We start from the raw sequence: 54,941 nt of genomic DNA, 5'->3' as shown, positions 1-54,941 counted from the left end.
CCACCCCCACCCCAACCGACCCGCCTCCCACCCAGCTGCCCAAATCCAGCCCCGCCGCACAAATCCAGCCCCGCCGGCGTTTGAGGCGCGGGGTCCGGGGCGGAGCCCCGATCTGTAAGCCGCACCCTTCAGGTGAGCCGCACCATCCGGCTCCGCCGCGCCGATTCAGCCTCGCCGGCGTTTGAGGCGCGGGGTGCGGGGCGGAGCCCTGACGGGCCTGGCTCCGGCTGCGCCGGACTACGCGGCGTGGCCGCCGTCGACCGCGAACTCCGCCCCGGTGACGTACGCCGCCCCCGGCCCGGCCAGGAAGGCCACCATGTCGGCCACCTCGCCCGCCGTACCGAAGCGTCCCAGGGCGGTCATCGCCGCCTGCGAGCCGGCGTACGGTCCGTCGGCGGGGTTCATGTCGGTGTCCACGGGCCCCGGGTGGATGATGTTCGCGGTGATCCCGCGCCCGCCCAGCTCCCGGGCGAGGGCCTTCGTCAGCCCGATCAGCGCCGACTTGCTCAGCGCGTACAGCGTTCCGCCGGGCCCGGGCACCCGCTGGGTCATGCAGGTGCCGATGGTGATGATCCGCCCGCCCCGCCCCAGTGCGGCGGCCGCGGCCTGGGTGGCGGTGAACACCCCGCGCACGTTGACCGCGAGCACCCGGTCCACGTCGGTCGCGGTCAGCGCCTCCAGCGGCCCGAGCACCCCCACACCCGCGTTGTTGACCAGCACGTCGAGCCGCCCGAACTCCCGCACGACCCGCCCCACCACGTCGGCTCCGGCCCCCGGATCCCCGGCGTCGGCCCGCACCGCGAGCACCCGCCGCCCCAGCGCCCCGACCTTTCCGGCCACCTCGGCCGCGGCCTCCTCGCCGCTGACGTAGGTGAACGCGACATCCGCGCCCTCCTCGGCCAGCCGCAAGACGGTCGCGGCCCCGATCCCCCTGCTGCCACCCGTCACCAGCGCCACTGTTCCGTCCACGATGTTCCTCCTCGATCGCCCACCATGTGGTTGCGAGTTCAATCAAATCTCCGAAGGGTCGAGGCCGCTGGCAGGAAACCGACCTCGCGTTCCCGCGCCGCGGTGTGCGTGGCGTCGCCCTGACGTTTCGGGGGTCCGGGAGTCTGCCTTCCTGTAGGGACGACGAGCTAGGAGCACAGAGCCATGGGCAAGCTGACCCTGACCACCTTCGTGACCCTCGACGGCGTGATGCAGGCGCCCGGGGGGACGGAGGAGGACCGCAGCGGCGGGTTCGAGTACGGCGGGTGGCTGGTGCCGTTCGCCGACGAGGGCATGCTGGATTTCGTCAAGGAGGTCTACGGGCGGACCGGGGCGTTCCTGCTCGGGCGGCGGACGTACGAGATCTTCGCCGGGTACTGGCCGCACCACGACGATCCGGCCGACCCCATCGCGGGCAACCTCAACCGGCTGCCGAAGTACGTGGCCTCCACCACGCTCAAGGAGCCCGCCTGGGGCCCGGTCACCGTGCTCGACGGGGAGCACCTGCAGAGCGAGATCGTCCGGGTCAAGGACGGGCTGGAGGGGGAGCTCCAGGTGCACGGCAGCGGGCGGCTCGCGCAGTGGCTGCTGGCCCGGGACCTCGTGGACGAGCTGAACCTGCTGGTCTTCCCGGTGTTCCTGGGTGCGGGGCGGAAGCTGTTCCCGACCGGCGGCCTGCCGACCGCCTTCGAGGTGACGGACTCCCGTACGACCTCGGTCGGCACCTCCATCCACACCTACCGGCCGAAGGGGCGGGCCGCCTTCGGCACGTTCACCTGAGTCAGCGGGGGTCCAGGGCGAGTTGGACCACGCGGCCCTCGCGCAGAACCAGCAGGTCGGGGGCCTCGTGCTCGTAGTGGCGGATGCGGCCGACCGGGCCCGGCGGTCGGATGTGGGGGGCCACGAGCAGCAGGAAGTCCTCCAGGGCGGGGAGCAGTTCCGCGTGGATCTCCTGGCGGCCCGTCAGCGCCCAGCCGCCGTGTTCGGTCGGGGCGAACTCTCCGACGAGCACGCCCCGGACGCGGCAGGCCGGGCCGCGGGCGCAGAGGAGCCCGGTGTTCGGCGCCAGCTGGCGCCGGACCTCCGCGAGCACGGCCTCGGGCGTGCTGTCGAGCAGGTCGAACGCCAGGTCCAGGGCGTAGAGATCAGCCATGCGCCCGATGCTACGGGTCCGGGGCGCACGGCCCGGAAAGAGGTCGCCCGGCATGATCGGCTCCGGTAGCGTGCCCCCTGCACCCGTGCGAGCCGACGAAGTCTCCACCTCGTCCATGACGTGGGAGACCCCATGACCGTGATCTCGCCGGCCCTCGAAGCCGCCCCCCGCCGGGCCCGGCTCGCCGACCTGCCGGTCCTGGCCGTCGCCGTCGTATGGGGCGGCAGCTACCTCGCCGCCAAGGGCATCACCACCGGGCACACCGTCATCGCCGTGCTCGTGCTGCGGTTCGCCCTGGTCCTGCCCGTCCTCGTCGTCGCCGGCTGGTCGCGGCTGCGCGCCCTGACCCCGGCGCAGTCGCGCGCCGCCGGGCTGCTGGGCCTCGTACTCGGCGGGATCTTCCTCCTGGAGACCTACGGGGTCGTCCACACCTCCGCCACCAACGCCGGGCTGATCATCAGCCTGACCATGATCTTCACCCCGCTCGCCGAGGCCGCGGTGCGGCGGCAGGCGCCGTCCGGCGGCTTCCTCGGGGCCGCGGCCGTCTCCGTGGCCGGGGTCGTGCTGCTCACCCAGGGCGCCGGATTCACCGCGCCCGGCCTTGGTGACCTGCTGATCCTCGGCGCCGCCCTCGCCCGGACCCTGCACGTCCTGCTCATGGCGCGGATCGAGGCCGTCCGGGACGCCGACTCGCTGTCGCTGACCACCGTGCAGCTCGGCGGCGCCGTGCTCGTCTTCGCGTCGCTGGCCGCCGTGCCCGGCACCGGGGCGAGCCCGTGGGCCGCCGCGGCCGGTTTCGGGGCCGCGGAGTGGGCCGGGCTGGCCTTCCTCTCCGTCTTCTGCACCCTCTTCGCCTTCTTCGTGCAGATGTGGGCCGTGCGCCGCAGCTCGCCCTCCCGGGTCAGCCTGCTGCTCGGCACCGAGCCGCTGTGGGCGGCCGTCGCCGGCATCGCCATCGGAGGGGAGGAGCCGGGGCTCCTCGGTTACGGGGGCGCCCTCCTGGTCCTGGCCGGCACCGCCTGGGGTCGGCGCGCCGTGACCACCGCCTGAGGGTGGCCGGAAAGCGTCGCAGCCACAGGTGATCACGCGGCTTAGTGTGGCCCCGTGCCCCGCTTACAGAACCGGCAGGTCCGGGAGTTCCTCCAGCCGGACCCTGCGCCGCTCCCGGCGCGAGAGTTCGCAGGCCTCCGCGATCCGGAACGCCGCCAGCGCCTCGCGGCCGTCGCACGGGTTGGGCGCCTCGCCTCGCACCAGCCGGATGAAGGCCGCAAGCTCCGCCTCGTACGCGGGGGCGAAACGTTCCAGGAAGCCGGTCCACGGCTTGCTCGCCGGCGGCGGGCCGTGCGGTTCGGTGGAGGCGATCGGCGTCCGGTCGTCCAGCCCCACCGAGACCTGGTCCCGTTCCCCGGCCAGCTCCATCCGTACGTCGTACCCGGCGCCGTTGCAGCGCGTGCCGGTGGCCGTGACCAGGGTTCCGTCGTCGAGCGTCAGCACGGCGGCCGCCGTGTCGATGTCGCCGGCCTCCCGGAACAGGGCGGGTCCCGCGTCCGACCCGGCCGCGTACACCTCGACCACCTCGCGCCCGGTCACCCAGCGGACCATGTCGAAGTCGTGCACCAGGCAGTCCCGGTACAGCCCGCCCGAGGTGGCCAGGTACGCGGCGGCCGGCGGCGCCGGATCGGCCGTCGTCGTCCGTACCGTGTGCAGCCGCCCCAGGGCGCCGGAACGGACCAGCTCCCGGGCCGTGCCGTAGCCCGCGTCGAAACGGCGCATGAAACCCACCTGGAGCAGCCCGCCCGCGGCCCGCACCTCACGCAGCGCGGCCAGGGTCCGGTTCAGGTCCGGGGCGAGCGGTTTCTCGCAGAACACCGGCAGCCCGCCGCGCACCGCCCGTACGACGAGATCCGCGTGCGCCTCGGTCGCCGACGTCACCACCACGGCGTCCACGCCCCAGGTGAAGACCTGGTCCACGCTGGGCGCGGCAGTGGCCCCGAGCCGGTCGGCGAGGCGCGCCGCCCGCGCGGGATCGGCGTCCGCGAGCAGGAGCGAGCCCGCATCCCGGTGGCGGGCCAGAGCCGCCGCGTGGAAGGACCCGATCCGGCCCGTTCCGATGAGCCCGATGCGCATGCACTCAACCTGACCCTGTCGGCGGAACCTGTCAATCCGCCCGCGCATGTCAACCTGCGCGTGAGTGCCCCGATGACCCTTCATGGTCGACTGTGGCGGATACTGAGCGGCTGGACCGCAATGGAGACGGAATGACCGGATTGGTGACCGGCTCGACGGCGGACCGCATTGGTGACGAGGGAAGGGCGCGGCGACGTGGCTAGGGTTCGGACAGGGGTGCGCGTCGTGGGCGCCGTGCTCGCGGCGGTACTGGGGGCCTCGCTCGCGGGCTGCAGCAGTACGGGGGGCAAGCGCGCCGAGGAGCGGGCGAAGGCCGCCGAGGCGGGCCGGCCGGCCGTCTCCACCCCGCGCTGGACCTTCGCGATGGTCACGCACGCGGGCGACGGCGACACCTTCTGGGACATCGTCCAGAAGGGTGCCAAGGAGGCCGCCGCGAAGGACAACATCAACTTCGTCTACGCCCACGACGACCAGGCCCAGCAGCAGGCGCAGTTCGTGCAGAACGCCATCGACCAGAAGGTCGACGGGATCGTCGTCAGCCTCGCCAAGCCGGAGGCCCTCAAGGACGTCATCGCCAAGGCCGTGAAGGCCGGCATCCCGGTGATCACGGTCAACTCCGGCTCCGCCCAGTCCGCCGAGTACGGGGCGCTGACCCACATCGGCCAGGACGAGGAGATCGCCGGCGAGGCGGTCGGCACCGAGCTGAACAAGCGCGGCCGCAAGAAGGCCGTCTGCGTCCTGCACGAGCAGGGCAACGTGGGCCACGAGCAGCGCTGCGCCGGGGCGAAGAAGACCTTCTCCGGCACGATGGAGAACCTGTACGTCGAGGGCACCAACATGCCCTCCGTCCAGGCGTCCGTCCAGGCCAAGCTCCAGGCCGACCCGTCCGTCGACGCGATCGTCACCCTCGGCGCCCCCTTCGCCCCGACCGCGATCAAGGCGAAGGACGCGGCGGGCTCCAAGGCCGAGGTCGACACCTTCGACCTCAACGCGTCGGTGGCCCGCGACCTCAAGTCGGGGGCCCTCGGCTTCGCCGTCGACCAGCAGCCCTACCTCCAGGGCTACGAGGCCATCGACCTGCTCTGGCTGTACCGCTACAACGCGAACGTGCTCGGCGGCGGCCGCCCGGTGCTCACCGGACCGCAGATCGTCACCGCCGCGGAGGCGTCCAAGCTGGAGGAGTTCATCAAGCGGGGCAGCCGATGAGCGCGCCCGCCGCCGTCGACGAACGGCTCGCGCCCACCTCCGTCGTACGCAAGCTGCTCGCCCGCCCCGAGCTGGGCTCCGTGGTCGGCGCCGCCGCCGTCTTCGTCTTCTTCTCCTTCGCGGCCCCCAGCTTCCTGCAGGCCTCCAGCCTGAGCACGATCCTCTACTCGGCCTCCACCATCGGGATCATGGCCGCTCCGGTGGCCCTGCTGATGATCGGCGGCGAGTTCGACCTCTCCGCCGGTGTCATGGTCACGACCTCCGCGTTGGTCAGCTCGATGTTCAGCTACCAGATGACGGCCAACGCCTGGGTCGGCGTCGCCGTGTCCCTGCTGGTCACGCTGGCCATCGGCTTCTTCAACGGCTTCATGCTGACCCGCACCAAACTGCCCAGCTTCATCATCACGCTCGGCACCTTCCTGATGCTGACCGGCCTGAACCTCGGCTTCACCAAGCTGATCAGCGGCTCGGTCTCCACCAAGACCATCGCCGACATGGAGGGCTTCTCCTCCGCGCGGGCCCTCTTCGCCTCGCAGTGGAACGTCGGCTCGGTCACCCTCAAGGTCACCATCCTGTGGTGGCTGGCCATCGTCGCCGTGGCCACCTGGATCCTGCTGCGCACCCGCGCCGGCAACTGGATCTTCGCCGTGGGCGGCGGTGCCGACGCGGCCCGCGCGACCGGCGTGCCCGTCGTGAAGACCCGTATCGGCCTCTACATGGGCGTCGCCCTGTGCGCCTGGATCTCCGGGCAGCACATCCTCTTCTCGTTCGACGTGGTCCAGTCGGGCGAGGGCGTCGGCAACGAGTTCCTCTACATCATCGCGGCCGTCATCGGCGGCTGCCTGATGACCGGCGGCTACGGCTCCGCCATCGGCTCGGCGGTCGGCGCCTTCATCTTCGGCATGACCAGCAACGGCATCGTGTACGCGCAGTGGAACCCCGACTGGTTCAAGTTCTTCCTCGGCGCCATGCTGCTGCTGGCCACGCTGCTCAACGCATGGGTCCGCAAGCGGGCGGAGGCACGGGCATGACCGGCGACGCACTCGTGAGGCTGACCGACGTCAGCAAGTACTACGGCAACATCCGCGCCCTCCAGGGGGTCTCCCTGGAGGTCTCGGCGGGCGAGATCACCTGCGTCCTCGGGGACAACGGCGCCGGCAAGTCCACCCTCATCAAGATCATCGCAGGGCTGCACCGGCACGACGCGGGCACCTTCGAGATCGAGGGCGAGGAGACCGCGCTCGCCAATCCGCGCGCGGCCCTGGACCACGGCATCGCCACCGTCTACCAGGACCTCGCCGTCGTCCCGCTGATGCCGGTCTGGCGCAACTTCTTCCTCGGCTCCGAGCCCACCAGGGGCCGCGGCCCCTTCCGCCGCCTCGACGTGCCCCTCATGCGCGAGACGACCCGGGCCGAGCTGCTGCGCATGGGCATCGACCTGCGCGACGTGGACCAGCCCATCGGCACCCTGTCCGGCGGCGAGCGCCAGTGCGTGGCCATCGCCCGCGCCGTGTACTTCGGCGCCAAGGTCCTCGTACTCGACGAGCCCACCGCGGCCCTCGGCGTGAAGCAGTCCGGGGTGGTCCTCAAGTACGTCGCCGCCGCCCGCGACGCGGGTCTCGGCGTGGTACTGATCACCCACAACCCGCACCACGCCCACCTGGTGGGGGACCGTTTCGTCCTCCTCAAGCGCGGCGCCATGGCGGGCAGCCACACCCGCGACTCGATCACCCTCGACGAGCTCACCCGGCAGATGGCGGGCGGCTCCGAGCTCGACGAACTGAGCCACGAACTGGAGCGAGTGGCAGAATCGGGGGCAGACGCCCCACCCGGCGCAGCCGACCCGGCTTCCCGTACCACCCCAGCCAAGAGGGACGACACGACTCGATGAGCACGTACCGGGACTTCACGCTCACCCACCGGGGGTCGGCGCGAGGCACCGTCCTGCGGACCATCGGAACCCGTGAGCGCCGGTCGCACCTGACCGCCCCGCGCGTGCCGACCGTCGGCATCGACATCGGCGGCACCAAGGTGATGGCCGGCGTCGTCGACGCCGACGGCATCATCCTGGAGAAGATCCGCACCGAGACCCCGGACAAGTCCAAGAGCCCCAAGGTCGTCGAGGACACCATCGTCGAGCTCGTGCTCGACCTGTCCGACCGCCACGACGTGCACGCTGTCGGCATCGGGGCCGCCGGCTGGGTCGACGCCGACCGCTCCCGGGTCCTCTTCGCACCGCACCTGGCCTGGCGCGACGAGCCGCTGCGCGACGCACTCCAGTCCCGGCTCGCGGTCCCCGTCATGGTGGACAACGACGCCAACACCGCCGCCTGGGCGGAGTGGCGCTTCGGCGCCGGGCGCGGCGAGGACCACCTCGTCATGATCACGCTCGGCACCGGCATCGGCGGGGCCATCCTGGAGGGCGGCCAGGTCAAGCGCGGCCGCTTCGGGGTGGCCGGCGAGTTCGGCCACATGCAGGTCGTCCCCGGTGGCCACCGCTGCCCCTGCGGCAACCGCGGCTGCTGGGAGCAGTACAGCTCCGGAAACGCCCTGGTCCGCGAGGCCCGCGAGCTGGCCGCCGCCGACTCCCCGGTGGCGTACAACATCATCGCCAGGGTCGGCGGCAACGTCCACGAGATCACCGGGCCGCTCATCACCGAGCTCGCCCGCGAGGGCGACGCCATGTGCGTCGAGCTGCTCCAGGACATCGGCCAGTGGCTCGGCGTCGGCATCGCCAACCTCGCCGCCGCCCTCGACCCCTCCTGCTTCGTCATCGGCGGCGGCGTCAGCGCCGCGGACGACCTGCTGATCGGCCCCGCGCGGGAGGCCTTCCGCCGCCACCTCACCGGCCGCGGCTACCGGCCGGAGGCCCGTATCGCCAAGGCCCAGCTCGGCCCCGAGGCCGGTATGGTCGGCGCCGCCGACCTCGCCCGGCTCGTCGCCCGGCGCTTTCGCCGCGCCACCCGCCGGCGGGTCGAGCGCTACGAACGGTACGAGCGCTACGCGCAGCAGCTGGGCCGGCGCGACCCCGCCGGATCCGAGGACCAGGAAAACCAGTGACACCGCCCTCCCTGCCGCACCAGGCCCCCTCACCCGACGCGGACGCCACGCCGCAGCCCACCGCGGAGGACCGCAGGCACGTCGTCAAGCGCCGCTGGATCACCGCGATCATCATCGTGCTGCTGATCGGCGTACCCGCGGGCTACCTCGCGATCTCCACCCAGCAGAGCCGCGAGAGCGGCCGCGACAAGGCCGCCAAGGTCGGCGCCACCGAGGTGCGCCCCGGCTGGCCCTCCAAGGTGCAGCGCAGCATCTACGAGGTGCCGATCCCGCCGAAGGCCTGGCGGGTCGGGTTCCTGGAGACGAACAACTGGCGCACCAGCCGGCTGTTCACCGCGTTCGCGGTGACCCCCGAGGACCTGGACTCCTTCCTCGCCGCCGTCGGCACCAGCCGGGCCGGGCTGAAGCGGGGCGAGGTCTCCATCTCCGCGCACGACTCCGAGGTCGCCGGCTGGAGCTGGAGCCCCGAGGCCACCTGGTACGGGACCACCCTGGAACAGCCTGACCCGCGCCCCAGCCGGGACATCACCGTGGACCTCACCGACCCCGAGAAGCCCCGGGTCTACGTGGTCTCCACGACCACTCCCTGACCCGGGCCCGTCCGGCGCTAGCCTGGGATCATGAAGCTCACCAAGCGGCTGCACTCCTGCGTCCAGTTGGAGAAGGACGGGCGCACGCTCGTCATCGACCCGGGCGCCTTCAGCGAATCCGACGCGGGCCTGGGGGCGGACGCCCTGCTGGTCACGCACGAACACCCCGACCACTTCGAGGAGGGCCGGCTGCGGGCCGCCCTCGACGCGAACCCGGCGGCCGGGCTGTGGACCCTGCGCAGCGTCGCCGACAAGCTCGCCCCCGCCTATCCGGGCCGGGTGCACACCGTCGGCCACGGCGACACCTTCACCGCCGCCGGGTTCGAGGTCCAGGTGCACGGGGAGCTGCACGCGGTGATCCACCCGGACATGCCGCGGGTCACGAACGTCGGCTACCTCGTGGAGGGTTCCCTCTTCCATCCCGGGGACGCCCTGACCGTGCCCGGCGTCCCGGTGGAGACCCTGATGCTCCCGGTGCACGCCCCCTGGAACAAGGTCGCCGAGGTGATCGACTACCTCCGCGAGGTCAAGCCGCGCCGGGCCCTCGACATCCACGACGCCTACCTCTCCGACATCGCCAGGCCGATCTACGACTTCGCCCTGGACGCCCTGGGCGGCACCGACCACGGCCGACTCACCGCCGGGGACAGCACGGACCTGTGAGTGTCGGTGCCTGGAGGTAGGTTGGAACGCATGCGTATCGCCACCTTCAACGTCAACTCCATCACCGCCCGGCTGCCCCGCCTGCTGGCCTGGCTGGAGAGCTCCGGCACCGATGTCCTGTGCGTCCAGGAGACCAAGTGCTCGGCGGAGCAGTTCCCGCACGCCGAGCTGCGCGAGCTGGGCTACGAATCGGCCGTCAACGCCACCGGCCGGTGGAACGGCGTGGCCCTGCTCTCCAAGGTCGGGCTGGACGACGTGGTCCTCGGACTGCCGGGCGGGCCCGACTACGAAGGGGTCCAGGAGCCCCGCGCGATCTCCGCGACCTGCGGCGGGGTGCGGGTCTGGTCGGTGTACGTGCCCAACGGCCGCGAGGTCGAGCACGACCACTACGGCTACAAGCTGGACTGGTTCCGCTCGCTGACCGCGGCCGTCGCGCAGGACGCGGCCGGCCCGCGCCCCTTCGCGGTGCTCGGCGACTTCAACGTGGCCCCGACCGACGAGGACGTCTACGACCCGGCCGTCTTCGCCGGCCTCACCCACGTCACCCCCGCCGAGCGGGCCGCCCTGGAGGCACTGCGGGCCGCCGGGCTCTCCGACGTGCTGCCGCGCCCCCTCAAGTACGACCGCCCCTACACCTACTGGGACTACCGCCAGCTCGCCTTCCCCAAGAACAGGGGCATGCGCATCGACCTGGTGTACGGGAACGAGCCCTTCACCAAGGCCGTCACCGACGCCTACGTCGACCGCGAGGAGCGCAAGGGCAAGGGCGCGTCCGACCACGCGCCGGTCGTCGTGGACCTCGACCTCGACCGGTAGGTCGTATCTTTCGGATCTTGCCGGGCGGCGCGGGCGAGGCAAGATCCGGAAGAGACGGCCTAGGCGCGGCGGACCGCCCCAGGTCGTCATCCGGGCCCGCCGATCCAGGCGCGCCCTGTGGCCAGCGGCGGATCCTGGTGCGACGCTGGGCGGTATGAACATCCCTTTCCTGGACAACTGGCTGAACCGGCGTGAAACGGAACGGGGTGCGGGACTCGCCGCCGCCCTCGCGGACGATCCCGAGGGCGTCGCCGAGCTGTTCTCCGAGTGCGAGATGCTGCGCGTCCACGCGCGGGCGGCCGGCCTCGAACTCGACGAGAGCCAGGGCTCCTTGGAGGCGCTGGACCAGCTGATGCCCCGCTGGCGGCGGGACCCCGAGGTGGTGCCCTGGCTCGGCAACGACGCGGGCTTCTACCTCGGGACGGTGATCGTCCGGACCATCCCGGGGGCCGGCTGGCGGGTGTGGCCCAACGGCCAGCCGGTGATCCTGCTGGCATCGGGCCGCGAGCTGAACGTGATCGAGTCGGGGGTGTCCTGGGCGATGACCGGATCCCCCGAACTCAGCCAGGCGTACGCCGAGGCCTCCGAGGGCTGACGCCCGTTGCCCGGCGCCCGGTGCCTGACGCCCGGCGTGTCGCGGCGAAGTGCCCTGCCGCGCTGGATAGTTTGCGCTGACCTCGACACACCGGAACCCAGGGGCAGGGCAGCGCATGACCGTCGATCCGTTGATCGAGCTGCGGGACGTCAACAAGCACTTCGGGCAGCTGCACGTCCTGCGGGACATCAACCTCACCGTGGGCCGCGGGGAGGTGGTGGTGGTCATCGGCCCCTCCGGTTCCGGGAAGTCCACGCTGTGCCGGGCGATCAACCGGCTGGAGACCGTCGAGTCGGGCACGATCCTGCTGGACGGGGAGCCGCTGCCCGCCGAGGGCAAGGAGCTGGCCCGGCTGCGCGCCGAGGTCGGCATGGTGTTCCAGTCCTTCAACCTCTTCGCGCACAAGACCGTCCTCGCCAACGTCTCGCTCGCGCAGGTCAAGGTCCGCGGGCGCGGGCGGGGCGAGGCGGACCGGCGCTCCCGGGAGCTCCTGGACCGCGTCGGCCTCGCCGACCAGGCGGAGAAGTTCCCCGCCCAGCTCTCCGGCGGCCAGCAGCAGCGGGTCGCCATCGCCCGGGCCCTCGCCATGGACCCCAAGGCCCTGCTCTTCGACGAGCCCACCTCGGCGCTCGACCCGGAGATGATCAACGAGGTGCTGGAGGTCATGCAGCAGCTCGCGCGCGAGGGCATGACCATGGTCGTGGTCACGCACGAGATGGGCTTCGCCCGCTCCGCCGCGAACCGGGTGGTCTTCATGGCCGACGGGCGGATCGTCGAGGACCGTGCTCCGGAGCAGTTCTTCACCGCTCCGGAGAGCGACCGGGCCAAGGACTTCCTCTCCAAGATCCTCAAGCACTGAGGGGTCCGCGGCAGCCGCGGATCACCCCTCGCGCAGCGGGACCGAGACGTAGGACGGATCGGAGCGCGGCGAGGAGAAGGTCAGCTGCGCCCCGGTGGGGTTGTGCTCGATGTAGAGCGGGTCGACGGTGTCGACGACGAGGGCGAGCCGGTGGCCCGCGGGCACGTCGTACGCGGTGGAGAAGAGGTCCAGGTCCACCCCGAACGCCCGGCCCGGCGTACGGTCGTGGAAGGTGTACGGGGCGTTGCTGACGAGCTTGCCGATGCCGAGCGGGCCGACGTCGTAGAGGTACGCGACGAAGGTGCCGTCGGCCTTGGTCGGGGTGACGGTGGTGTGCAGGGCCGCGGTGCCGCGGACCCGGCGCGGGCTGTCGTAGCGCTCCGACTGCCAGACGGCGGCGAAGGCGCGGGGGAGCAGCGGGATCGAGGCCGTCGGGGGCGCCTTGACGAACTGGTCGAGGATGCTGGAGAGGAAGATGATCCCGCCGTTGGCGCCGGAGTCGACATTGGCGAAGAGGTGCTCGCTGTCGGAGAGCGCGAGTCTCTCGGTGCCGCCCGAGCCGACCGACTTCCAGTCGGCGTAGCCCTCGTATCCGTCGTCGCTCCGGGACTTGATCTGTACCGGGGCCTCGCTGTCGACGCCGTTGCGCTCGCCCTTGAGGTAGCGGTCGAACCAGCGGTGGGCGTTGGTCCAGGTGTCGTTGGGCAGGCCGAGCAGGCCGGTGCCCTCGGCGGTGGCGTGGTCCCCGGGCCGGAACTCCAGGCGCTTGGGGCCGGTCAGCCGCTCGTAGAACTTCGCGTACTGGTTGGGCGGGAAGATGGTGTCGCCCCAGGCGTTGCCGAGCATGACCGCGGCGCCGTTGGCGTTGATCCGGTCCACCTGCTCGGCGGCCGAACGCTTCCTGCCCCACTCGATCATCTGCTGCTCCCGGTCCAGCCGGGAGCCGAGGAAGTCGCCCAGGATCGACTGGAGTTCGGGGCCGGGGCGGCCGGTCAGGTAACCCGCGGCGCCGAGCATCCCGGCGGCCTGGAGGTGCTGGGTGCGGCCGGAGTAGATGGACTCGATGAGGTCGGCCCAGCCGCTCATCGCGACCACGGCCTTGACGCGCGGGTCGTGTGCGGAGGCCAGCAGGCTGATGCCGGCGCCGTACGAGACCCCGCCGAGGCCGATGTGGTCCGCGTCGGCGGGGGAGTTGGCCAGCGCCCAGTCGATGACGGCGCTGACGTCGGCGATGTCCGGCGGGCCGGCCACCTCGATCTGGCCGCCGGAGAGCCAGAAGCCGCGGGAGGTGTAACTGACCACGACGTAGCCGGAGTCGGCGAGCTTCCTCGCCTGGGCGATGTATTCGATCTGGGGCATGCCCCAGCTGGTGGGCAGCACGATCAGCGGGTACTTCCGGCCGCTCACCGCCCCGGCCGGGGTGAAGACGTTGCCCTTGAGGGTGATGCCGCCGGAGCCGGGGATGTCGTGGAAACGCACCTCCGGCGAGGCCGCCCGGGTATTGGCGGCGGCAGCCGCGGCGGGGGCGGGAGCCGCCTGGGCCTGGTGGGGGGCCAGGCCCAGGGTGGCTGCCGCCAGCAGGGCCGCCACGGCTGCGGCGGTGCTGGTGCGTTCCATCGATCGCTCCTCGCGTGCACCGGGGGTCTTGAAAGTGACCCGACGGTAACGGGAGGGGCTTACCGAAGGTAACCCGTCGGTAAGTTACGTGGTGGTAACAATTGAACGAGAGTCAGTTCGGCGAGCTCGCAGGTCAGCCGTTCTGCGGGGTGCCGGACACGGCGCTCTTCGCCTTCCACTGGTCCCAGGACAGGTTCCACTCGCCGTAGCCGTTGCCGATCTCGGCCTGGCCCTTGGACCCTTCGCCGACCACCTCGAACAGGTCGCCGACCTGGGACTGTCCGAAGAACTCCTTGGCGTCGGCGTCGCTCATGCCCACACAGCCGGAACTGCTGTTGGCGCGGCCGAAGTTGCCGGAGTTCCACGGGGCGGCGTGCGCGTACATGCCCGACCAGGTCAGACGCATCGAGTAATCGACCATCTTGTCGTAGGCGTTGTCCAGGCCCACCGTCTGGGAGTCCATCCGGATGGTGCCCTCCTTCGTCATGATCACCATCTTCCCGGACCAGGAGGCCTTCTTGCCGCCGGGAGTGCCGGCCGATATCGGCACCGTCTTGAGCGCCTGACCGTCCTGGGTCACCGACATCTTCTTGGTGTCGAGGCTGACCTGGACCCGGCGATCCTTGCCGATCTTGAACTCGGTGTTGTAGTCCCGGGCGAACAGACCGCCGCCCTTGCCGGAGTCCACACCGTTCAGGCGCATCTCGACCTTCACGTCCGTGCCGGACTTCCAGTAGTCCTTCGGCCGCCAGTCGACGCGGTCCTTGCCGTCGTAGTCCTTCAGCCAGCCCCAGGAGCCCTCGGTGTTGTCCGAGGCGGTGACCTTGAGCTGCTTCTCGACCTCGGCCTTGTTCGCCACCGGGTTGTCGAAGACGAGGGACACGGGCATGGCGATGCCCACCGTGCTGCCCTTGGATATGTTGATCGAGACCTTGTTCACCTTGTCGGCGGCGCTGGTCTTGAACGACGTGGCGGCGGTCTGGCTGTCGGTGTTCTGCGCCTCCACCTTGTACTCCGCGGCGGGCGGGGCGTTGCGCTCCGACGTCCAGTTCTTCCCGTCGTCGGATATCTTCCCCGGCAGTTCCGCGCCCTTGGCGTCGGTCACCTTCACCTGCGCCAGCTTGCCCTCGGCGACGGTCACCGTCACCGGCTCGCCCGCCTTGACCTGATCGCCCGTGAGGTTCACCGAGACCGCCATGGGTGCCTTCGGCTTCAGCTCTGCGTTGCCGGTCCCACCGCTCCCGCCCTCGCTTCCGCCCGAGCAGGCGGTGAGCGCGGCGGCCAGAAGTGCGGTACCCGCCATGGCGGTGCGGCGTGTGCGGCTCAACGTAAACCCCTCCCAAGAATCAACCGTTCGCACACCTAGATGCGAACGGAACGACTCTAGGTTGCGCAATCCGCCGAAAATGTCGTCCTTTCGCTTGTGACATGGACCGCAGCAAAACGGTCACCGTCCCGTCACAATCGCCGCGCCGTCCGGTCATGGCCGGCTGTGAGAGTCCTGTGCATCCCGATCCCCGCCGCCCGCCCCGGACGTACAGGAAGGCAGAACAGCCATGTGTGCACTGCTCGTGACCCCAGCCCAGCAGTACCGCGACCAGGACCGGGAGTTGACCGTGCGCACCCTGTCCGACGTCGAATACCAGGCGTTCCTTTCCCGGCACGGACGGGCCAGCTTCCTCCAGTACCCGTCGTGGGCCGCGGTAAAGGACCTCTGGCGGTCGGAAAAGGTCGGATGGCACTACCCCGGCGGCGAAATAGAGGGCGCCGGTCTCGTTCTCTACCGGCAATTCCCCGGCACCCGGAAATACTTCGCCTACCTTCCCGAGGGTCCCGTCGCGGACTGGTCCGACCCGCGCATCGACCGCTGGCTGAACCCCCTCATGCGCCACATGCGTTCCGCCGGCGCCTTCGCCGTCCGCATCGGCCCCACCCCCGCCTACCGCCACTGGGACGCGGCCACCGTCAAGGCCGGGGCCGGGACCGGCCGGCAGCTGTCCGACGTGCTCGCCACCGAGGTCGACCCGGTGGGCGCCGCCCTCGCCGACAGGCTGCGCACCCGCGGCTGGAAGCGGTGCGGCGGTGAGGACGACGGCGACGCCCAGCCCCGCCACGTCTTCCGCGTGCCGCTGGCCGGCCGCTCCCTGGACGACCTGTGGTCGGGCCTGAACCAGGAGTGGCGGCGCAACGTGCGCAAGGCCGCGAAGGCCGGGGTCGAGACGGTCCTCGGCACCTCCGCCGACCTGCCCGAGTTCTACCGGCTGTTGCGCGTCACCGAGGAGCGCGACGGCTTCCGGCTCGGCCGCTCCCTCGCCTACTACGAGCAGCAGTACCGGGTCCTGAACGCCGAGCAGCCCGGCCGCATGCGCCTCTACCTGGGCATCCACCAGGGCGAGATCCTCGCCGCCCACACGCTGATCGTCGCCGGCAAGCGCGTCTGGTACCAGACCGGCGCCTCCGCCGACCACCGGCGCGAGGTGCGTCCCAGCAACGCCCTGCAGTGGCGCATGATGTGCGACGCGCACGCCCTCGGCGCGGAGAAGTACGACATGCGCGGGGTACCCTCCACCCTTGACCCCGACGAACGTTCTTTCGGGCTGCTGCGCTGGAAGCTCGGCACCGGCGGGCAGGTCGTCGAAACGCTCGGCGAATGGGAGACCCCGATGGACGGAGTCGCCAACACGGCGCTCCACAAGGCGTTCCAGGCCTACCTGGCGCGCCGGTGACGACCACCGACACCCGGCACACCGCCGCCGCCGCCGCGGCCGGCGGCGGCCCGGCACCGGGCAAGACCTCGGTGCTGCGCAGCGGCGCGCTCATGGCGGCCGGTTCGGTCGTCTCCCGCGCCACCGGCTTCGTCCGCTCCGCCGTCGTCGTCGCCGCGCTGGGCGTCGGCATGCTCGGCGACGGCTACGCCGTGGCCAACACGGTCCCGAACATCATCTACATGCTGCTCGTCGGCGGCGCGCTCAACGCCGTCTTCGTACCCGAGCTGGTCCGGGCCGCCAAGGAACACGAGGACGGCGGCGAGGCCTACACCGACCGCCTGCTGACCGCCTGCACGGCGGCGCTCGTGGCGCTCACCGCCGTGGCCGTCCTCGCCGCCCCGCTGATCATCTCGACGTACACCGACTACAGCGGGGCCCAGGAGAGCACCACCGTCGCGCTCGCCCGCTACTGCCTGCCGCAGATCCTCTTCTACGGGCTCTTCACCCTGCTCGGCCAGGTGCTGAACGCCCGCGGCCGGTTCGGCGCGATGATGTGGACCCCGGTCCTCAACAACGTCGTGATCATCGCCGTCTTCGGGCTCTTCCTCTACGTCTCCCACGACGCGGCGGACGGCCTCACCGCCGCCGAGACGCGCCTGCTGGGCCTCGGCACCACCGCCGGCATCGTCGTCCAGGCCCTCGCCCTCGTCCCCTCGCTGCGCGCCGCCCGCTTCCGCTGGCGCCCCCGCTTCGACTGGCGCGGCAGCGGCCTCGGCCGCCCCCTGCGCAACGCGGGCTGGCTGGTCATGCTCGTCCTCACCAACCAGATCGCCTACTGGGTCGTCACCCGGCTCTCCACCACCGCCGGCGTCCAGGCCGACCTGGCGGGCCTCCCGGGCGCCGGGTACGCCGCCTACAGCAACGCCTACCAGCTGTGGATCGTCCCGCAGGGCATCATCACCGTCTCCCTCGTGACCGCCCTGATGCCCCGGATGAGCGCGGCCGCCAACGACGGCGAACTCGCCACCCTGCGCGGTGACATCTCCTACGCCCTGCGCTCCAGCGCCGCCCTCGTCGTCCCCGCCGCAGCGCTCTTCGCCGCCCTCGCCCCCTGGGTCATGGGCAGCGTCTTCGAGTACGGCCGCACCGACGCCGCCGGCATCGAGGTCATGGCCGGCATGCTCGTCGCCTTCGCCCCCGGCCTGGTCGCCTTCTCCGCGCAGTACGTGCTCTCGCGCGGCTTCTACGCCCTCTCCGACACTCGGACCCCCTTCTTCCTGAACCTGGTCATCGCCGCGCTGAACGCCGGGCTGTCCGCCGCCGCCTACTTCCTGCTGTCCCCCCGCTGGGCGGTCACCGGCATGGCCGCGGCCTCCTCCCTCGCCTTCCTCGCGGGCGCCACCGTCACCGCGTACACCCTTTCCCGCCGGCTCGGCCCGCGCACGGGCACCCGTACCGAGCGGCGCGCCACGGCCGTACGGACCCACCTGCGGCTCCTGGTCGCCTGCGTCCCGGGGGCCGCCGCGGCGTACGCCGCCGCCCGGGCCGCCGAAGGCCTCGGCGATTTCGCGGCGGTCGGTGCGGGAACCGCGGCCCTCGCTCTCGTCGTCGTCCTCCTCGCCGGGCCGTTGCGCCTGACGGAGATCACCGACCTGCTGGACTCCCTGCGGCGAAAGGTCGGCCGATAGCGGGAGGAAGCGCAACACACCGGCTTGGCATACTGACCGGATGCCACGTGTACTGCTGATCGAGGACGACCCGTCCATCCGGGAGGGCGTGGGCCTGGGCCTGCGCCGTCGCGGTCACGAAGTGAGCTCCGCCGAGACCGGTGAGGAGGGGCTCGCCCTGATGGCCGGCTTCCGCCCGGAACTCGTCCTCCTCGACCTGATGCTGCCCGGCATGAACGGGGTGCAGGTCTGCCACCGCATCCGCGAGAACAGCGAGGTGCCGATCATCATGCTCACCGCGCGCGGCGACGACTTCGACATAGTCATCGGCCTGGAGGCCGGCGCCGACGACTACATAGTGAAACCCGCCCGCACCGAGGTCATCGAAGCCCGCATCAAGGCCGTACTGCGCCGGCTCAGCGACCCCGTGGGCACCCGCAACGAGATCGCCGTCCACGGCGAACTCGCCATCGACCGCGCCGGGCTGACCGTCGCCAAGAACGGCGAGCGCGTCGCCCTCGCCCCCAGCGAGATCAAGCTGCTGCTGCACCTGTCGGCCTCGCCCGAGCAGGTCTTCTCCCGCCAGCAGCTCCTCGAATACGTCTGGGACCACAGCTACCACGCCGACTCCCGGCTCGTGGACGCCTGCGTCCGCCGACTGCGCCACAAGATCGAGGACCCCGCCGGCAGCCCCCGCTACATACAGACCGTGCGCGGCTTCGGCTACCGCTTCGGTCCGCTGTAGGCCGCGGTGCGACGCATAGCGCCGCTCGGGCTGCGCACCCGGCTGATCGCGGCCTTCCTGCTGGTCGCCGCGATCAGCGCGGTGACCACCGCCGCCCTGACCTACCAGCAGGCGCGCAACGCCATCCTCAAGCAGACCCAGGACACCGCGGTCAACACCCTGCGCGACCAGGTCGAGCAGCAGGAGATCCGCCTGCCCCTCACCCAGCCGGAGCTCCAGCGCATCGTCACCGAGCTCGGCAAGCGCGGCAAACCCCACCCGTGGATCGTCTTCGGGGAGTACGGCGGCCTGCGCGTCTCCACCAACCCGGGCACCCCCACCTCCACCGTCATCACCGACAGCCTGCGCGAGAGGGTCCGCAACAACCAGTACGCGGCCTTCCAGCGCGCCGAGGACCAGCGCGGCAACCCGTGGCTCACCATCGGCGTCCCCGCCCTCTTCGAGCACAACGGCTACACCGAGTCCACCGGGGCCGTCTTCTACGCCAGCGTCCCGCTCTCCACCGAGAAGCAGACCGTCGAAGCCATGGTCCAGGCCGCCCAGCAGGGCGCCGTCCCCGGGCTGGCCATCGCCATCATCCCCGCGCTGCTGGCCGCCCGCAGCGTGCTGCGCCCGGTCCGCGACATGCGCCGGGCCGCCCAGCACCTCGGCCGCGGCCGCCTCGACACCCGCATCGAGGTCCGCGGAGCCGACGAACTCGCCGGACTCGCCCGCACCTTCAACGAGACCGCCCGCGCCCTGGAGCAGTCCGTGCGCGAACTGCAGGACGCGGAGACCCGCGCCCGCCGCTTCGCCTCCGACGTCTCCCACGAACTGCGCACCCCGCTCGCCGGGATGCTCGCCGTGACCGAGGTCCTCGACGAGGACGCCTCGCGCCTCGACCCAGACACCGCCAAGGCCCTGCGCCTGGTCAGCGCCGAGACCGGGAAACTCGCCGTCCTCGTCGAGGACCTGATGGAGATCTCCCGCTTCGACGCCCGCGCCGCCGAGCTCAACCTCGACGACGTGGACATCGCCGAAGCCGTCCGCAAGACCCTCGAACGACGCCACTGGGACGACGAGCGCGTCGTCACCCGGCTGCCGGAACGGGTGCGCGCCCGCCTCGACCCCCGCCGCTTCGACGTGGTCCTCGCCAACCTCGTGGGCAACGCCCTGCGGCACGGCGAAGCCCCCGTACGGATCACCGTACGGACCGCACCGGGCGCGGACGGCGAACGGCTGCTCATCGACGTCGCCGACAGCGGACTCGGCATCGCCCCCGAGGTGCTGCCCCACATCTTCGACCGCTTCTTCAAGGCCGACGCGGCCCGCACCCGCTCCGCGGGCAGCGGCCTCGGACTCGCCATCTCCCTGGAGAACGTCCGCCTGCACGGCGGCACCCTGCGGGCGGGCAACGGGCCCACCGGGGGAGCGCTCTTCACCCTCGACATGCCGCTGGAGGCCCGCACATGAGAGGGCGCAAGACGAGAGCCCGGACCACGGCGGCCACGGCCGCGCTGGCGGCCTGCGCCCTGCTGCTCACCGGATGCGGCATCAAACGCACCGGGGTGATCGAGAGCGGCCACGCCGCCACCGTCAAGGTCCCCAACGGCAAGAACGCCGCCGTCCTCTACTACGTCTCCCAGGGGGGCGACCGGCTCGTACCGGTCCCGTTCCTGATCAACCCCGAATACACCCTCGCGCCCGTGCCGCTCGTGCGGCTGCTGCTGAACGGCCTCACCCCGCCCGCCCAGGAGGCCGGCCTCACCACGGCGCTGCCCCGGATGCCCGACGGGCAGGAGCAGGCGGTGACGGTGACCGCGTACGTGCCGGGCAAGGGGCTGACGGTCCACGTGCCGTTCGCCGTGGGCAGCCTTTCGGAGCTGGCCCGCAACCAGTTGGTGTGCACCCTCGGCACCTCCGCCGTGCCGGACGTCGTCACCCAGGTCACCCTGCACGGCACCGACACCGTCCTCCCCGCCGCCGACTGCCCCCTGCGCTGACGGGCGCGGCCGGCCGCACCTCTTGCGGGCAGGGCCGCGCACCCGTCACGGTGGCCCCATGGATCACGCCGCGGACGTCCCGGACGTCTTCGACCCCCGGATCTACGCCGAGGGCATCCCGCACGACAGCTACCGGCTGCTGCGCGAGCACCATCCGGTGGCCTGGCAGCCGGAGCCGGAGGTCCAGGGCTGGCCGGCGGGCCCCGGGTTCTGGGCCGTCACCCGGCACGCCGACGTCGTCCGCGTGCTGCGCGACCACCGGACGTACTCCTCCCGCCTCGGGGCCACCCAGATCCGCGACCCCGACCCGGCCGACCTGCCGTTCCTGCGGCGCACCATGCTCAACCAGGACCCGCCGGAGCACGGCGGGCTGCGCCGGCTCGTCTCCCGCGCCTTCACCCCGGCCCGCGTCGACGCCTTCGCCGGCCGGGTACGGGAACGCGCCCGCGCCCTGCTGGCCGGCGCGCGGGACGCCGCCGAGGACGGCGCCGCCGACGTCGTGCGCACCGTCACCGACGAATACGCGCTGCTGAACCTCACCGACCTGCTGGGCGTCCCGGCGGCCGACCGCGCCCTGCTGCTGGAGTGGACCGTACGGATCATCGGCTACCAGGACCCCGAGGACGCCCCGGCGCCCGTGCCCGGCCCGGACGGCAGACCCCTCAACCCGCGCTCCCCGGCGCTGCTCGGCGAGATGTTCGCGTACGCCCGCGAACTGGCCGCCCACAAGCGCGCGCACCCCGGCGACGACCTGATGACCGCCCTCGCCGGGGCCGGACTCGAAACGGCCGAACTGGAGATGTTCTTCTTCCTGCTGACCGTCGCCGGCAACGACACCGTGCGCAGCGCCGCCCCCGGCGGCCTGCTCGCACTGGCCCACGCCCCGGACGCCTACCGGCGGCTCGCCGCCGGACGGGTCCCCGTGGACCGGGCCGTCGACGAACTCCTGCGCGTCCACCCGCCGGTGCTCAGCTTCCGCCGCACCGCCGCCGTCGACACCGAACTGGCCGGTCGGCCGGTCCGGGCCGGGGACAAGGTGGTGGTCTTCCACGCCTCCGCCAACCACGACGAGCGGGTCTTCACCGACCCCGGCCGCCTCGACCTCGGCCGGACGCCCAATCCGCACGTCTCCTTCGGGGACGGCCCGCACGTCTGCCTCGGCGCCCACTTCGCCCGGCTCCAGCTGCGCGTCCTCTACGAGGAGTGGTGCGCGGCCATGCCGGTGCCGGAACTCGCGGGCCCGCCCAGGCGGTTGGTGTCGAACTTCATCAACGGCATCACGCGGCTGCCGGTTCGGGTGTCCGGGCCGGCCCGGTGACGTCCGCCACCAGCTCCGTGACGTCGGGCCCGTACGCATCGGAGTTGATCACCTTCAGCACGAGGCAGAACGACCCCTTGCCGTACTTGCGGGCCAGCCGCTCGTGGTGCCTGGCCAGGTAACGGGCCGCGGCCTGGTTGCTGATGGCGGTCTGCCCCGACAGCAGGAACACCGGCCGGCTGCCCTGCTCCGTGGTCAGCCGCGCCAGCAGGACGTGCTCGACCTCGCCCTTCACCCAGCGGTACGCCTCCCCGCCGATCCGGATGGCCCCGCGGTCCGGATGCCCCGACGCGAGCCCGACGTCGGTCCGCACCCCCGGCAGCATGGAGGCCAGGTGCGCGGTCGTCCGTGCGTTGGAGGCCGGCCCGCCCACACAGAACTCGGCGCGCTCTCCGAAGCCCTGGCGGGCCCCGTCCTGGGTGACGATCTGCACCGTCGCCCCACAGTCCTTGATCAGGGAGGAGATCTCCAGCAGGGCGAAGGCGTCGTTGCGGTGCAGGGACGAATCGGTGCCGCCCATCTGCCGGTTGACCACGAACAGGCAGTCGGAGCCGGTCGGCAGGCCGAAGAAGGCCTGCTTGCGGCGGAGCGCGCGCCGCCAGAGGTAGGTGCGGGCGAACCAGCCGAGCCCGCCGCTGAGAGCGGTGGCTATCACCCCGAGCAGGATGTTGCGCACGTCGTCGTTCATGCGCGGGATGCTAGCGCCGTGACCGCCGCACCGGGACACCCGGCCGCCGCAAGGCGCCCTGACGGGCCGGGGGACTCGGCGCTAGGCTCGGCGCCACGCTGCCACTGGAGGTCCGGATGCACCGTCCCGTCGCCCGCACGTTACCGCTGCTGGCCGTCGTCGCCGCACTCGTCTCGACCGGCGCCGCACCGCCGTCCGCCGCCGGGTCCCCGGCCCCGCCGGCGAAGGTCCCGGTCGCCGCGGGCTACGGCGGGGCCGTCGCGAGTGTCGACGCCGACGCCTCGGCGGTGGGGATCGACGTCCTGCGCTCCGGCGGCAACGCCGTGGACGCCGCCGTCGCCACCGCCGCCGCGCTCGGGGTCACCGAGCCCTACTCGGCGGGCATCGGCGGAGGCGGCTACCTCGTCTACTACGACGCCAAGTCCCGCCGCGTGCACACCATCGACGGCCGTGAGACCGCGCCCGCCTCGGCCGGCGAGACCCTCTTCCAGGAGAACGGCGTCCCCATCCCCTTCGCCGAGGGCCAGACCAGCGGCCTCGGCGTCGGCGTCCCCGGCACCCCCGCCACCTGGGCGAGCGCCCTCGACGCGTGGGGCACCCGCCCGCTGCGCCAACTCCTCAGGCCCGCCGAGAAACTGGCCCGCGACGGCTTCACCGTGGACAGCACGTTCCGCGCCCAGACCGAGCTCAACGAGGCCCGCTTCCGGGACTTCCCGGACACCTCGAAGCTCTTCCTGCCCGGCGGCGCCCTGCCGGTGGTCGGCTCCACCTTCAAGAACCCGGACCTGGCCGCCACCTACGCCGAACTGGCCCGCAAGGGCACGGGCGCGCTCTACCGCGGCCCCCTCGCCGACGAGATCGTCCGAGCCGTCCGCAAGCCCCCTGTGGACCCGGCGGCGACGCGGATCGTCCGCTCCGGCGACCTGACCACCGGTGACCTGCGCGCGTACGCCACCAAGCGGCAGGACCCGACCCGGGTGGGATACCGCGGCCTGGACGTCTACGGCATGGCGCCCTCCTCCTCCGGCGGCACCACCGTCGGCGAGGCCCTCAACATCCTGGAGCGCACCGACCTCGCGAAGCTCTCCGAGACGCAGTACCTGCACCGGTTCATCGAGGCCTCGCGGATCTCCTTCGCCGACCGCGGCCGCTGGGTCGGCGACCCAGCCGCCACGAGCGTGCCGACGCGCGAACTCCTCTCGCAGCGCTTCGCCGACTCGCGCGCCTGCCTGATCACGCCGGACCGTACGCTGACCAGCCCGCTCGCCCCCGGTGACCCGCGCAGCCCGGTGCCGTGCGCCAGCACCGGGCAGGCCGCCCCGACCACGTACGAAGGGGAGAACACCACGCACCTGACGGTCGCCGACCGCTGGGGGAACGTGGTGTCCTACACCCTGACCATCGAGTCCACCGGCGGCAGCGCGATCACCGTGCCGGGCCGCGGATTCCTGCTGAACAACGAGCTCACCGACTTCTCCTTCGCCCCGGCGGCGCCCGGGGTCCCGGACCCGAACCTGCCCGGCCCGGGCAAGCGGCCGCGCTCCTCCATGTCCCCGACGATCGTGCTGGAGGACGGCCGGCCGGTGCTCGCCGTGGGTTCGCCGGGCGGCGCCACCATCATCACCACCGTCCTGCAGACCCTCATCGGACACCTGGACCGGGGCCTGCCGCTGGTCGACGCGATCGCCGCGCCGCGCGCCAGCCAGCGCAACCAGACCACCACCGAGCTGGAGCCGGGCCTGTGGAACAGCCCGCTGCGCGCCTCGCTGGAGGCGCTCGGCCAGGGCTTCAGGCAGAACCCGGAGATCGGCGCCGCCACCGGTGTCCAGCGCCTGCCCGACGGCCGCTGGCTGGCGGCGGCCGAGACCAGCCGCCGCGGCGGCGGCTCGGCCATGGTGGTCCACCCGCACGGCAAGCCGTAGCGCTCAGAGGGCGGTGAGGACCCTCGGGCCCCCGGCGGTGATCGCGACCGTGTGCTCCGCGTGCGCGGCGCGGCTGCCGTCGACGGTGCGCAGGGTCCAGCCGTCAGCGTCGCAGCGGTAGTCGTCCGTACCGCCCGCGATCAGCATCGGCTCGATGGCGAGGACCATGCCGGGACGCAGCTTCATGCCGCGTCCCGGCGGGCCCTCGTTGGGCACGCCGGGGTCCTCGTGCATGGCGCGGCCGATGCCGTGGCCGCCGAAGCCGTCCGGGACGCCGTACCCGGCGGCGCGGCAGACCGTGCCGACGGCGTGGGCGATGTCCCCGATCCTGTTGCCGGGCACGGCGGCGGCGATCCCGGCCGCGAGGGCCGCCTCGGAGGTCTCGATCAGTCGCAGGTCGGCCGGGCGGGCCCGGCCGACGGTGAAGCTCACCGCCGCGTCCCCCACCCAGCCGCGGAGCTTCGCCCCGCAGTCGATGCTGACCAGGTCGCCGTCGCGCAGCCGGTACCCGTCGGGGATGCCGTGCACGATCGCGTCGTTGACCGAGGCGCACACCACGCCGGGGAAGGGCACCGGTGCGAACCGCGGCCGGTAGCCCAGGAAGGGCGAGGTCGCGCCCTCCTCCTCCAGCACCCCGCGGGCCACCCGGTCCAGGTCCAGCAGGGTCATCCCGACGCGCGCCGCCTCCCGTACGGCGGCCAGGGCGCGGCCGACCACCCGGCCCGCGGCGCGCATCTCGTCGATCTCCCGGTCCGTCTTCAGTTCCACCATGCCAATAACTATACCGGTATAACAATGACGGGATAGTTATTGGCTGCCGGGGTAGGATGACCGCATGGTCCGTACCCCTCTCACCCCCGAAGAGCGCGAGCGCGGCGAGCGGCTCGGCGCCCTGTTGCGCGAGGCGCGCGGCGGCCGCAGCATGGTCGAGGTCGCCGCCGGCGCGGGGCTCTCCGCCGAGACCCTCCGCAAGATCGAGACCGGCCGGGCGCCCACCCCCGCCTTCTTCACGGTCGCCGCGCTGGCCGGCGCGCTCGGCCTCTCGCTGGACGACCTGCTGACGCGCTGCGCCGCCGTGCCCGCCTGACGTCGGACCGGTCCGTCCGGGCGGGCGCACGGGCCGAACGGCCCAATCGGCGGTGGGGGGACGGGGGTGCGGGGCAAGCGTGAAGGCGTGTCAGCCACGAACGCATCCCAGCGACTCGGTCTCGGAATCCTCGGCGCCCTCCTCGCGGGCGGCCTGCTGCTCGCCGCGTGCACCGCCCCCGACGGCCCGGCACCCGCCGACGAGGAGGGCCGCGCCCCCTCGAAGACGGCCCGCGGTCCTGCCGCGGCGAACGGAAGGACGCCCCCGCCCCCACCGGACGGCCCCCGGGGCTAGGGTCGCGTCATGGATCTCGAGGAACTCGGCAGAGCGCGCTACATCAGTCTCACCACCTACCGCAAGGACGGCACGCCCGTCGCGACGCCGGTCTGGGCGGTGGCCGACGGCGGCGAGCTGTACGTGTGGACGCGGACCGAAACGTGGAAGGTCAAGCGCATCCGCAACAACGGGCGGGTCACCGTCACCGCGTGCGACGTGCGCGGGCGCGTCCGCGAGGGGGCGCCGGTGCGCGAGGGCGAGGCCCGGCTGCTCGACGAGGCGGGGCTGCGGCGGGTGCGGAAGCTGATGTCGCGCAAGTACACGTGGCAGTACTGGCTGGTGGACGTGCCCGCCACCCTGGCGCGGCGCGGGAAGCGTCCGCACACCGCGATCGCCGTCAAGCTTTGAGACTCCCGTAGCCCGCCCGTAACACGGGTGGGATCCAATGCGGTCATGGAGACCGCGACTTCACTGGCGATCAGTCAACTCTCGGGATACTTGCGGGGGTTGACCCAGAGGTTGGATCCCGGGGCAGGCTGGTACGGGGAGTTCCTGCGCCGGGATCCGGAGGGCATGCGGGCTTGCCTGGAGGGGGCCGCGATGCCGCCGTGGGACGTGGTGGAGTCCCTGCTGAGGGACCTGGCGGGGGCGCGGGGCGCGGAGTCCGCGGCGCGGGAGACCGTATACGCGGCGCGGCTGCGGGCGGCGGCCGTCACCGTGTGGGACCGGCTGCCGGGCGGCGAGGAAGAGCTGCGGACCCTGCTCGCGGCGTCCGCGGCCCTGCGGGCCGACTCGGAGACGGCCCTGCGGAACCTGACGGCGCGGCTCTCCGTCTGCGCCGACCCGGCGGAGAGGGACGCCCTGACCCGCGAACTCTCCTGGACCCAGGACGACGTGGCCCGCGCCGCGGCCCGCCACGAGGACCTGGTCGCGCGCCTGACGGCCCTGCGGCCCGACCGCCCGGAACCCGCCGCCCCGCTGCCCGGCGTCCCCCGCCAACGGCCCGTGCCCGCCGAGCGGCCGCACCACCCGGCCGCCTGGTCCGAGGCGCCGGGCGTCCGGTCCGGAGCGCCGGGCGAACGGTTCGATCCGCCGGGCGGGCAGGCGGCCCCGGCGCCCGGCGGAGCCGACGCGACGGGCGGGCACGGGACCGTGGGACGGGCCGAGGGGCGGTGGCTGCGCGGAGGACGGCGTGCCGGGGGTGCCCGCTACGCCGGGTCCGCGGCCCCCGAGGTGCCGGCCTTCACCCCGCCTCCCGGACAGCCGGCCGACACGGGGGCGCCGGAGCCCGCCGGCCCGGGGGAGGAGCCCGGCCTGCCCGCCCCGCGCGGAGCACGCTTCGGGCCGCAGCAGGGGCCGTTGCCCCGTGGCGCCCGGTTCGGCCGGCCCCGGCCGGAGCCCGTGACGCCACCCCACCGGGCGGCTCCGGCGGCGGGCGGCGGGGCCGTGGGCGGCGAGGCCGCGCCCCACTCGACGTCCGCCGTGGCCGGGACCGTGGGGGCCGTCGCCGAGGAACTGCTCGCGCTGCGCGCTCAGGGCCGCAGCGGGGAGGCGCACGTGCTGCTCTGCGAGGCCGCCGCCGGGCCCGCCGAGCGGCTGCCGGGGCTGGCCGCCGAGCTGGGCCGCGTCGGGCTCGCGGCCGACTGGGCCACTTTGCTGTGGGAGGCGGGCTCGCTCCCGCCCGCGCGGCTCGCGGCGGCCGCCGCGGCTCTCGGCGAGGCCGGCCGGGAGGCCGACTGCGACGCCCTGCTGCGCCAGGGCGTCGCCCGACCCGCCGCCGAGGTCGCGGACGCCGCGCTCGCCCTCGGCGAAGCCGGCCGCACCCGTGAGGCCGACGCCCTCCTCGGCGCCTTCGTCCGGGTCCGCACCGCCGAGGAGGCGGCCGGGCTGGCCCGCCGCGACCCCCAGTGGTTCGCCCCACGCCTGCTCCAGGCGGCCCGCGCCCTCCCCGGCTCCCACCACCGCGACCTCGCCCACGCCCTGCGGGTGGCCGGGCTGGGGACGGGGTGAGGCGGTCACCCGCCGGTCGGCTGCGCCGCTTGGGCGGGGTCGGGGTGCGCGGGCCCTTTGGCTGCGCCGCTCGGGCGGGGTCGGCGGGGTGGGGCCGGTTGGGGTGGGGGCGGGCGCGCGCCGGGGTGTCTCCTCGGGCGCCGAACGTGTCGGGAGGTCGGACAGCTCGGCGGCAGTGCGTTCGGCACCCTGCGGGGATCACCCCGACACACACCCACCCCCACCCCACCCGACCCGGCTGATCCGCCTCCACTCTCCAGTGCTGACGCACCATCCAGCCTGGCCGCACCACTCCGGCTCCGCCGCACCAATCCAGCCCCTCCGGCGTTTGAGGAGCGGGGTGCGGGGCGGAGCCCCGGTTTTTGAGCCGCACCGTGCGGCTGCGCGGCTCGGCTCGGACGGGGTGCGGTCCGACAAGCTTCCCCTAACCCGCCCGTCTGCTGACCGCAATCGACCGCGGGGGGACGTAACCTGATCGACTACTCCAACAGCGCACGGCGGTCTTGCCCCACGCTGTGACGGGGCCTACGTTCTACTCCCTACGGACATCATCTACGTGCGTAGAACTCGGCGTTCCCGTCGCGAGGAGCAGCTCATGGCCCAAGTCGTCCGCGCCGCGCTGGTCCAGGCCACCTGGACCGGAGACACCGAATCGATGATCGCCAAACACGAGGAGCACGCCCGCCGGGCCGCCGCCCAGGGGGCGAAGATCATCGGCTTCCAGGAGGTGTTCAACGCCCCCTACTTCTGCCAGGTCCAGGAGCCCGAGCACTACCGCTGGGCCGAGGCCGTCCCCGACGGCCCCACCGTCCGCCGCATGCAGGAGCTCGCCCGCGAGACCGGCATGGTCATCGTCGTCCCGGTCTTCGAGCTGGAGAGCGAGGGCTTCTACTACAACACCGCCGCCGTCATCGACGCCGACGGCAGCTACCTGGGCAAGTACCGCAAGCACCACATCCCCCAGGTCAAGGGCTTCTGGGAGAAGTACTACTTCCGCCCGGGCAACCTCGGCTGGCCGGTCTTCGACACCGCCGTCGGGAAGGTCGGCGTCTACATCTGCTACGACCGCCACTTCCCCGAGGGCTGGCGCGCCCTGGGGCTGGCCGGGGCCCAGCTGGTCTACAACCCCTCCGCCACCCACCGGGGCCTGTCCTCCTACCTGTGGCAGCTGGAACAGCCCGCGTCCGCCGTCGCCAACGAGTACTTCGTCGCCGCGATCAACCGCGTCGGCCAGGAGGAGTACGGCGACAACGACTTCTACGGCACCAGCTACTTCGTCGACCCGCGCGGCCGGTTCGTCGGCGAGGTCGCCAGCGACAAGGAGGAGGAACTCCTCGTCCGTGACCTGGACTTCGACCTGATCAAGGAGGTCCGCGACCAGTGGGCCTTCTACCGGGACCGCCGCCCCGACGCCTACGGAGGGCTCGTACAGCCGTGACCGACCCCACCCCGCTCCACAGCCGCCACCGCACCGTCCTGCCCGACTGGCTCGCGCTCTACTACAAGCACCCCATCGAGCTCACGCACGGCGAGGGCCGGCACGTCTGGGACGCCGACGGCAACCGCTACCTCGACTTCTTCGGCGGCATCCTCACCACGATGACCGCCCACGCCCTGCCCGAGGTCACCAAGGCCGTCTCCGAACAGGCAGGGAGGCTCATCCACTCCTCCACCCTGTACCTGAACCGGCCGATGATCGAGCTGGCCGAGCGGGTCGCCGCCCTGTCCGGCATCCCCGACGCCCGGGTCTTCTTCACCACCTCCGGCACCGAGGCCAACGACACCGCCCTGCTGCTCGCGACGACGTACCGCCGCTCCAACCAGATCCTGGCGATGCGCAACAGCTACCACGGACGGTCCTTCTCCACGGTCTCCATCACCGGCAACCGCGGCTGGTCCCCGACCAGCCTTTCGCCGCTCCAGACGTACTACGTCCAGGGCGCGGTCCGCACCCGCGGCCCCCTCGCCCACCTGGACGACGCCGCCTTCACCGCGGCCGCCGTCGCGGACCTGGAGGACGTGCTCGGCCAGGCCCGCGGGGGAGTGGCGGCCCTCATCGCCGAGCCGATCCAGGGCGTCGGCGGTTTCACCTCCCCGCCCGACGGCCTGTACGGGGCCTTCCGCGAGGTGCTGGACCGCCACGGCATCCTGTGGATCAGCGACGAGGTGCAGACCGGCTGGGGCCGTACCGGCGAGCACTTCTGGGGCTGGCAGGCGCACGCCCAGAACGGGCCGCCCGACATCCTCACCTTCGCCAAGGGCATCGGCAACGGCATGTCCATCGGAGGCGTCGTCGCCCGCGCCGAGGTGATGAACTGCATCGACTCCAACTCCATCTCCACCTTCGGAGGTTCCCCGGTCACCATGGCGGCCGGCGTCGCGAACCTCGCGTACCTGCTGGAGCACGACCTCCAGGGCAACGCCCGCCGCGTCGGCGGCCTGCTCCTGGACCGGCTCCGCGCCGTCGCCGCGCACGCACCCGCCGTACGGGAGGTCCGCGGCCGGGGCCTGATGGCCGGGCTGGAGCTGACGAAGCCGGGGACCGACGAGGCCGACCCGGACGCCGCCGCCGCCGTCCTGGAGGCGGCCCGCGAACGCGGCCTGCTGCTCGGCAAGGGCGGCGGGTACAACACCAGCGTGCTGCGCATCGCGCCGCCCCTGTCCCTCACCGTCTCCGAGGCGGAAGAGGGCGCCGAGATCCTCGAACAGGCCTTGCGCAGCATCGAGTAGGGGGACTCCCATGAGCATCCGCACCCTGATCCGCGGCGGCCTCGTCATCACCGCCGCCGACAAACTGCACGCGGACGTCCTGATCGAGGACGGCCGCGTGGCGGCCCTCGCCGCACACGGCTCGGCGGCCGCCGAGCCGTGGACGGCCGACCGCACGATCGACGCGAGCGGGAAGTACGTGATCCCGGGCGGGGTCGACGCCCACACCCACATGGAACTCCCCTTCGGCGGCACCTCCGCCTCGGACACCTTCGAGACCGGGACCCGGGCCGCCGCCTGGGGCGGCACCACCACCATCGTCGACTTCGCCGTGCAGAGCGTGGGCCACTCCCTGCGCGAGGGACTCGACACCTGGTACGCCAAGGCCGACGGCAACTGCGCCGTCGACTACGCCTTCCACATGATCCTCTCGGACGTCAACGAGGGCACCCTGAAGGAGATGGACCTCCTCGTCGGGGAGGGCGTCACCTCCTTCAAGCTGTTCATGGCCTACCCCGGCGTCTTCTACAGCGACGACGGGCAGATCCTGCGCGCCATGCAGCGGGGCGCCTCCAACGGCGGGCTGATCATGATGCACGCCGAGAACGGCATCGCGATCGACGTCCTCGTCGAACAGGCCCTGGCGCGCGGGGAGACCGACCCCCGCCACCACGGCGAGGTCCGCAAGGTGCTCCTGGAAGCCGAGGCGACCCACCGGGCGATCCAGCTCGCCCGGGTCGCCGGCGCGCCGCTGTACGTGGTCCACGTCTCGGCGGAGGAAGCGGTGGCCGAGCTGGCCGCCGCCCGCGACAAGGGACTGCCCGTCTTCGGGGAGACCTGCCCGCAGTACCTGTTCCTGTCCACCGACAACCTCGCCGAGCCGGACTTCCAGGGCGCCAAGTACGTCTGCTCCACGCCGCTGCGGCCGCGGGAGCACCAGGCGGCGCTGTGGCGGGGGCTGCGGACCAACGACCTCCAGGTGGTCTCCACCGACCACTGCCCCTTCTGCTTCCGCGGCCAGAAGGAGCTCGGCCGCGGCGACTTCTCCAAGATCCCCAACGGGCTGCCCGGCGTGGAGAACCGGATGGACCTCCTCCACCAGGCCGTCCTGGACGGGCACATCAGCCGCCGCCGCTGGATCGAGATCGCCTGCGCGACCCCGGCCCGGATGTTCGGCCTCTACCCCCAGAAGGGCACCATCGCGCCGGGCTCCGACGCCGACATCGTCCTCTACGATCCGCACGCCGAGCAGGTCATCTCCGCCGAGACGCACCACATGAACGTGGACTACTCGGCGTACGAGGGCAAGCGGATCACCGGACGCGTCGACACCGTGCTGTCGCGCGGCGAACTCGTCATCGACCAGCGCGAATTCACCGGCCGGGCCGGCCACGGGGCCTTCATCCCCCGCTCCACCTGCCAGTACCTGTAAGCGTCAAGGAGCCGCCCCATGGACTTCGGCCTCGTCCTGCAAACCGACCCGCCCGCCTCGCAGGTCATCAGCCTCATGCGCCGCGCCGAGCGCAACGGCTTCCGCTACGGCTGGACCTTCGACTCCGCGGTGCTGTGGCAGGAGCCGTTCGTCATCTACAGCCAGATCCTGGAACACACCCGCAAGCTGCACGTGGGCCCGATGGTCACCAACCCGGGCACCCGCACCTGGGAGGTCACCGCCTCCACCTTCGCCACCCTCAACGACATGTTCGGCAACCGCACCGTCTGCGGGATCGGCCGCGGCGACTCGGCGATGCGGGTCGCCGGACGCAAACCCAACACCCTGGCCCGCCTCGGCGAGGCCATCGACGTCATCCGGGACCTCGCCGAGGGCCGCGAGGCGCTGGTCGACGGCAACCCGGTCCGGCTGCCGTGGGTCCGCGAGGGCAGGCTGCCGGTGTGGATGGCGGCGTACGGGCCGAAGGCCCTGGCCCTCGCCGGGCAGAAGGCGGACGGGTTCATCCTCCAGCTCGCCGACCCGTACCTCACCGAGTGGATGGTGAAGTCGGTCCGTGAGGCCGCCGCCGAGGCCGGCCGCGATCCGGCGGACATCACCATCTGCGTGGCGGCCCCCGCGTACGTGAGCGAGGACCTCGCGCACGCCCGCGACCAGTGCCGCTGGTTCGGTGGAATGGTCGGCAACCACGTCGCCGACCTCGTCACCCGCTACGGCGAGCACTCCTCGATGGTGCCCGACGAGCTCACCGAGTACATCAAGGCCCGCCAGGGCTACGACTACAGCCACCACGGCCGCGCCGGGAACCCGTCCGCGGACTTCGTCCCCGACGAGATCGTCGACCGCTTCTGCCTCCTGGGCCCGGCCGAGGCCCACATCGAGAAGCTCCGCGTCCTGCGCGACCTCGGCGTCGACCAGTTCGCCGTCTACGACATGCACGACGCGCGCGAGGCCACGATCGACGCGTACGGCCAGTACGTCATCCCGGTGCTGCGGGACTGACACCCCGCCGCGTCCCCGAACCGTCCCCGGGCGGTCCCCGGTCCGGCCCCGGTGACGGGCCGGACCGGGGACCGCCCGGGGCGGCCGGCGCTCAGGCCTTGCGGCGGCCGAGGCCGAGGCCCACCAGGAGGGCCGCCGCGATCACGATCGCCGCGTCGACCGCGAGGACCGTGCGCACCCCGTCGAAGAGCGAGGCCTGCGTGGTGGCCAGCACACCGAGCAGCGGGATGCCGATGGTGATGCCGACCTGCTGGGTGGTGGTGACCAGGCCGGTCGCCAGGCCCTGCTCCTCGTCGGGCACGCCGCTCGTCACCACCACTCCGTAGGAGACGATCGCGCCGAGGTGGCACATGCTGGCCAGCGAGACGGCCGCGGTCGCCAGCAGGGCGCCCGACCCCGTGCCCACGCCGAGCAGGGCGACGCCCAGCAGGCCCTGGCCGAGCAGCGAGCCGACCAGGGTGCGGCGGGCACCGAAGCGGCCGATGACCTTCGAGGCGTACGAACCGGCGAGGACGGACGCGAGGCCCTGGACGCCGAAGACCAGACCCGTACGGAAGGACGACAGCTCCAGGGTCTCCTGGAGGTAGAGGGTCAGCACGAAGACGACCGTCGACATCATCGAGAACGTCACCAGGCCACCGATGTTGCCCCACGCGATCGTGCGACGCTTCAGCATCGGCAGCGACACCAGCGGGGCCGGCGACCTCGACTCCACCGCCACGAACGCGGTGAGCAGGACGAGTCCGGCCACCAGCGTGCCCCGGACGTCCGCGTCGCCGAAACCGCGCTCGGCCGCCGTCGTCAGGGCGTAGATCAGCGCGAGCAGTCCGCCGGTGACGGTGACGGCGCCGGGCACGTCCAGGCGCGGCCGCTCGGCGGTACGCGATTCCGGCAGCAGGCCCGGGGCGAGGGCCAGGACGACCACCGACGCGACCGCGAGCAGGCCCATCGTGGAGCGCCAGCCCAGGGTGTCGGTCATCACGCCGCCGAGGACCATGCCGACGGTGAAGCCGAGGGACAGCAGGGTGCCGGAGATGCCCAGCGCCTTGTCGCGCAGCGGACCCTCGGGGAACGTCGTGGTCAGCAGGGACATGCCGGTGGGCACGATGACCGCCGCGCCCAGCCCCTGCAGGGCCCGCCCGGTCAGGAAGGACGCCGGGTCCCAGGCGAGGGTCGCGAGGACGGAGGCCGCGCCGAACAGCGCGAGGCCGATGAGGAACAGCTTCTTGCGGCCGTACAGGTCGGCGATCCGGCCGAACAGGAGGAGGAAGCCGCCGGAGGGCAGCGCGAACGCGGTGACCGCCCACTGGAGGGCGGACCGGCCGAGGCCCAGGTCCTCGCCGAGCACCGGCAGGGCCACGTTCAGGACGGAGAAGTCGAGCGCCACCATGAACTGGGCGGCGCAGAGGACGAAGAGGACCAGCCGGGCCCGGCCGGAGAGCCGGGTGTCTTCGGGGGTCGCCGGGCGCGGCCCGGTGGTCGTGGGATGTGTGTCGATCGCCATGGCCACCACCTTCGTGGCCGGGGAATGTCCGTGCAGAGTGGGAACTTATCCTGTTGGCGGCACCACCAGGCAGCCGAACAGGGGGATTTCGTGGCCACAGCGACCGATGAGCACCGCCGGACGGAACTGCGCGAGTTCCTGATGACCAGGCGCGCGCGGATCACCCCGGCCGAGGCCGGCCTGCCGGACGGCGGGGCCCGCCGACGCACCCCGGGCCTGCGCCGCGAAGAGGTGGCCGTGCTCGCCGGGGTCGGCGTCTCCTGGTACCAGTGGCTCGAACAGGGCCGCGACATCACGGTGTCCTCGCAGGTCCTGGACGCGGTGGGCCGGGTGCTGAAGCTGAGCAGCGCCGAGCGCCGGCACCTGTACGTGCTCGCCGGACTCAACCCGCCGGCCCTGGAAGTCGCCCCCGACGACCAGGGCATGTGCGACGGCCTGAAGCGGCTCATCGAGGCCTGGATGCCGTTCCCCGCGCACATCATGGACGTGTACTGGAACACCGTGGCGTACAACGACGCGGCCGCGCTGGTGTTCGGGATGCGCCCGGAGATCGTGCAGAACTGCCTGGTCGCCTTCTTCACCGACCCCATCTACCGGTCCCGCGCGGCGCAGTGGGAGCAGATCGCCTGCATGGTGGTGGCCCAGTACCGGGCGGCCTGCTCCGAGAACCCCCACGACGAGGGCTTCCGGGCCGTGATCGAGGAGGCGCGGGAGCTCAGCCCGGAGTTCGCCGAGCTGTGGGACCGCGGTGACGTGCGGCCCGGCGGCCAGGTGGAGAAGCAGATCGACCATCCGGTCGCCGGCGCGCTCCACGTGGAGTCGACGCAGCTGCGCGTGCCGGCCCGCCCCGACCTGGCGATCGTGCTCCACACCCCGTTGCCCGGCACGGGCACGGCCGAGAGGCTGGAGTGGCTGGCCTCGCCCGAGGGCCGGCGGGCCTGCATGTTCCCGCTCGCCGGCTGAATCCCGGAGGGGCCGGCCCGCGCAGGGGCCCGGGGGCGGTTCACCCGCCGGCCACCCGGCGGCCGGGCGGACGTCGGGGAAGGGCGGTGGGGTTTGTCGGCCGTCCGTGCTTTGCTGGGGGCATGATCGATGAGTTCCTGGCCCATGGCCTGTCCGATGTGGAAGAGGCCGTCCGCAAGGCGGCGGCGATCGAGATCATGCCGAGATTCAGGCAGCTCGCCGAGCACGAGGTCGACGAGAAGAGCGGCCCCCACGACCTGGTGACCGTCGCCGACCGCCGGGCCGAGGAGCACCTCACGGCCTCCCTGACCCGGCTGCTGCCCGGTTCCGCCGTGGTCGGCGAGGAGGCCGTGCACGCCGATCCCACGGTGTACGAGGCGCTGCGCGCGGACGCCCCGGTGTGGATCGTCGACCCCGTGGACGGCACCCGCCAGTTCGTCAACGGCGACCCGGCCTTCTGCACCCTGGTGGCGCTGGCCGTGCGCGGGCAGATCCTCGCCTCGTGGACGTTCGCCCCGGCGCTGGAGGAGCTGGCGACCGCCGTGCGCGGGCAGGGCGCGTACGTCAACGGCGAGCGGATCCACAGCGGTTCGCCGGAGGCCGGCGCCGCGCTGCGCGTCGCCATCGCGCACCCGCTGTACACCTCCGACGAGAACAAGCGGACGCTCGCCCGGCTGGACGTGCCGGGGGTGGCGGCCAGGCCGTGCGGTTCGGCGGGCCTGGAGTACCTGAAGGTGGCCCGCGGCGAGATGGACGGCCTCGCCTTCACCTGGCCGTCGGCGTGGGACCACGCGGCCGGACTGCTGCTGGTCGCCGAGGCCGGCGGGGCGCAGAGCACCGTCGACGGGGTCCCCTTCCGGGTGGACCGCGACAACGCGCTGCCGTTCGCCGTCGGCCGCGACGAGCCCACCGCCGTACGCATCCGGGAACTGCTCCGGGGCGCCTAGGTGCCGTAGAGGCGCCGTGCGGGCGCCGCATAGGGGTCGGGGCCGTCCCAGGGGTGTCCGGCCGGCGGCGCGGGGCGCAATATCCTGGAGGAGCAGGGCCGCCGGAGACGAAGGAGTCGCAAGTGCCGTCGATTCTCGATGTGGTCGTGGTGGGGGCGGGGCCCAACGGGCTGACCGCCGCCGTCGAACTGGCCCGGCGCGGCTTCTCGGTGGCCGTTTTCGAAGCCGCCGAAACGGTGGGCGGCGGCGCCCGGACCGAGGAGCTCACCCTCCCCGGCTTCCGGCACGACCCCTGCTCGGCGGTGCATCCGCTCGGCGCCGGCTCCCCGGTCTTCGCCACGATGCCGCTGAAGCGGTACGGGCTGGAGTGGCTGCACGCCCCGCTGCCGATGGCGCACCCCTTCGACGACGGGACGGCCGCCGTCCTCTCCCGCTCGGTCGCTGAGACGGCGGCGTCGTTCGGGCCTCGCGACGCGGGTGCCTACCGCCGTCTGGTCGGCCCGTTCCTCGGCAAGTGGGACACCCTGGCCCGGGACTTCATGTCCCTGCCCAACACCGCGCTGCCGCGCGACCCGCTCACCCTCGCCCGTTTCGGGCTGGCCGGGCTGCCGCCGTCCACCTGGCTCCTGCGCCGCTTCCGCGACGACCGGGCCAGGGCCCTGTTCGCGGGGCTCGTGGCCCACGTCATCGCTCCGCTCGGCGGGATCGGCACCGGAGCCGTCGGCCTGGTCTTCGCGCTGGCCGCGCACGCGAACGGCTGGCCGATGGCGCGCGGAGGCTCGCAGTCCGTCTCCGACGCGCTCGCGGCGTACCTGCGCGACCTCGGCGGGACGATCCACACCGGTTTCGAGGTCAAGCGGCTCGACGACCTCCCGCCGGCCCGGGCGTACGTCTTCGACACCTCGCCGACCGCGCTGGCCCGGATCGCCCGGCTGGGGCGGGCCTACGACGGCTACCGGTACGGCGCCTCCGTATTCAAGATCGACTACGCGCTGGACGGCCCGGTCCCGTGGACCGCCGAGGAGCCGCGCCGCGCCGGCACCGTCCAGATCGGCCCGCGCACCCGCGACATCGACGCCGCCCTGCAGCTGGCCTCGGGCGGCCGGGCCCCCCGCAACCCCTTCCTCATCACGGCGCAGCCCAGCCTGCTCGACCCCGGCAGAGCGCCCGAGGGCAAGCACGTCTTCTGGGCGTACGGCCACGTCCCCGCCGGCTGGGACGGCGATCTCACCGGGGCCGTCGAGAGGCAGCTGGAGCGCTTCGCCCCCGGCTTCCGCGACCTGGTCCTGGCCCGCGCGACGGCCGGACCGCCCCAGCTCGCCGCCCGCAACCCCAACTACGTCGGAGGGGACATCGCCTGCGGAGCCGCCTCGGGCCTCCAACTGCTGCTGCGCCCGAAGATCTCCCTCTCCCCGTACACGACGGCCCACCCGGCGGTCTTCCTCTGCTCCTCGGCGACCCCGCCGGGCCCCGGGGTGCACGGCATGTCCGGCCACAACGCCGCCAAGGCCGTCTGGCGCCACCTGCGCACCGACGCCTGACGGCGGCTCGGCGGCTCGGGCCGGTCACCGTACCCCTCGCGAAAGGACGTCCCCATGGTCCGCATCACCCTGGTGCTCGGCGACATCACCGCCGAGAAGGCCGACGCGATCGTCAACGCGGCCAACTCCTCGCTCCTCGGGGGCGGCGGGGTGGACGGCGCCATCCACCGCCGCGGCGGCCCGGAGATCCTCGCGGCCTGCGAGGACCTGCGGCGCTCGCACTACGGCAAGGGACTGCCGACGGGCCGGGCCGTGGCCACCACGGCCGGCCGGCTGCCCGCCGGGCACGTCATCCACACGGTGGGCCCGGTCTGGTCGCGCGAGGAGGACCGCTCGGAGCTGCTGGCCTCCTGCTACCGCGAATCGCTGCGGATCGCCGACGAGCTGGGGGCCCGTACGGTCGCCTTCCCGGCCATCTCCACCGGTGTGTACGGCTGGCCCATGGACGACGGGGCGCGGATCGCGGTGGAGACGGTGCGGGCCGCCGCCCCGACCGCGGTGCGGGAGGTGCGGTTCGTCCTCTTCGACGCGGCCGCCTTCGCCGCCTTCGAGGCGGCGGTCGAAGGCTCCGCATAGGGCGGGGCACCGCGACCGGTCACGCGCGCCGCGACGCGCCGGGGGAGGGCCGCGGATAGGTCCGGGACTGTTTGACACTGCCGTACGCGAAGCTCGACTCGATCGAGGCGATCCCGGGGATGGCGTGGACGCGGTGGCGCACCAGGGCCTCGTAGGCCTCCAGGTCCTCGATGACGACCCGGAGCAGGTAGTCGCTGCTGCCCGCCATCAGATAGCAGTCCTGGATGTGCTCGATGACGGCCACGTGCTCCTCGAAGAGCAGTACGGCCTCCGCCGTATGGCGTTCCAGGCGGATCCGCACGAAGACGGTGACCGGGAGCCCGAACGCCACCTGGTCGACCATGGCCGTGTAGCCGCGGATCAGGCCCGCCTCCTCCAGCCGCCGGACCCGGCGCAGGCAGGGCGACGGCGAGAGCCGCACGCGGTCGGCCAGGTCCTGGTTGGACAGGCGTCCGTCGGCCTGCAATTCCCGGATGATCTGCAGATCGACTGCGTCCACGGCCACTCCTTGGCAGATTCTGCCCCAAACGTATGTCCGAGAGGCAGAACTGGCAATCGGCTGCCCCGCCCGAAGCCCTAGCGTTGCCCGGGACGGACCGGACCGGTCCGCGTCCCAGAGGCTGGAGCAATTTCCTTGGTCGCGACGCACACCACCCGGGCGGCCCGGCCTCACGCCGCGGCGGGCCCGCGTGCCGGACACCCCGGCCTGCGCGGGCTCTCCCCACGGCGCCTCCTGCGGCTCTCCCCGCAGGCCGAGGGGCTGGTGGCCCTGCTGGTGACCGTGGCGATCTGGGCGGCCTTCGCGCTCAGCGCCCGCGCCCTGAGCGCCTCCTCCCTGCTGCCCGCCGACGCGGCCCTGCTGCGCTTCGGCGTTCCCCTCGTCGTGCTCCTCCCCGCCCTGTGGCGGCGCCGTCGCCGCATCGCCGCGGTACGGCCCGCCGCCGCAGTCAAGATCATCTGCGGTGCGGGGGTGCCCTTCTTCCTCGCCGCGATGCACGGCGGCGCCCTGACCTCCGCCGCCTTCGTCGGCTCGATCGTCCCGGGGATGGTCCCCCTCTTCGTCTCCGCGATCATGATCCGGCGGGGGCACGGCGTCCCCCGCGGGACGCAGGCCGCGGGACTCGCGCTGATCGCGGCCGGTGTGGCCGCCCTCGTCTGGCGCTACGTCGTTCCCGTGGACACCGACGTGCTCGCCGGCTCCGGCATCCTCCTCGTCGCCAGCGGCCTGTGGGCCCTCTACACGGTGGGCCTGCGCGAGGTGGACCTCGATCCCGTCGGATCGATCGGACTGCTGTGCCTGCCCTCCTTCGCCGCGATCGGGGTCCTGGTCCTGACCGGGGTGCTCCCGACGGGCCTCGCGCACGCGGCGGGCGGCGACATCGCCCTCTTCCTCGTGGTCCAGGGGCTCGGCGTCGGGCTGTGCGCCGGCCTGCTGTACGCCTTCGCCATCCGCCGGCTCGGCGCCGAGCGCAGCTCCGTCGTCGGCAGCCTCAGCCCCGTCGCCGTCGTCCTGCTCGCCGTCCCCCTGCTCGGCGAGACACCCACCCTCGCCGTACTCGTCGGCGTCCCCCTGATCACCACCGGCGTGGTCCTCGCCAACCGCCGCCCCAGACCCGAGGTTCCCGCAGATGCTTGAGCTCCTCCCCCCGCCGCCCACCGACCCGCTGTGGGACCTGACCTACGAGTTCGGCAGCGACGAGCGGCCCGAACGGCTGAACCTCGTCCTCGGGGTCTACCGGGACCAGACGGGCACCACCCCCGTCATGGCCGCCGTGCGCGAGGCCGAGATGCGTCTGGCCGAGCGCTCCGAGTCCAAGGAGTACCGCGGGCTCTCCGGGAACGCCGCCTTCAACCGGTCCCTGCTGGGCCTCGTGCTGGGCCCGCAGGGGCCGGCCGACCGGGCCGCGGCCGTCCAGACCGTCGCCGGATCCGGCGCGCTGCGGCTGCTGGCCGACCTGATCTGCCGGACCCGCCCGGGCACCACGGTGTGGATCAGCGATCCCGCGTACGTCAACCACCGGCCCATCCTGGAGGCCGCCGGGCTGCACGTGCGCACGTACGGCTGGCGCGACGCCGAGGGCGGCTTCGACACGGCCGGCGTCCTGCGGGAGCTGCGGGAAGCCCGGCGGGACGACGTGGTGCTCCTCCAGGGCTGCTGCCACAACCCGACGGGCGTGGACCCGCTGCTCGACGACTGGGAGGCGCTGGCCGAGTCCGCCGCCCGGGGCGGCTGGGTGCCCTTCGTGGACCTCGCCTACCACGGTCTCGGCGACGGCCTGGAAGCCGACCTGCTGGCCACGCGGATGCTGGCGGCGCGCGTCCCGGAGATGCTGATCGCGGTCAGCTGCTCGAAGAACTTCGGCCTCTACAGCGACCGCGTCGGCTGCGCCATCGTGCTCGGGTCCTCGGCCCGCGCCGTGCGGCACGCCGAGACGGCCCTGCAGAACGCCGCCCGCACGCTGTACTCGATGCCGCCCGAGCACGGCGCGGCCGTCGTCACCACGATCCTGGAGGACCAGGGGCTGCGGGCCGCCTGGCGCGCGGAACTGGACGTCATGCGCAGCCGGATCATGGCCAACCGGGCCGATCTGACCGCCCACCTGAGCGCCCTGGACTGCGCCGAGCAGGCCCGCTCCCTCGCCCGGCAGAAGGGCATGTTCTCGATGCTGCCGCTCACCGCCCCGCAGATGCTCCTGCTGCGCAGGCAGTACGCGGTCTACGGCACGACCTCGGGCCGGATCAACATCGCGGGCATCCCGGCGCACCGCATCCCCTGCCTCGCCCGGGGCATCGCGGGAGTCCTGGGCGCGGCCGACACGGCCCGGGCCGTACGGACGGCGTAGCGCGGGAGAGGCGGTGCCCGGCCCCGCGAGGGCCGGACACCGCTCAGGGTCACCCGAGGTCACCCGGGGATCACCCGCGGGCCGCCCGGGTCAGGAGACGGTGAGGAACCTGGCGATGCTCGGGACCCCCTGGGCGTCGAGGGCGAAGAGCATGTAGGTGCCCGGCAGGACCACACCGGTGTCGGCGGGAACGGACACCGTGTAGGAGCCGGCGCCGTCGGCCGTCGACACCAGCGGGACCCGCCGCTGGTCGTTGTCGGTGGAGTGGGTCGCGGCCGCCGCCCGCATCAGGACGAAGGAGGCCACCGGACCCTCGGTACGCACCGTGAGCGAGGTGCCGGGCGCCGTCCTGGCGGGCACGCCCCCGGAGATGACCGGACGCGGCTTCGGCGATCCGTCCGCGTTCAGCAGGTACGGCGGCGTGAACACCGCCCCGTCGGCGTGGTTGGTGGCGCAGTCACCGCACAGCCCCCCGCCCCCGGAGAAGATCCGTCCGTCCGGCAGCAGGTTGGCCACGCTGTGGTAGTTGCGCGGCACGGCCATCGAGGCGAGCGGGGTGAAGGCTCCGGTCGCCGGGTCCCACAGCTCGGGCGTCAGCACCGAGGTCGCGTCGCTGAACGGCACCGGCCGGGCCTGCCCGCCGAAGACGGCCACCTTGCCGTCGGGCAGGACGACGCTGTTGCTGAAGGCCCGGGCGTGTTCCATGTCCCCGGTACGGGCCGCCTGGGCCTGGTCGCCCGTGACGTTCACCGTGTAGGCGCGCCGGGTGGCCGGGCTGTCCTGGTAGGCGGGGGAGCCGCCCAGGGTGAGCAGCTTGCCGATGTCGTAGGAGACGGCGTTGCCGGTCATGGCGTCCTGGCTGTCCGCCCGGGTGCCGGCGGGGGTGATGGCGCCCTGGCCCGTGGTCGATATCCAGTTCATCTGCCTGCTCGGACCGAGCTGGAGCACCTTGCCGCCCGAAGTGGCGTACAGCCACATGTGGTTGTCGGCCCGGTAGGGGCCGGCCGGGTCCGCCGTCAGCGCCGGGACGGCGGAGACGCCGGGGAGCTTGCGCCAGGTACGGGTGTCCGGCGACCAGGCCTCGCCGGCCTTGTCGCCCGCCGCCCCGCTCCAGGAACCGCCCAGGACGAAGGCCTCGCCGGTGGAGAGCAGGGTCATGGCCTGGTAGCCGCGGGCGATGTTCATGCTGGTGGTGGCGGACCAGGTGTCGGCGGCCGGGTCGTAGATGCTCGCCTTCTCCGCGTTGCTGCCCCCGGTGACCAGCACCCGGCCGTCGGCCAGCATGGCGATGCCCGGACAGAACATGTCGTGGCCGGTGTTGTCGATGCGGCGCTGGGTGACCTTGCCGGTCTTCAGGTCCAGGATCGCGGTCTGGGTGTAGCCGTTGCTGCCGCCGAAGCGGTCGACCGCGTACGCCGACCAGGCCAGCAGTTTGTCGCCGGGCAGGACGGCGGTGGCCACCGGCACCAGCGGGAAGCCGGTGATCCGGCCCCAGGAGCCGTGGACGGCCGGGCTGGCCGGCCCGCTCAGCCGGATCTCGCCGGCGGAGGTCCACGGGCCGCGGCCGCCGGCCTCGCTCGTCACGGTCAGCCGTACGTACCGGGCGTGCTCGGCCCGGGTGAAGGTGGCGGTCTTGACGGTGTCGTCGTCCCGCCAGGTGCCCGAGGCCACCGGCGCGCCGAAGGTGATGCCGTCGGTGCTGGTCTGGACGCTGTACGCGCCGGCCCGCCCGTTGGGCCCGTCCGCGCGCGGGTGGTAGACGAGCGCGGAGACGACCGACGTGCGGTGCATGTCGATGGTGAGGGTGTGCGGCAGCGGGGTGGGCGTGCCGCTCCACCTGCTGTGCCAGAGGGTGGCGGTGTTGCCGTCGAGGACGTTGGCCGCGCGGCCGTTCTCGCCGGCGCTCTCCTCGTCGCTCGCGGTGGCCGTCCATCCGGTCCGGGACAGGTCGACGGTGGCCGCGGGGGTGCCGGGGTCGCCCAGCATGTCGATCTCGGCGGCGGAGCTCCAGGGCCCGCGGCCGCCGGCCTCGGTGAGGGCCGTCAGGCGCACGTACCGGGCGCCCTGCGGGGCGAAGCCCAGCGTCTTCGCGGAGGCGTCGTCGGCGAGGGTGCCGGTGGCGACCGGGGTTCCCCAGCTCTGTCCGTCGGCGCTGAGGCTGATCGCGTACTCACCGACGCGCCCGTTGGGCCCGTTCGTACGGGGTCGGTAGACGAGTGCGGAGACGACCGAAGTCCGGCGCATGTCGATGGTGAGGGTGTGCGGCAGCGGGGTGGGCGTGCCGCTCCACTTGCTGTGCCAGAGGGTGGTGGTGTTGCCGTCGAGGACGTTGGCCGCGCGGCCGTTCTCGCCGGCGGTCTCCTCGTCGCTCGCGGTGGCCGTCCATCCGGTCCGGTCGAGGACGGGAGCCGTGGGTTCCATGGCGTTCGCCGGCGCGACGCCGTGGTGCGGTGACTGCTTCGCCGTCTGCTGGTCCTGCGGCACGGGCGTGGGCCGGGGAGCCGGGGCCCGGCCGGCCGCCGTGCTGGAGACCCCGAGCCACGGGGTCAGGCCGATCAGCAGCGAGCCGAGGCCGAAGGCTATGAGCAGGTGGGAACGGCGTAACAGGCGTGGAACGGCGAAGGGGCGCCTGGACTGCAATCTGACCTCCTGGAACGACGGGATGTGCCCCAGAGAACATAGGTGAGATCGAATGCAACTCTTCTGGAAAGAAGGAGAGTTGGCGTGAAGCGGCATGGCTGACGAAAGGTGCGCGGAGGCGCCGGCCCCGGAAGCCGCCCGAGGGTCGTCCGGAGTCTGGAGGCCCCGCGCCGACGCCTCGGATAGGGTGAATCGGTAGGAATCAGCCCCCCGGGGTGAGGTCGGTGCATTGGACACTTACCAGTCGACGAGCGAGGTGCCGGAACAGCCGGTGGCGGCTGTCGGGTACGCGGGCGTGCTCCGCGAGCTGCTGCCGATCGCCCTGTGGCGCGAGGACGCCGACGGTCGCGTCGTCGAATGGTCGCTGGCCGCCCAGGACCTCCTCGGGCACCGTCCCGAGGACGTCATCGGCCGCCTCGGCACCGCCGTCCTCGTCCCCGACGCCAACCGCGAGCTCGCCGACCAGCTGACCCGGCGCGTCCAGGCCGGCGAGACCGTCGTCGGCGCCCTTCCCGTGCGCCACCGCGACGGCCACCGCGTCCCCATGGAGATGTGGATCGTGCCCGCCGTCGACCCACAGGGGCGTACGGGCGCCCTGCTCATCGCCGTGGAGACCTCCGAGGTCCTCCACATGCGGGACTCGCTCGCCGCCCTCCAGAGCCTCTTCACGCAGTCGCCCATCGGCCTCGCCACCCTCGGCCCCGACCTGCGCTTCCTCCGGGTCAACGACGCGCTGGCCCGGATGAACGGCGTCTCCGCGGCCGAGCACATCGGCCGACGGCTCACCGAGGTGGTGCCCGGGGTCAACGCCGCCGCCCTGGAGGCGACGATGCGCCAGGTCCTCGACCAGGGCACCGGGGTCGTCGACGTCCGCCGCACCGGGCGGACCCCCGCCGACCCCGAGCACGACCGGACCTGGTCCTGCTCGTACGCCCCGCTGCTCGACGGCTCCGGCCGGGCCCTCGGGGTCATCGCCTCCCTCATCGACATCACCGAGGCCGAGCGGGCGCAGGCCGAGGCCGGACGGGCCCAGCGCCGGTTCGAGCTGCTCGCGGAGGCCGGCACCCGCATCGGAACCACCCTGGACCTGCGCCGCACGGCCGAGGAGATCGTGGAGGTGCTGGTGCCCCAGCTCGCGGACTCGGCCGACGTACAGCTCCTGGAGGCGGTCCTGGGCCCCGACGAGGGCGCCGTGCCCGCCGCCTCCACCCGAGGCGTCCTGCGCCGCCTGGCGGCCCGCTTCCCCGACCCGAGCGCCCCCACCGCCAAGCTCACCCCCGGCCAGACCTTCCAGATCCCCGTGGGCACCCACTACGAGCGGCTCATCACGGAAGGCCGGCCCACGAACCTCTACGTGTCCGACATCCCGGCACTGATCACCTCCCCGCGCGCCGACGCCCTGCGCGGCTACCTCGCGACCCTGGGCTCGGCCCGGCTGGTCCCGCTGGTCGCGCGCGGCACCGTACTCGGCGCGGTCACCGTGACGCGCACGCGCGAGCGGGAGCCCTTCGACGAGCAGGACTGCGTCCTCGTCGACGAGCTGGTCGCCCGTGCGGCCCTCAACATCGACAACGCCCGGATGTACACCCACCAGCGGGACACGGCCCTCACCCTCCAGCGCAGCCTCACCAACAGCGCGCTGCCCGAGGTCCCCGGCCTGGTGCTCACCGGACGCTACCTGCCCGCCAGCGACCACGACGTCGGCGGCGACTGGTTCGACGTCATCCCCCTGCCCGGCGGCCGGACCGGACTGGTCATCGGCGACGTCATGGGCCACGGCGTCCACGCGGCGGCCGTCATGGGACAGCTGCGCACGGCGGTACGGACCCTCGCGCGCCACGACGTGTCCCCGGAGCGCATGCTCGGCTCGCTCGACGCCGTGGTGGCCGACCTGGGCGAGGACGAGATGGCGACCTGCGTGTACGCCGTCTACGACCCGGAGTCCGGCGGCTGCGTCATCGCCCGCGCCGGGCATCCGCCGCCCGCCGTGGCCGCCACCGACGGGACCGTCTCCTTCCTCCACGGGCCGCCCGGAACCCCGCTGGGCACCGGCGGGCAGGATTTCCGCACCGAGGAGGTGCGGCTGCCGGCGGGGAGCCTGCTCGTGCTCTACACCGACGGCCTCATCGAAGCCCGGGACCGGGACCTCGACCAGGGCATGGACCGGCTGGCGCAGGCCCTGTGCCGGCCGGAGCAGCCGCTGGACGAGCTGTGCGACGGGATCCTGCGCTCCCTGCTGCCGTGCGCCCAGCAGGACGACGTGGCGGTGCTGCTGGCCCGTACCCGGCCGGTGTGACGGCGGCCGGTACGCTCACCACGCCATGTCCTCCAGGGCGTCCAGGTCCGGCGGATCCGGCTCCTGCGGCTCCCCGCCCCCGGTCAGTGGCAGCTCGGCCCAGATGGCCTTGCCGCGGTCGGTGTAGCGGGTGCCCCACCGCTCGGCGTACTGCGCGACGAGGAACAGTCCCCGCCCGCCCTCGTCGGTGGTGGCCGCGTACCGCAGGTGCGGGGAGGTGCTGCTGCCGTCGGAGACCTCGCAGATGAGGGTGCGGTCGCGCAGCAGCCGGACCCGGACGGGCGCGCTCCCGTAGCGGATGGCGTTGGTGATCAGCTCGCTGAGGATCAGCTCGGTCGTGAAGGAGATCTCCTCCAGCCCCCAGGCGGCGAGCTGCGCGGAGCCCGCGTTGCGCACCCGCGAGACGGCCGAGGGCTCGCCGGGCACCTCCCACTCGGCGATCCGGTCCGCCTCCAGCCGCCGGGTGTCGGCGATCAGCAGGGCGATGTCGTCGCTCGGCACCGGGAAGAGCATCGCCGCGAGCACGTCCGCGCAGGCCTGCTCCGGGCTGCGGCCCGGCCGCGACAGCGTCTCGCCGAGCAGCCGCAGGCCGGCGTCGAAGTCCCGGTCGCGGTCCTCGACGAGGCCGTCGGTGAACAGCACCAGCCGGCTCCCCTCGGGCAGCGTGAAGCCGGTGGCCTCGAAGGGCATGCCCCCCACGCCGAGCGGGAGCCCGGCGGGCAGCTCGAGGAACTCCACCCGGCCGTCGGGCCGGATCAGCGCGGGCCCGGGATGTCCGGCGCTGGCCATCTCGCACCGCCCGGAGACCGGGTCGTAGACCGCGTAGAGACACGTGGCGCCGGTGATCGCGGCCGGCTCGGGCACCCCCTGCGGGTCCTCCCCGTCCCCGTCCCCGTCGCTCCCGGCCTCGTCCTGGTCGATCCGGTTGATCAACTCGTCCAGGTGCCCCAGCAGCTCGTCGGGCGGCAGGTCCAGGGTGGAGAAGTTGTGCACGGCGGTCCTCAGCCGGCCCATGGTGGCCGCCGCGTGCACCCCGTGCCCGACGACGTCCCCGACGACCAGGGCCACCCGGGCGCCCGGCAGCGGGATCACGTCGAACCAGTCCCCGCCCACCCCCGCCATCGCGGGCAGATAGCGGAAGGCCACCTCCACGGCGTTCTGCTCGGGCAGCACCCGCGGCAGCAGGCTGCGCTGGAGCGTGACGGCCATCGCGTGCTCGCGGGTGAAGCGGCGGGCGTTGTCGATGGAGACGGCCGCGCGCGCACCCAGCTCCTCCGCGAAGGACAGGTCCTCCTCGTCGAAGGCCTCCGGGGTGTCGGCCCGCCAGAAGTTGGCCATGCCCAGGACCACGCCCCGCGCCTGGAGCGGTACGGAGATCAGCGAGTGCAGGCCGTAGCCGAGGGCCTCGCGGGTCCCGGTCTCGTCCTGCGCCCGCCAGCCCATGGCCGCGTTCAGATCGGGCGCGAGCACCGCGTGCCCGGCGTCCAGGGCCGCCGCCATCGGGGCCGTGGGCACCACGAAGCGGATGACGTCGCCGACCGGCTGGAGCGGCGAGTCGGCGCGCACCCCCGTGATGGCCGCCCGGCGCATCTCGGTGTACACGCCGGAGGGCTCGTCACCGCGCAGCACCGGCTCCAGCAGCTCCACCGTGACGAAGTCCGCGAAGCGCGGGACGGCGACCTCCGACAACTCCTCCGCCGTCCGTACCACGTCCAGGGTCGTCCCGATCCGCACCCCGGCGTCGTACAGCAGCTGGAGCCGGCCGCGGGCCACCTCGGCCCGGCCGGAGAGCGCCGCGAGCTCGGTGGAGTCGCGCAGGGTCACGACGCTGCCGGTGGGGCGGCCCTTGTACGGCTTGGTGGGCCGTACGTTGACCGCGAGCAGCCGGTCGCCCGCCAGGTGCACGTGGTCCGTCACGACCCGGCCGGAGACGAGCAGCTCGGTGGTGCGCGGGTCGAGACCGAGGTCGGCGACGTCGCGCCCCTCGGAGTCCGGGGTGAGGTCCAGGAGGCGACGGGCCTCGTCGTTGGCGAGGACGAGCCGATGGTCCGCGCTGATGATGAGCACGCCCTCGCGCACGGCGTGCAGCACCGCCTCGTGGTGCTCGTTCATCCGGGTCATCTCGGCGGGGCCGAGGCCGCGGGTCTGGCGCCGCAGCCGGCGGCTGACCAGGGCGGCGCCCGCGGTGCCGAGCAGCAGGCCGCCCGCGGCGGCGCCGAGGAGGAGCGGCAGCTGGCCCTCGACCACCATGGAGACGTTCTCCACCTCGATGCCGGTGCCGACCAGGCCGACGACGTCGCCCTCGGCGTTCCGCACGGGGACCACGGCCCGGACGGCGTTGCTCGGCTCGCCCTTGAAGGTCTCCGTGAAGGACCGGCCGGAGACGGCGCGGCTGAGGTCGCCGGTGGCGCGCCGGCCGATCAGTTCGGGCCGCGAGTCGGTGTAGCGGACCCCGTCGGTGGACATCACGGCGACGAAGTCGACCCCCGAGGCCCGGCGGGCGGCCTCGGCCAGCGGCTGGAGCGTGGCCGTCGGATTCCGCGAGGCCAGCGCCGCCGCGAGACCGGGGGAGTGGGCGAAGCCCTCGGCGACCGCGAGCGAGCGGTGGCGTGCGTCGCGCTCGCTGTCGTACCGGGCCTGGACCACCAGGGCCGCCGCGGCAGCGGCGATCAGCAGCAGCACGATCACCGCCTGGAGGGCGAAGACCTGACCGGCGACACTGTGCGCCCCCAGGGACAGGCGCCCGAGCAGGCGCGAGCCCCGCCCGGTCGCCTGGCGACCATTACGTCCGGTCATGAGCCATTTCTAACACTGTCCGGGCGTTTGGGGGCGGCGGCCGGGACTCCCCGAGAGGGGCGTCCGGCCGCTCCCGGGGTTCTCCCGGCGCTCTGCGGGCCGCCGCACCCGCCTCCCGCACGGCCGAGGCCCGGACCCCGGGGCGGGGGTCCGGGCCTCGGGGGCCGTGCCGGGCGCGTCAGAGGACGTCGGCGGCGATGCCGGCCGCGACCTGCTCCAGCAGGGGACCCGCGTTCGGAATGGACTTCGCCGGGTCGGGCTCCAGGTCCGTGAGCGGGTACGCCTTGCGGATGCCGGCGGCCTCCAGGGCCTCCTGGCCCAGCAGCAGCCGGCCGCAGACCGCCACCACCGGCTTGCCCGCGGCGCGGGCCGCGGCCGCGACGCCCGCCGGGGCCTTGCCGTGCAGGGTCTGCTCGTCCAGCGAGCCCTCGCCCGTGATGACCAGCGTGGCCCGCTCCAGGGCCGGCGCGAAGCCCAGCACCTCCAGCATCAGCTCGATGCCGGGACGGAACGTGGCGCCGAGCAGCAGGGCGCCGTAGCCGATGCCGCCCGCGCCGCCCGCGCCCGGGAGCACCGCGCACTCGGCGGCCTTCGCACCGATCGACTTCTCCAGCACCACCGCGAAGTGCGCGAGCGCCGCGTCGAGCGTCGCCACGTCCTCGGGCGAGGCGCCCTTCTGCGGGCCGTAGACCGCCGGGGCGCCCTTCGGGCCGGTCAGCGGGTTGTCCACGTCGCTCGCGAGGACGAATTCCACGTCCGCGAAGCGCGGGTCCACGCCCGACAGGTCGGCCGAGGCCAGGTCGGCCAGCGCGCCGCCGCCCGGACCGACCGGTTCGCCGTTCGCATCCAGGAACTTCGCGCCCAGCGCGGCCAGCATGCCGGCGCCGCCGTCGGTGGTGGCGCTGCCGCCCACACCGAAGACGATCGAGCGTGCGCCCGCGTCCAGCGCCGCCTTCAGCAGCTCGCCCGAGCCGTACGTGGTCGCCGTCAGGGGGGCGAAGGTGCCCGCGGGAAGCAGCTGCAGCCCGGAGGCCTCCGCCATCTCGACCACCGCGGTGCCCTCGCGCAGCGCGAAAGCGGCCGTGACCTGGTCGCCGAGGGGTCCGGTGACCCGTACCTCCCGGCGCTCGAAACCGGCCGCCACGGCGGCCGCGACCGTACCGTCGCCGCCGTCCGCGACGGGGAGGGTCTCGATCTCCACGTCCGGTACCGCCGAGCGGAGCCCGGCCGTCACCCGCTCCGCGACCTGAACGGCCGTGAGCGAGCCCTTGAATTTGTCCGCGGCGATGAGCACGCGCGCGGCCTCAGTTACTGCTCCGTCCGTCACCTTGCTATTCCCTTGCTATCGAACAGTGCAGTCGCGCCGCCATGAGCTTATCCGGAGGATCCTCCTATGCCCATGAGTGGCCTGGGCCACACCCGGCGCGCCATGGTCCTAAATGGGGATATACGCCTGCATAGTGTGGCCGCATGAGCGCGGAATCACGGGAACAGGCACGTCCGGAGACCCCGGGAGGGGGATCCGCCGGGCCCGCGGACGGCGCGCCCGACCACACCGTCGTCACCGTGGGCGTGATCGCCGTGCTGGCCGTCGTCGCCTGGGCGGCCCTCGGCAAGGACTCGTTCGACACCGCGTCGAGCACCGCGCTGGCCTGGGTCCTGAACAACTTCGCCTGGCTGTTCGTGATCGCCGCCGACAGCTTCCTCGTCCTGTGCGTCGTGCTCGCGATCAGCCGCTTCGGCCGGATCCGCCTCGGCGCCGACGACTCCGAGCCCGAGTTCACCAACCTCGCCTGGATCGCGATGATGTTCAGCGCCGGCATGGGCATCGGCCTGATGTTCTACGGGGTGGGGGAGCCGCTCACCCACTACCTGGCCCCGCCGCCCGCCTCGGGGGCCGCTCCCGGAACAGGCGCCGCCGCCCTCGCGGCCATGGAGTACTCCTTCTTCCACTGGACCCTCACCCCCTGGGCCATCTACGGGATCGCCGGCCTGGCCCTGGCCTACGCGACCTTCCGCAAGGGCCGCGGCAACCGCCTCAGCTCCGCGTTCGTGCCGCTGATGGGCCAGGAGCGGGCCGACGGCCCCGCCGGCAAGGCCATCGACCTGCTCGCCGTCTTCGCCACCGTCTTCGGCACCGCCACCAGCCTCGGACTCGGCGCGCTCCAGGTCTCGAAAGGGCTCAGCCTCACGACCGGCATCGAGGACTCCACCACCGTCGAGCTGATCATCATCGGCTCGCTGTCGGCGGCCTTCGTCCTCTCCGCCTTCTCCGGCCTGCACAGGGGCGTGAAGTGGCTCAGCACCATCAACCTCGTGCTGGCCGCCGTCCTGATGCTCTTCGTGTTCGTGCTCGGCCCCACCGTCTACATCCTCGACGTGATCCCGGCCGGCGTCGGCGGCTACCTCAGCGAACTGGTGCCCATGGCCACCCGCACCGGCGCCTTCACCGACTCCGCCTGGCTCGGCGCGTGGACGATCTTCTACTGGGCGTGGTGGCTCTCCTGGGCCCCGTTCGTCGGCACCTTCATCGCCCGCATCTCGCGCGGCCGCACCATCCGCGAGTTCCTGGTCGGCGTGCTGCTCGTGCCCAGCGGAGCCACCGTCGTCTGGTTCTGCGTGATGGGCGGCACCGCCATCCGCCTCGACTCCACCGGCGCCGTCGACTTCGCCGCCAAGATCAAGGACGGTACGGAGGCCTCGCTCTTCGCGATGCTCGACGCGCTGCCGCTGTCCACGGTCACCTCCTGGGTGGCGATGCTCCTGGTCATGACCTACTTCGTCACCAGCGCCGACTCCGCCTCCCTGGTCATGGGCTCGCTCACCAGCCGCGGCTCCCTCCACCCGCCCACCTGGCTCGTCGTCACCTGGGGCGTCCTGATGGCCGCCGTCGCCGCCGTACTGCTCGTCGCGGGCGGCCTGAAGTCCCTGCAGACCGCCACCATCCTGGTCGCGCTGCCCTTCGTCATCGTCATGCTGCTGCTCTGCTGGGCCCTGGTGAAGGAACTCCGCGAGGACCCCGGCGCCGGACCCGCCCGCCACCACGCCCTGCACGGCATGCGGGACGCCGTCCGGGCCATGGTCGGCGACGCCCTCACCGAGCAGGGGCCCGACCGCCACGCACGCCTGCGGCGCGTCGCCGGGTCCAAGGGCCGGGACCGCGAGGACGGGCCCGGCGGCCCCGGTGCGTGATCTCGGTAGGGTGGCGGCGTGACCACCACGGATGACTACGCCACCTACATCGCGAGCCTGCCCCGGGTGCTGGCCGGCGCGGCCGCCCTCTACCGGGACGCCGAAGGCAGGGTCCTGCTCGTCGAGCCCAACTACCGCGAGGGATGGACCCTGCCGGGCGGCACCATCGAGTCCGACCAGGGCGAGTCGCCCCGTACCGCCGCCCGCCGCGAGAGCGCCGAGGAGATCGGCCTCGACCTCCCGCTCGGCCGGCTGCTCGCCGTCGACTGGTCCCTCGGCGAGGGCCGCCCGCCGCTGGTCGCGTACGTCTACGACGGCGGCGTGCTCGACGCCGGACAGCTCGCCTCGATCAAGCTCCAGGAGGAGGAGCTGATCTCCTGGCGGCTGGTCGACCCCGCCGAACTCACCGCCTACCTCCCCGGATCCCTCGGCCGGCGCACCGAAGAGGCCTGCCGGGTCCTGCGGTCGGGCGAGGGCACCGTGGAACTGGAGAACGGCCGCCGCCCGGGCGCCTCGTGACACGAGGCCTACTTCGAGCAGGACAGAATCAGTCGATGATCACGATGTACGCCTGGCCCAGCACCGCCGACGGGCCCGACGCCCTTCCCATGGTCCACTTCACGACCGACCAGCAGTCCGCCGGCGAGGTGACCCCTGAAGGGACGCCGGTCTGGATGTTCGACACCGCCATCCGGGAGGGCGGCTGGTCCCGGTTCACCGACTTCGACGGTTGGTCCGTGCCCGCCGCCGAATGGCGGGCCCTGTACCGCCGCGAGGACGACCTGCTCGCCGTCAGCGGTCCCGGCTCCTGCGAAGGCTGGTACGAGGGCAACCTGGGGGCCGACGCCGACTGGGTGGCGGCGGCCGCCGCCCGGCAGAGCGTGGTCCTGCTCGCCGCCCCCGTCCAGCACCCCTCGCTCTACGGCTACGCCGTGGAAGCGGGCGCGGCCTTCGCCCTGCTCGTCCCGCTCCTCGTCGTCTGACCCCGCAGGGGGCGGCTCAGGCCAGGAGCTTGGCCTTCGCGCGCTCGAACTCCTCCTGGCTGATGTCACCCTTGTCCTTCAGGGCGGACAGCTTGTGCAGCTCGTCCGCCGAACCGCCGCCGGGGCCCGCCGCCTGCTGGACGTACTGCCGGAAGGCCGCCTCGTTCTCCTGGGCCTGCTTCGCATCCCGCTCGCCCATGCTCCTCCCGCGCGCGATGAGGTAGACGAACACGCCGAGGTACGGCAGCACCAGCACGAAGATGAGCCATCCCGCCTTCGCCCAGCCGTTCAGGCTGTGGTCACGGAACAGGTCCGTGATGACCTTGAAGAGCAGGAAGAACCACATGATCCACAGGAACAGCCACAACATCGTCCAGAAGATGTTGAGCAGCGGGTAGTCGTCCATGCCGACTCCGATCTTGTAGCGGTCCCTCCCTTCATACGCCCGCCGCGACGCGTACGCATGCGGAGCGGGGCCGTCAGGACCAGGGCCGGGGGCACGGGGGCGGCCCTCAGATCGGCTTGCGCCACACGGAGACGTGCTTCACGGAGTCCTGCGCGAACGGCGCCCCGTCCCAGTCCGCGACGCGGCGTTCCAGTTCCAGCCCGGCGATCCGTGCCATCAGGTCGAGCTCGGCCGGCCAGGCGTACCGGTGCCGGGAGTTTTCGCGGCGGTAGTGGCCGCCGTCGCCGTCGCGGGTGAAGTGGTGCGAGACGAGAACCTGTTCGACCAGGTCGAAGGTGTCGAAGCCGAGATGCCGCTCGGAGACGTCGAACGGCACCGCGACCTGGCCGGGCGGCAGGAACCGCAGCGGCGGCACGCCCAGCTCGACGACGAAGCGGCCGCCGGGCTCCAGATGCCGTGCGGCGTTGCGGAAGCACTCGACCTGCTCGTCCTGCGTGAGCAGGTTCGTGATGGTGTTGTAGACGAGATAGACCAGGGTGAACCCGCCCGGGACGACGGTGGTGGCCATGTCCCCGATGGTGACCGGGAGGGTGTCCGCGTCGATCTTGCGCCGCAGCACCGCTGCCATGTGCGCGGACAGTTCGATGCCCACCACCGGCACGCCCCGTTCCCGGAGCGGGACGCCCACCCGCCCGGTTCCGATGGCGAACTCCAGCGCCCGCCCGTCTCCGGCGAGCTCGGCGAGGAAGGCGAGGGTCGGTTCGAGAACGGCAGCCGAGGAGGCCTCGGTCTCCTCGGCGTCGTAACGGTCGGCGGTCGCGCGGGTCCACAGTTCACTGCTCGTCACGGACGGCCACTTTGCCGGGTGCCGAGGACCGCTGTCGACGCATATACGTGCCCTCGGCGCAGCGTGTCCCGCCCGCGACCTAGTGACCTGAGTCAGAGGTTTGTCGTTGGTTGGGGTATGAGTCGTCCTGGCCCGAAGATTCCGCCGTTGTCGGTGACCGATGTCCAGCG

50 protein-coding genes are annotated in these 54,941 nt (G+C 72.9%); 36 read left to right on the top strand and 14 right to left on the bottom strand.

From position 1 onward, the window contains the following. Window positions 1-237: 237 nt before the first annotated feature. On the bottom strand, window positions 238-969 hold the full coding sequence (locus ACFYP3_RS30485) for an SDR family oxidoreductase (protein ID WP_388839455.1): 732 nt from the start codon (window positions 967-969) through the stop codon (window positions 238-240). 183 nt (window positions 970-1,152) lie between these two features. Between ACFYP3_RS30485 and ACFYP3_RS30480 the strand changes: the two genes are divergently transcribed. Then, a complete protein-coding gene (locus tag ACFYP3_RS30480; RefSeq protein WP_388839452.1) occupies window positions 1,153-1,767 on the top strand; it encodes a dihydrofolate reductase family protein in 615 nt (204 codons plus the stop codon). Between the two features lies 1 nt (window position 1,768). Here ACFYP3_RS30480 and ACFYP3_RS30475 read toward each other — a convergent pair whose 3' ends face one another. Beyond that, a complete protein-coding gene (locus ACFYP3_RS30475; RefSeq protein ID WP_388839449.1) occupies window positions 1,769-2,140 on the bottom strand; it encodes a hypothetical protein in 372 nt (123 codons plus the stop codon). Between the two features lie 132 nt (window positions 2,141-2,272). Here ACFYP3_RS30475 and ACFYP3_RS30470 point away from each other — a divergent pair, with 132 nt between their 5' ends. Then, the gene (locus ACFYP3_RS30470) at window positions 2,273-3,190 is read left to right on the top strand and encodes a DMT family transporter (protein WP_388839446.1); all 918 of its coding nucleotides are present in this window, start codon (window positions 2,273-2,275) and stop codon (window positions 3,188-3,190) included. A 63-nt stretch (window positions 3,191-3,253) separates the two neighbouring features. On the opposite strand, the gene ACFYP3_RS30465 is transcribed toward ACFYP3_RS30470, so the two are convergent. Then, on the bottom strand, window positions 3,254-4,267 hold the full coding sequence (locus ACFYP3_RS30465) for a Gfo/Idh/MocA family oxidoreductase (RefSeq protein ID WP_388839443.1): 1,014 nt from the start codon (window positions 4,265-4,267) through the stop codon (window positions 3,254-3,256). 225 nt (window positions 4,268-4,492) lie between these two features. On the opposite strand from ACFYP3_RS30465, the gene ACFYP3_RS30460 reads away from it, so the two are divergent. From ACFYP3_RS30460 to ACFYP3_RS30420, 9 genes are all read left to right on the top strand, one after another. Then, entirely contained in the window at window positions 4,493-5,473 is a 981-nt protein-coding gene (locus ACFYP3_RS30460) for a sugar ABC transporter substrate-binding protein (RefSeq protein WP_388839440.1), read from the top strand. Then, complete coding sequence (locus ACFYP3_RS30455; protein ID WP_388839436.1) at window positions 5,470-6,504, top strand: ABC transporter permease; 1,035 nt, start codon at window positions 5,470-5,472, stop codon at window positions 6,502-6,504. Before ACFYP3_RS30460 ends, ACFYP3_RS30455 begins: the two co-directional genes overlap by 4 nt. Further along, window positions 6,471-7,364: an ATP-binding cassette domain-containing protein gene (locus ACFYP3_RS30450; RefSeq protein ID WP_388839433.1), complete on the top strand. Its 894-nt coding sequence runs from the start codon at window positions 6,471-6,473 to the stop codon at window positions 7,362-7,364. Before ACFYP3_RS30455 ends, ACFYP3_RS30450 begins: the two co-directional genes overlap by 34 nt. After that, entirely contained in the window at window positions 7,361-8,533 is a 1,173-nt protein-coding gene (locus ACFYP3_RS30445) for an ROK family glucokinase (protein WP_388839431.1), read from the top strand. Before ACFYP3_RS30450 ends, ACFYP3_RS30445 begins: the two co-directional genes overlap by 4 nt. After that, window positions 8,530-9,123: a hypothetical protein gene (locus tag ACFYP3_RS30440; RefSeq protein ID WP_388839428.1), complete on the top strand. Its 594-nt coding sequence runs from the start codon at window positions 8,530-8,532 to the stop codon at window positions 9,121-9,123. Before ACFYP3_RS30445 ends, ACFYP3_RS30440 begins: the two co-directional genes overlap by 4 nt. Before the next feature lie 30 nt (window positions 9,124-9,153). Continuing rightward, complete coding sequence (locus tag ACFYP3_RS30435; protein ID WP_376618938.1) at window positions 9,154-9,786, top strand: MBL fold metallo-hydrolase; 633 nt, start codon at window positions 9,154-9,156, stop codon at window positions 9,784-9,786. Between the two features lie 30 nt (window positions 9,787-9,816). Continuing rightward, a complete protein-coding gene (locus tag ACFYP3_RS30430) occupies window positions 9,817-10,602 on the top strand; it encodes an exodeoxyribonuclease III (protein WP_388839424.1) in 786 nt (261 codons plus the stop codon). A gap of 154 nt (window positions 10,603-10,756) precedes the next feature. After that, the gene (locus tag ACFYP3_RS30425) at window positions 10,757-11,197 is read left to right on the top strand and encodes a DUF6278 family protein (protein ID WP_388839421.1); all 441 of its coding nucleotides are present in this window, start codon (window positions 10,757-10,759) and stop codon (window positions 11,195-11,197) included. Between the two features lie 115 nt (window positions 11,198-11,312). Beyond that, window positions 11,313-12,056 carry an amino acid ABC transporter ATP-binding protein gene (locus ACFYP3_RS30420; protein ID WP_388839417.1) on the top strand — a complete coding sequence of 248 codons (744 nt, stop codon included), beginning with the start codon at window positions 11,313-11,315 and terminating at the stop codon, window positions 12,054-12,056. A gap of 21 nt (window positions 12,057-12,077) precedes the next feature. On the opposite strand, the gene ACFYP3_RS30415 is transcribed toward ACFYP3_RS30420, so the two are convergent. After that, the gene (locus ACFYP3_RS30415; RefSeq protein WP_388839414.1) at window positions 12,078-13,673 is read right to left on the bottom strand and encodes a CocE/NonD family hydrolase; all 1,596 of its coding nucleotides are present in this window, start codon (window positions 13,671-13,673) and stop codon (window positions 12,078-12,080) included. A gap of 133 nt (window positions 13,674-13,806) precedes the next feature. Further along, the gene (locus ACFYP3_RS30410) at window positions 13,807-14,976 is read right to left on the bottom strand and encodes an Ig-like domain-containing protein (RefSeq protein ID WP_388839461.1); all 1,170 of its coding nucleotides are present in this window, start codon (window positions 14,974-14,976) and stop codon (window positions 13,807-13,809) included. A 253-nt stretch (window positions 14,977-15,229) separates the two neighbouring features. Here ACFYP3_RS30410 and ACFYP3_RS30405 point away from each other — a divergent pair, with 253 nt between their 5' ends. The 6 genes from ACFYP3_RS30405 to ACFYP3_RS30380 are packed head-to-tail and all read left to right on the top strand — an operon-like array spanning window position 15,230 to window position 22,093. Continuing rightward, entirely contained in the window at window positions 15,230-16,399 is a 1,170-nt protein-coding gene (locus ACFYP3_RS30405; RefSeq protein WP_388839412.1) for a lipid II:glycine glycyltransferase FemX, read from the top strand. Then, window positions 16,324-18,069, top strand: a complete 1,746-nt coding sequence (gene murJ / locus ACFYP3_RS30400) for a murein biosynthesis integral membrane protein MurJ (RefSeq protein ID WP_388839409.1) — start codon at window positions 16,324-16,326, stop codon at window positions 18,067-18,069. Before ACFYP3_RS30405 ends, murJ begins: the two co-directional genes overlap by 76 nt. A 40-nt stretch (window positions 18,070-18,109) precedes the next feature. After that, window positions 18,110-18,793, top strand: coding sequence for a response regulator (locus ACFYP3_RS30395; RefSeq protein WP_388839406.1), 684 nt, complete (start codon window positions 18,110-18,112; stop codon window positions 18,791-18,793). Between the two features lie 6 nt (window positions 18,794-18,799). Then, window positions 18,800-20,245, top strand: a complete 1,446-nt coding sequence (locus tag ACFYP3_RS30390; RefSeq protein ID WP_388839403.1) for an ATP-binding protein — start codon at window positions 18,800-18,802, stop codon at window positions 20,243-20,245. Then, window positions 20,242-20,775 (top strand): GerMN domain-containing protein, encoded by a 534-nt coding sequence (locus tag ACFYP3_RS30385; RefSeq protein ID WP_388839400.1) that lies wholly within the window; start codon window positions 20,242-20,244, stop codon window positions 20,773-20,775. The genes ACFYP3_RS30390 and ACFYP3_RS30385 overlap by 4 nt, the downstream gene beginning before the upstream one ends. Window positions 20,776-20,833: 58 nt before the next feature. After that, window positions 20,834-22,093 (top strand): cytochrome P450, encoded by a 1,260-nt coding sequence (locus tag ACFYP3_RS30380; RefSeq protein ID WP_388839397.1) that lies wholly within the window; start codon window positions 20,834-20,836, stop codon window positions 22,091-22,093. On the opposite strand, the gene ACFYP3_RS30375 is transcribed toward ACFYP3_RS30380, so the two are convergent. Continuing rightward, complete coding sequence (locus ACFYP3_RS30375) at window positions 22,053-22,781, bottom strand: hypothetical protein (protein ID WP_388839395.1); 729 nt, start codon at window positions 22,779-22,781, stop codon at window positions 22,053-22,055. The genes ACFYP3_RS30380 and ACFYP3_RS30375 overlap by 41 nt on opposite strands. A gap of 116 nt (window positions 22,782-22,897) precedes the next feature. Here ACFYP3_RS30375 and ggt point away from each other — a divergent pair, with 116 nt between their 5' ends. After that, a complete protein-coding gene (gene ggt, locus ACFYP3_RS30370; RefSeq protein ID WP_388839392.1) occupies window positions 22,898-24,703 on the top strand; it encodes a gamma-glutamyltransferase in 1,806 nt (601 codons plus the stop codon). A gap of 3 nt (window positions 24,704-24,706) precedes the next feature. Here the strand turns inward: ggt and map are convergent, their stop codons facing one another. Next, window positions 24,707-25,474 (bottom strand): type I methionyl aminopeptidase, encoded by a 768-nt coding sequence (gene map / locus ACFYP3_RS30365; RefSeq protein WP_388839389.1) that lies wholly within the window; start codon window positions 25,472-25,474, stop codon window positions 24,707-24,709. Window positions 25,475-25,538: 64 nt separating this feature from the next. Here map and ACFYP3_RS30360 point away from each other — a divergent pair, with 64 nt between their 5' ends. The 8 genes from ACFYP3_RS30360 (at window position 25,539) to ACFYP3_RS30325 (ending at window position 33,237) form a co-directional block, all read left to right on the top strand. Next, entirely contained in the window at window positions 25,539-25,790 is a 252-nt protein-coding gene (locus ACFYP3_RS30360) for a helix-turn-helix transcriptional regulator (RefSeq protein ID WP_319734192.1), read from the top strand. Between the two features lie 87 nt (window positions 25,791-25,877). Further along, a complete protein-coding gene (locus ACFYP3_RS30355; RefSeq protein WP_388839385.1) occupies window positions 25,878-26,084 on the top strand; it encodes a hypothetical protein in 207 nt (68 codons plus the stop codon). 9 nt (window positions 26,085-26,093) lie between these two features. Continuing rightward, a complete protein-coding gene (locus tag ACFYP3_RS30350; protein WP_388839382.1) occupies window positions 26,094-26,474 on the top strand; it encodes a PPOX class F420-dependent oxidoreductase in 381 nt (126 codons plus the stop codon). Window positions 26,475-26,573: 99 nt separating this feature from the next. After that, on the top strand, window positions 26,574-28,076 hold the full coding sequence (locus ACFYP3_RS30345) for a hypothetical protein (RefSeq protein WP_388839378.1): 1,503 nt from the start codon (window positions 26,574-26,576) through the stop codon (window positions 28,074-28,076). Window positions 28,077-28,671: 595 nt separating this feature from the next. Continuing rightward, window positions 28,672-29,514 (top strand): nitrilase-related carbon-nitrogen hydrolase, encoded by an 843-nt coding sequence (locus ACFYP3_RS30340; protein WP_388839375.1) that lies wholly within the window; start codon window positions 28,672-28,674, stop codon window positions 29,512-29,514. Then, window positions 29,511-30,806 carry an aspartate aminotransferase family protein gene (locus ACFYP3_RS30335; protein WP_388839373.1) on the top strand — a complete coding sequence of 432 codons (1,296 nt, stop codon included), beginning with the start codon at window positions 29,511-29,513 and terminating at the stop codon, window positions 30,804-30,806. The genes ACFYP3_RS30340 and ACFYP3_RS30335 overlap by 4 nt, the downstream gene beginning before the upstream one ends. Before the next feature lie 10 nt (window positions 30,807-30,816). Then, on the top strand, window positions 30,817-32,217 hold the full coding sequence (gene hydA, locus ACFYP3_RS30330) for a dihydropyrimidinase (protein ID WP_388839370.1): 1,401 nt from the start codon (window positions 30,817-30,819) through the stop codon (window positions 32,215-32,217). 18 nt (window positions 32,218-32,235) lie between these two features. Further along, entirely contained in the window at window positions 32,236-33,237 is a 1,002-nt protein-coding gene (locus ACFYP3_RS30325; RefSeq protein WP_388839368.1) for a TIGR03842 family LLM class F420-dependent oxidoreductase, read from the top strand. Between the two features lie 91 nt (window positions 33,238-33,328). Here the strand turns inward: ACFYP3_RS30325 and ACFYP3_RS30320 are convergent, their stop codons facing one another. Next, window positions 33,329-34,741, bottom strand: a complete 1,413-nt coding sequence (locus ACFYP3_RS30320; RefSeq protein WP_388839365.1) for an MFS transporter — start codon at window positions 34,739-34,741, stop codon at window positions 33,329-33,331. Between the two features lie 141 nt (window positions 34,742-34,882). Between ACFYP3_RS30320 and ACFYP3_RS30315 the strand changes: the two genes are divergently transcribed. The 4 genes from ACFYP3_RS30315 to ACFYP3_RS30300 all read left to right on the top strand — a co-directional run bounded on the left by ACFYP3_RS30315 (window position 34,883) and on the right by ACFYP3_RS30300 (window position 38,768). Beyond that, window positions 34,883-35,704 (top strand): helix-turn-helix transcriptional regulator, encoded by an 822-nt coding sequence (locus ACFYP3_RS30315; protein WP_388839458.1) that lies wholly within the window; start codon window positions 34,883-34,885, stop codon window positions 35,702-35,704. Between the two features lie 122 nt (window positions 35,705-35,826). Then, complete coding sequence (locus ACFYP3_RS30310; RefSeq protein WP_388839362.1) at window positions 35,827-36,651, top strand: inositol monophosphatase family protein; 825 nt, start codon at window positions 35,827-35,829, stop codon at window positions 36,649-36,651. Between the two features lie 122 nt (window positions 36,652-36,773). Continuing rightward, on the top strand, window positions 36,774-38,192 hold the full coding sequence (locus ACFYP3_RS30305) for a phytoene desaturase family protein (protein WP_388839359.1): 1,419 nt from the start codon (window positions 36,774-36,776) through the stop codon (window positions 38,190-38,192). 54 nt (window positions 38,193-38,246) lie between these two features. Next, the gene (locus ACFYP3_RS30300) at window positions 38,247-38,768 is read left to right on the top strand and encodes an O-acetyl-ADP-ribose deacetylase (protein ID WP_388839357.1); all 522 of its coding nucleotides are present in this window, start codon (window positions 38,247-38,249) and stop codon (window positions 38,766-38,768) included. 19 nt (window positions 38,769-38,787) lie between these two features. On the opposite strand, the gene ACFYP3_RS30295 is transcribed toward ACFYP3_RS30300, so the two are convergent. Then, entirely contained in the window at window positions 38,788-39,267 is a 480-nt protein-coding gene (locus ACFYP3_RS30295; RefSeq protein WP_388839354.1) for an Lrp/AsnC family transcriptional regulator, read from the bottom strand. 135 nt (window positions 39,268-39,402) lie between these two features. Between ACFYP3_RS30295 and ACFYP3_RS30290 the strand changes: the two genes are divergently transcribed. After that, window positions 39,403-40,404, top strand: coding sequence for a DMT family transporter (locus ACFYP3_RS30290; protein ID WP_388839351.1), 1,002 nt, complete (start codon window positions 39,403-39,405; stop codon window positions 40,402-40,404). Further along, window positions 40,397-41,611 carry an aromatic amino acid transaminase gene (locus tag ACFYP3_RS30285; protein ID WP_388839348.1) on the top strand — a complete coding sequence of 405 codons (1,215 nt, stop codon included), beginning with the start codon at window positions 40,397-40,399 and terminating at the stop codon, window positions 41,609-41,611. The genes ACFYP3_RS30290 and ACFYP3_RS30285 overlap by 8 nt, the downstream gene beginning before the upstream one ends. Window positions 41,612-41,701: 90 nt before the next feature. On the opposite strand, the gene ACFYP3_RS30280 is transcribed toward ACFYP3_RS30285, so the two are convergent. Further along, the gene (locus tag ACFYP3_RS30280) at window positions 41,702-44,251 is read right to left on the bottom strand and encodes a discoidin domain-containing protein (RefSeq protein WP_388839345.1); all 2,550 of its coding nucleotides are present in this window, start codon (window positions 44,249-44,251) and stop codon (window positions 41,702-41,704) included. A gap of 229 nt (window positions 44,252-44,480) precedes the next feature. Here ACFYP3_RS30280 and ACFYP3_RS30275 point away from each other — a divergent pair, with 229 nt between their 5' ends. Next, a complete protein-coding gene (locus ACFYP3_RS30275) occupies window positions 44,481-46,547 on the top strand; it encodes a SpoIIE family protein phosphatase (RefSeq protein ID WP_388839343.1) in 2,067 nt (688 codons plus the stop codon). Window positions 46,548-46,562: 15 nt separating this feature from the next. On the opposite strand, the gene ACFYP3_RS30270 is transcribed toward ACFYP3_RS30275, so the two are convergent. Further along, a complete protein-coding gene (locus ACFYP3_RS30270) occupies window positions 46,563-49,343 on the bottom strand; it encodes a SpoIIE family protein phosphatase (protein ID WP_388839340.1) in 2,781 nt (926 codons plus the stop codon). Between the two features lie 178 nt (window positions 49,344-49,521). Next, a complete protein-coding gene (locus ACFYP3_RS30265) occupies window positions 49,522-50,670 on the bottom strand; it encodes a glycerate kinase (RefSeq protein ID WP_388839337.1) in 1,149 nt (382 codons plus the stop codon). A 143-nt stretch (window positions 50,671-50,813) separates the two neighbouring features. On the opposite strand from ACFYP3_RS30265, the gene ACFYP3_RS30260 reads away from it, so the two are divergent. The 3 genes from ACFYP3_RS30260 to ACFYP3_RS30250 are packed head-to-tail and all read left to right on the top strand — an operon-like array spanning window position 50,814 to window position 53,518. Further along, window positions 50,814-52,535 carry a BCCT family transporter gene (locus ACFYP3_RS30260; protein WP_388839334.1) on the top strand — a complete coding sequence of 574 codons (1,722 nt, stop codon included), beginning with the start codon at window positions 50,814-50,816 and terminating at the stop codon, window positions 52,533-52,535. An 18-nt stretch (window positions 52,536-52,553) separates the two neighbouring features. After that, window positions 52,554-53,054, top strand: coding sequence for an NUDIX domain-containing protein (locus ACFYP3_RS30255; RefSeq protein WP_388839331.1), 501 nt, complete (start codon window positions 52,554-52,556; stop codon window positions 53,052-53,054). Window positions 53,055-53,089: 35 nt separating this feature from the next. Next, entirely contained in the window at window positions 53,090-53,518 is a 429-nt protein-coding gene (locus ACFYP3_RS30250; RefSeq protein WP_388839328.1) for a hypothetical protein, read from the top strand. A gap of 16 nt (window positions 53,519-53,534) precedes the next feature. Here the strand turns inward: ACFYP3_RS30250 and ACFYP3_RS30245 are convergent, their stop codons facing one another. Continuing rightward, window positions 53,535-53,924 carry an SHOCT domain-containing protein gene (locus tag ACFYP3_RS30245; protein WP_388839325.1) on the bottom strand — a complete coding sequence of 130 codons (390 nt, stop codon included), beginning with the start codon at window positions 53,922-53,924 and terminating at the stop codon, window positions 53,535-53,537. Between the two features lie 106 nt (window positions 53,925-54,030). Next, complete coding sequence (locus ACFYP3_RS30240) at window positions 54,031-54,771, bottom strand: class I SAM-dependent DNA methyltransferase (RefSeq protein ID WP_388839322.1); 741 nt, start codon at window positions 54,769-54,771, stop codon at window positions 54,031-54,033. Between the last annotated feature and the right edge of the window lie 170 nt (window positions 54,772-54,941).

It is taken from the genome of Streptomyces sp. NPDC005533 (genome assembly GCF_042871845.1).
In the GTDB taxonomy this organism is placed as follows: Bacteria; Actinomycetota; Actinomycetes; order Streptomycetales; family Streptomycetaceae; genus Streptomyces.
This window is presented reverse-complemented; position numbering and strand designations above follow the sequence as displayed.

Excerpts from the sequence above, each read along its gene's own strand:
- ACFYP3_RS30480 (WP_388839452.1), top strand. The coding sequence starts at position 1,153 with ATGGGCAAGCTGACCCTGACCACCTTCGTGACCCTCGACGGCGTGATG.
- ACFYP3_RS30475 (WP_388839449.1), bottom strand. The coding sequence starts at position 2,140 with ATGGCTGATCTCTACGCCCTGGACCTGGCGTTCGACCTGCTCGACAGC.
- ACFYP3_RS30470 (WP_388839446.1), top strand. The coding sequence starts at position 2,273 with ATGACCGTGATCTCGCCGGCCCTCGAAGCCGCCCCCCGCCGGGCCCGG.
- ACFYP3_RS30465 (WP_388839443.1), bottom strand. The coding sequence starts at position 4,267 with ATGCGCATCGGGCTCATCGGAACGGGCCGGATCGGGTCCTTCCACGCG.
- ACFYP3_RS30455 (WP_388839436.1), top strand. The coding sequence starts at position 5,470 with ATGAGCGCGCCCGCCGCCGTCGACGAACGGCTCGCGCCCACCTCCGTC.
- ACFYP3_RS30450 (WP_388839433.1), top strand. The coding sequence starts at position 6,471 with ATGGGTCCGCAAGCGGGCGGAGGCACGGGCATGACCGGCGACGCACTC.
- ACFYP3_RS30445 (WP_388839431.1), top strand. The coding sequence starts at position 7,361 with ATGAGCACGTACCGGGACTTCACGCTCACCCACCGGGGGTCGGCGCGA.
- ACFYP3_RS30435 (WP_376618938.1), top strand. The coding sequence starts at position 9,154 with ATGAAGCTCACCAAGCGGCTGCACTCCTGCGTCCAGTTGGAGAAGGAC.
- ACFYP3_RS30430 (WP_388839424.1), top strand. The coding sequence starts at position 9,817 with ATGCGTATCGCCACCTTCAACGTCAACTCCATCACCGCCCGGCTGCCC.
- ACFYP3_RS30425 (WP_388839421.1), top strand. The coding sequence starts at position 10,757 with ATGAACATCCCTTTCCTGGACAACTGGCTGAACCGGCGTGAAACGGAA.
- ACFYP3_RS30420 (WP_388839417.1), top strand. The coding sequence starts at position 11,313 with ATGACCGTCGATCCGTTGATCGAGCTGCGGGACGTCAACAAGCACTTC.
- ACFYP3_RS30415 (WP_388839414.1), bottom strand. The coding sequence starts at position 13,673 with ATGGAACGCACCAGCACCGCCGCAGCCGTGGCGGCCCTGCTGGCGGCA.
- ACFYP3_RS30410 (WP_388839461.1), bottom strand. The coding sequence starts at position 14,976 with ATGGCGGGTACCGCACTTCTGGCCGCCGCGCTCACCGCCTGCTCGGGC.
- ACFYP3_RS30405 (WP_388839412.1), top strand. The coding sequence starts at position 15,230 with ATGTGTGCACTGCTCGTGACCCCAGCCCAGCAGTACCGCGACCAGGAC.
- murJ (WP_388839409.1), top strand. The coding sequence starts at position 16,324 with ATGGGAGACCCCGATGGACGGAGTCGCCAACACGGCGCTCCACAAGGC.
- ACFYP3_RS30395 (WP_388839406.1), top strand. The coding sequence starts at position 18,110 with ATGCCACGTGTACTGCTGATCGAGGACGACCCGTCCATCCGGGAGGGC.
- ACFYP3_RS30385 (WP_388839400.1), top strand. The coding sequence starts at position 20,242 with ATGAGAGGGCGCAAGACGAGAGCCCGGACCACGGCGGCCACGGCCGCG.
- ACFYP3_RS30380 (WP_388839397.1), top strand. The coding sequence starts at position 20,834 with ATGGATCACGCCGCGGACGTCCCGGACGTCTTCGACCCCCGGATCTAC.
- ACFYP3_RS30375 (WP_388839395.1), bottom strand. The coding sequence starts at position 22,781 with ATGAACGACGACGTGCGCAACATCCTGCTCGGGGTGATAGCCACCGCT.
- ggt (WP_388839392.1), top strand. The coding sequence starts at position 22,898 with ATGCACCGTCCCGTCGCCCGCACGTTACCGCTGCTGGCCGTCGTCGCC.
- map (WP_388839389.1), bottom strand. The coding sequence starts at position 25,474 with ATGGTGGAACTGAAGACGGACCGGGAGATCGACGAGATGCGCGCCGCG.
- ACFYP3_RS30360 (WP_319734192.1), top strand. The coding sequence starts at position 25,539 with ATGGTCCGTACCCCTCTCACCCCCGAAGAGCGCGAGCGCGGCGAGCGG.
- ACFYP3_RS30350 (WP_388839382.1), top strand. The coding sequence starts at position 26,094 with ATGGATCTCGAGGAACTCGGCAGAGCGCGCTACATCAGTCTCACCACC.
- ACFYP3_RS30340 (WP_388839375.1), top strand. The coding sequence starts at position 28,672 with ATGGCCCAAGTCGTCCGCGCCGCGCTGGTCCAGGCCACCTGGACCGGA.
- hydA (WP_388839370.1), top strand. The coding sequence starts at position 30,817 with ATGAGCATCCGCACCCTGATCCGCGGCGGCCTCGTCATCACCGCCGCC.
- ACFYP3_RS30325 (WP_388839368.1), top strand. The coding sequence starts at position 32,236 with ATGGACTTCGGCCTCGTCCTGCAAACCGACCCGCCCGCCTCGCAGGTC.
- ACFYP3_RS30320 (WP_388839365.1), bottom strand. The coding sequence starts at position 34,741 with ATGGCGATCGACACACATCCCACGACCACCGGGCCGCGCCCGGCGACC.
- ACFYP3_RS30315 (WP_388839458.1), top strand. The coding sequence starts at position 34,883 with ATGACCAGGCGCGCGCGGATCACCCCGGCCGAGGCCGGCCTGCCGGAC.
- ACFYP3_RS30310 (WP_388839362.1), top strand. The coding sequence starts at position 35,827 with ATGATCGATGAGTTCCTGGCCCATGGCCTGTCCGATGTGGAAGAGGCC.
- ACFYP3_RS30300 (WP_388839357.1), top strand. The coding sequence starts at position 38,247 with ATGGTCCGCATCACCCTGGTGCTCGGCGACATCACCGCCGAGAAGGCC.
- ACFYP3_RS30285 (WP_388839348.1), top strand. The coding sequence starts at position 40,397 with ATGCTTGAGCTCCTCCCCCCGCCGCCCACCGACCCGCTGTGGGACCTG.
- ACFYP3_RS30270 (WP_388839340.1), bottom strand. The coding sequence starts at position 49,343 with ATGACCGGACGTAATGGTCGCCAGGCGACCGGGCGGGGCTCGCGCCTG.
- ACFYP3_RS30260 (WP_388839334.1), top strand. The coding sequence starts at position 50,814 with ATGAGCGCGGAATCACGGGAACAGGCACGTCCGGAGACCCCGGGAGGG.
- ACFYP3_RS30250 (WP_388839328.1), top strand. The coding sequence starts at position 53,090 with ATGATCACGATGTACGCCTGGCCCAGCACCGCCGACGGGCCCGACGCC.
- ACFYP3_RS30245 (WP_388839325.1), bottom strand. The coding sequence starts at position 53,924 with ATGGACGACTACCCGCTGCTCAACATCTTCTGGACGATGTTGTGGCTG.